The sequence below is a fragment of the Jiella marina genome, assembly GCF_024359545.1.
Taxonomy (GTDB): domain Bacteria; phylum Pseudomonadota; class Alphaproteobacteria; order Rhizobiales; family Rhizobiaceae; genus Jiella.
Window position 1 is genome coordinate 112,380 of sequence record NZ_JAKQZG010000012.1, and the last position, 57,671, is coordinate 170,050.

The window sequence follows — 57,671 nt, forward strand, 5'->3', positions numbered from 1 at the left end:
CGAAATCGTCGATATAGGTCATGATCCCGGCCTCCTTCAGCCTGTCGATCTGACACTGCATTTGCCTCACATCGATCGCATCGCTCTCCACAAGCTCGGCGACCAGTTCGAAACGGTCACGCGTGCCGTCGAACGCGCTGAAGGTCTCGACGAGCGAGGAGTTCATGAGATCGCGCGGGAACAGATTGAAGGTGACCCGCAATCGCCTGTCCGTGGGCAAGGCCCGAGAGAGGTCTTGGAAAGCGCGCTCCACCACCATCCTGGTGAAGGGCATGGTCAGTCCATATTTCTCGACCAAGGGTATGAACCGATCCGGGTAGACGATGCGGTCGTCGACATCCCTCCAGCGCGCCAGAACCTCGCAAGCGACGATCTCGCCGGTCCGCAGATCCATGATCGGCTGATAGAGACACTCGACCGACTCCGCTGTCAGATTCCGACGGAAGCGGGCCTCGAAGGACAGATAGTGCGCAAGGGCGGAGCGGCTCTGAAAGCCTGCTCCGGTGGCGAAACAGACCGCGAGCGTCAGGAAGGCCAGGGCATATCCCTTTTGCTCCCAGAGGATGGATGGCAGCGAAGCTTCCGTCGCGACACAGACATATCCGTTGCCGAGACATTCGAGATGCCGCTGACGCAATCCCAGCGCGGTCCCGAACGTTGTTTCTCCCTGGATTGTCGCTGCGTAGATTCCCTCTCTACCCATCTGGTGCCAACTCGTCCCAGGACCGGAGGCAAAGATGGTTTCAACGGCCAACCAGCTCGATTCTTTCCGCGCTTCCTCGCGCATCGGGATGAGGACGGCAAAGTTCTTCTGCCGAACTATGGAGGCCTTCAGCCCCGCATGCCCGAGACGGTCGAGAGCCCGATCGACCCAGAGTTCCCCTTCGAGTCCCGAGGAGACGATCGACAGATCCGGCGCTCCAAGGTCGACCGGCTCGGCGAGAACGCCGCCACTGGACGAGCAGAGGACCGTGTTGCCGCGGATGTGCAGAAAATCGTTCAGCCCATCGGGCAGCAAGGCCACAGGCTTCAACTGGCTGAAATACTCCTCGCTGCAGGGCGTCGAGGTGACCGTTGTCTCGAGACGGTCGAACGCCGTTACCAGATGGCCTTCCATTTCCCGATACGGCCCGAGTGCTTCGGCGGATCTTGATGCCATCGCCTCATGCACTGCATGGCTCGTCAAGGTCAGCGCGCCGACGCAAAGCAGCAGAAGAACGAGGCAGCCAACGAGAATGCCGATGAAGCGTTGCCGTCTGGTCGAAAGAAGGTGACTGACGAGTTTTGCCATTCGTAGCGCCCTGTTGCACGTCAGAAGTTCAACAGGGAATCCATCAAGGATCGCTTAACAAGCCCGATTGCGGTCGATGGAAATAGCCGGTTTTTCCGAACCAAACCCCGTAAAGATCAAAGGCTTCGCGCGAGATGGTGGAGAGAACGTCTTGGCGAACCGATCGTCCCGAAGTGGTGGAGGATCGAGCCGACATCTTGCTTGCAGGCCTCACCCTTTCTTGGAAAGCGTGCAGGGATCAGGGGTCGAGGCCGCGGCGGAACACTCGGCCGCCGCGGCCTCGAGGGGTTCAGAAGAGCCCTTCGATCTGACCTTCAGCATTGAGGCGGATCGCCTCTGCCGCTGGCTTGGACGGCAGACCGGGCAGCGTCATGATCTGGCCGCAGATCGCAACCACGAAACCGGCGCCAGCGGAAAGCCGCACCTCTCGTACATGAACGCTGTGCCCTTCCGGGGCCCCGCGCCGGGTAGGGTCGGTCGAGAAGGAATACTGCGTCTTCGCCATGCAGACCGGCAGGTTGCCGTAGCCGGCCTCTTCCCATGCGACCAGCTGATCCCGCACGGACTGATCGGCCGTGACCTCCGCCCCGCGATAGATCTTCTTCACCACCGTCTCGATCTTCTCGAAAAGGCCCATTTCGTCGGGATAGATCGGCGTGAAATCTGCCGCTCCTCCGTCGGCCAGCGCAACGACCTTGTTTGCCAGCTCCTCGGTCCCGGCCGAGCCCTCGGCCCAATGCCGGCAGAGCACCGCCTCGACACCCAGCCCGGCCACATAGGCTTTCACGGCCTCGATCTCGGCTTCGGTGTCGGCGGCGAAGTGATTGATCGCGACGACGACCGGCACGCCGAAGCTCTTCACATTCTGCACATGCCGCCCAAGATTGGCGCAGCCGGCCTTCACTGCTTCGACATTTTCCGCACCGAGATCGTCCTTGGCGACGCCGCCATTCATCTTCATGGCCCGCACCGTCGCCACGACGACCGCTGCTGATGGTTTCAGCCCCGCCTTGCGGCACTTGATGTTGAAGAACTTCTCGGCACCCAGATCGGCGCCGAAACCGGCTTCCGTCACCACATAATCGGCCAGCTTCAGAGCCGCCTTGGTCGCGACCACCGAATTGCAGCCATGGGCGATATTGGCGAAGGGGCCACCATGCACGAAGGCCGGATTGTTCTCCAGCGTCTGCACGAGATTGGGCTGGATCGCGTCCTTCAGGAGCACAGCCATAGCACCGTCGGCTTTCAGGTCGCGGGCGGTGACCGCAGTCTTGTCGCGGCGATAGCCGATGATGATGTCGCCGAGACGGCGCTCGAGATCGGCAAGGTCGGTCGCCAGGCACAGGATCGCCATCACTTCCGAAGCGACCGTGATGTCGAAACCGGTCTCCCTCGGAAAACCGTTGGCGACGCCGCCGAGCGAAGTGACGATGCCGCGCAAGGCCCGGTCGTTCATGTCGAGCACCCGGCGCCAGGTGACCCTGCGCGAGTCGATCTCCAGCTCGTTGCCCCAATAGATATGGTTGTCGATCATCGCCGACAGCAGATTGTGGGCCGTGGTGATGGCGTGGAAATCGCCGGTGAAATGGAGGTTCATCTCCTCCATCGGCACGACCTGGGCATAGCCGCCGCCGGCCGCGCCGCCCTTCACGCCGAAGCAGGGTCCGAGGGAGGCCTCACGGATGCAGATCAGCGCGTTCTTGCCGATCCGGTTCAGCCCGTCGCCAAGCCCCACGGTGGTCGTGGTCTTACCCTCGCCGGCCGGCGTCGGATTGACCGCTGTCACCAGGATCAGCTTGCCGTCCGGGCGGCCCTCCAGCGATTGCAGAAAGGGAGCGGAGATCTTCGCCTTGTCGTGCCCATAGGGGATGATGTCGTCTTCCGACATGCCAAGGCGAGCGGCGACCTCCTTGATCGGCTTCTTCTTCGCCGCCCGCGCGATCGCGATGTCGGATTGAAACTCGGCCACGGCCATCCCCTCCATGATTGTCTTGATCGGTTGGCGGGGAAAATAGCCAAGTCATCGGACATTGGCCACAGCAGGGTCGCGGTTGCCGTCCCTTCGCGAGGCGGTGGCGTCGCAGACGCGAGACGGCGGAGTGCGTGAAGCGGCGACCGGGTTGTTCAGCGCTCTTTTGGACAAAAGAAAAGCCCGGTGTGGGAGGTCACCGGGCTTTTCTTTACTCTGGTCCGTGGGTCGCTGCGCCAGGAGGATAGCGCGTGGGCCGACGTCCTTTACTGGGTTGAACATCCGCGACCGATCCGATTGGGAGGAAATGGACGATCACGTGCTCGCTGCCCCAACGCACAAAAGCTAGCATAGGTTTCATGGATTAGCTGTTACCCGGCTGCTACGATTCCATGGCAATGAGGCTGGCATTACCGCCTGCGGCCGCAGTATTGACCGAAATGACCTGTTCGCGCGCAAATCGAACCACGTAGTTCGGCCCGCCGGCCTTCGGCCCCGTTCCGGAAAGACCTGACCCTCCAAAGGGTTGAGAACCGACAATGGCGCCGATGATGTTTCGGTTCACATATACGTTACCCACGGTGAGCCTTTGGGCGACTTTCAAGGCCGTGTCGTTGATGCGGCTGTGGACACCGAGCGTCAGGCCGTAACCGGTCGCCTCGATGGCATCGAGGATCCTGGGAAAGTCCTTCGTCTTCCAGCGCACCACGTGAAGGATCGGGCCGAACACCTCACGATCGAGCGCTTCCGGCCGGTCGAGCTCGACGATGTGGGGCGCGAAATAATGACCGGCGGAGGAGAGTTCCGGCTTGAGCTTGCCCTTGAAGCGGACCGTCTGCTCGCGCTCCATCCGCGCGACGTGGTCGTTCAGCATGGCGAGTTGCTCGGCATCGATGACCGGGCCGATATCCGTCGCGATATCATGTGGATCGCCGACGGTAAGCTCGGCGGCTGCGCCGGCAATCATCTCGAGAATCCGGTCGGCGACGTCCTCCTGCAGGAACAGAAGCCGCAGGGCCGAACAGCGCTGGCCGGCGGAGCGGAAGGCGGACATCACCACGTCGTCCGTGACCTGCTCCGGCAGGGCGGTCGCGTCGGCGATCAGCGCGTTGATGCCGCCGGTTTCGGCGATCAGCGGGGCGATGGGGGTTTTGCGAGCGGCAAGGGCGCGGTTGATGGCGAAGGCCGTTTCTGTCGAACCGGTGAAGGCGACACAGGCGGTCGCATCATGGGAGGTAAGCGCGGCACCCGTGGCACCATCGCCCGGCGCGAGGATCAAGTGCTCCTTCGGAAAGCCCGCCTCGTGCAGGAGAGCGATGGCCTTCGCCGCAATCAGCGGCGTCTGCTCGGCGGGCTTGGCGATCACGACATTGCCGGCAGAAAGCCCCGCCGAGACCTGTCCGGTGAAAATCGCCAGCGGGAAGTTCCAGGGCGAGATCGCGACGACCACGCCCCGCGAGCGGTAGGTGAGCCGGTTTTCCTCACCGGTCGGACCCGGAAGCTCCACCGGTTTGGCAAAGAGCCGCACCGCCTCGTCGGCATAAAAGCGCAGAAAGTCGACCGCCTCGCGGATTTCGGCGACCGCGTCGTCCAGCGTCTTGCCGCCTTCGGCCGCGAGGATCGCCAGAAGCTCGCTCTCGCGCTCCTCCATCAGCGACGCGGCCTTGCGCAGGCGCTCGGCGCGCTTTTCGGCCGGAACCGCCTCGCAGGCTCGCGCATGTTTCGCCGCCTCGGCCATCACCGCCTTTGCCGCATCCGCGGTCAGATGGTGACTGGTGCCGAAGACCGCGCCGTTCACTGGCGAGCGAATCTCGACCGCCGTCGACGTCCCGGACTTTTCCGCCAGCGGCAATCCGCAGCGGGCGATGAGCCCCTTAACACTGGTTCGCGAACGGCGCTTCAGCAGCTTTTCGAGGAACAGCCGCTCGCCGACCTCGATGCCGGTCGAGTTCTTGCGCGGCGTGAAGAGGTCCTTCGGCAGGCCGATCTTCGGATGCCGCGCCGGTCCCGCCGCCAGCATCTCGCGCGGCCGCTCCAGAAGCTCGTCGATCGGGATGTCCTCGTCACCGACCTTGGCGACGAAGGAGGAATTCGCACCGTTCTCCAGCAGACGGCGCACGAGATAGGCGAGAAGATCGCGATAGCCGCCGACTGGCGCATAGATGCGGGTCGCGACGCCCTTGGGCGTGTTCCGCCGCATCGTCTCGTAGAGCCCTTCGCCCATGCCGTGGAGGCGCTGGAACTCGAAACCGGTCAGATCGTCGCCCGCCATCTCCAGAATGGTCGCGACGGTGAGCGCGTTATGGGTCGCGAACTGCGGATAGATCCGCTCGCGCCGATCGAGCAGCGCCTTAGAGCAGACGAGATAGGACAGGTCCGTCGCCGGCTTGCGGGAGAAGACCGGATAGCCGGAGAGGCCCTTTTCCTGGGCGTGCTTGATCTCCGTGTCCCAATAGGCGCCCTTGACGAGCCGCACCATCATGCGGATGCCCGCCGCGTCCGCCAGCTGATCGATATGCTCGATCACCGCCAGCGCGCGCTTCTGATAGGCCTGGATCGCGAGGCCGAAGCCCTGCCAGCCCTTGAAGTCGAAGCGCTTGACGAATTCGTCGATGACGTCGAGCGAGATTTCCAGGCGCTCGGCCTCCTCGGCGTCGATCGTGAGATTCAGGTCGTAGCTCTGAGCCCGCTTCGCCAGAGCTTCGACCTTCGGCAGAAGCTCGGCGATCACCCGGTCATGCTGCAGCGGGTGATAGCGCGGATGGAGCGCCGAGAGCTTGACCGAGATGCCCGGCCGGTCGGGCAACGGCTTGTTGCCGGCCTTGCGGCCGATCTTCTCGATCGCATCGGCATAGGATCGATAATAGCGCTCGGCGTCTGCCGACGTCCGGGCGCCCTCGCCCAGCATGTCGTAGGAATGGCGGTAGCCCTTGGATTCAAAGCCGCGCGCCCGCTCCAGCGCGTCCTCGATCGTCTCGCCGAGCACGAAATGCCGGCCGAGAAAGCGCATGGCCTGTCGCGTCGCCTGGCGCACGGCCGGCCCGCCGACGCGCTTGACGAGCCCTGACAACACGCCCTGGGGCGTCTCGCCCGGCCGGATGATGCGCGCAGAAATCCCCAGAGCCCAGGCGGAAGCCGCCGTCAGCATCCGGTCCTCGTGGCCTTCGTGATGGGCCCAGTCGCCGGCGCCGATCTTCTCCTCGATCAGCCGGTCCTGCGTCGCCGCATCCGGCACGCGCAGAAGCGCCTCGGCGAGGATCATCAGCGCCAGCCCCTCGCGGCTCGAAAGCCCGAACTCGCGCAGGAAATCCTCCACCCCGCCGATCCCGCCGGCAGCCTTGCGAATCCCCTCGATCAGCCCCCGCGCCCGCTTGTCGACCTTCTCCTCGCTGTGGGACCATCGCTCCGACGCCTGCAACAGCGCCGAGACCGAAGCCTGGTCGTCCGGCGCGAACGGCGCGGAGAACGGTGACGGGAAGCTCGCGGAGCGAGCGGCAGGTTCAATCGCGGACATGAGGCGAATCCGGCACCAGAGTGGAAACAACACGCGGATCGAGCGAGCTTAGGGATGTCTGGATACGGGCGCAATCGGGGGCAGTATGGCGAGTTGCGAAGACATGAACTTTCAAGCCGACAGATTATGTCTCGCCGGAGGGAGTCGTGTTCCCACCCTAAGGCCACAATACATAGAGATAGGCCAGATAGCCTGCCAGAAGAACGCCGCCTTCACGGCGACCGATCCGAAGTCCGGTGGTCGAGAAGAGCATGAACAAAAGCGTGACCGCGACCATCAGAAGATTGTCGAAGGTCGCGATCTCCGCGGGCACGCGCGTTGGCGAAATCAGCGCCGTAACGCCGGCAATACCCAGAAGATTGTAGATATTGGAACCGACGATGTTACCGAAGGCGACGTCGCTCTGCCGCTTGAAAGCAGCCACGATCGACGTGACGAGTTCGGGCATGGATGTGCCGATAGCCACGATGGTCAGCCCGATCACGGTCTCCGGTACACCGAAAGCTTCCGCGATCGAGACCGCCCCTCCAACGAGAAATCGTCCACCCAACACGACGAGCGCCAGTCCACCAATCGCGATCAGTAACGGCAGGATCAGCCCGCCGGTGGAGCTGGACTGAGGCACGACGGCGGGATCAACAGCTTCTAAGGCGCGCGCCTTTTCATAGGCGGCGCCGTGTTCGGCCGCGGTGCTTTCCTGGCGGAAGGCGAAATAGATGTAGAGCGCAAGCGCGACCACGAAGACCAGGCCCACAGGTCTTCCGAAGGGCACCAGAAAAGCCAACACAGCGAAGACCAGGGTCACACCAACCATGACCATCGCATCCCGCCGCAGCGCGGAGGAAGATACGGCAATCGGGAAGAGGATTGCCGAGATTCCGGCAATGAGCAGGATGTTCGCGATGTTCGAGCCGACGATATTGCCGAATGCAATCCCGGGCGCACCCGAGAGCGCTGCCTGAACGGAGGTGACCAGTTCGGGAGCGGAGGTGCCGAACCCAACCAGAGTCAGACCGATGACGAGGGGCGAGACACCAAGGTGCTCTGCAACCTTGACTGCCCCGCGAACCAGGAGATCGCCGCCCGCGATCAAAAGCACGAGCCCTCCGATCAGGGGCAGCCAGACGTCAACTATCATTCCGCTCCTCCACAACAGCGTTGAGGGGCGATCTATCCCGTAGCAGCCAAGCCGCAAGGCCGCGACCCTCTCCACTTTGACGTCATTTACTAGCCGGCGAGGCGCATTGAAGGGCCGACGCTCTGGAGCCCTGATGCCGGGGGCGCGTCCCTTGCATTACCGTTTGGCGAAGGCGCTCAGCGGATGCTTGATCAGATTGCCTTCGTCCGCAGCCCGACACAGTTTCCACCCATGTTCGACGATCTGACACTTCCGCCACTTCCGTTCGATCTCTCTCACCTCCCGCAATTCGATCTTCTTGCTTCTGCTCTTCTGCTGTTGCTGCTCTGGGTCGCGCGGAAAATCGTGGTGCACTCAATCCGAGCTCGCACGGAATTGGCGTCACACAACCAGCGCCGCCTCATTGCCTCCAGTCGCAACGTCTTTCTCCTGCTGCTTCTGATCGGGCTCGTGCTGATCTGGGCGCCTCAATTGCGAACCTTCGCGCTGTCCCTGACGGCCGTCGCCGTGGCGATCGTCGTGGCGACGAAGGAGCTGATCCTTTGTCTTTCGGGCGCCGTGCTTCGGGCCACGACCCGCGCCTTCGCTGTCGGCGACTGGATCGAGGTCGGCGAGAGCCGGGGTGAAGTCACGGATCACACGCTGCTGGCGACCACACTTCTGGAGTTCGGTACAGGACCCCATGCCTACATGCCCACGGGGCGCACGCTTGTCGTGCCGAACAGCGTGCTGTTGACGACAACCGTGCGAAACCAGACGGCACTGCGCGAACACACCTACCACCGCTTCGCGGTCACGTTCGAACCCATGCCGAACATCAAGGAAGCTCACGAGGCCGTCTCGAGAATCGTCAGAGGGCACTATGAGCCGTTCCGTACGGGAGCCGCTCAAGCCAATGCGTCGATAGAACTCCGGACCCGGACCGATCTTCCCGACCCCGCACCTCTCGTCCGATTTCGCACGTCAGACCTGGGAAAGCTGCGTATCGAGATCAGCGTCTTCTGCCCTTCACATGTCGCCGAGCGGCTTGAAAGCGAGATCACCATCGACCTGCTCGCCCAGCTTCAGGCGGCAACACGGCAAGCCCCAACCGAAGGTCAAGCGTCATTGGAAAAGATCGACTGATATGCCGACGCTCTTCATCATACTCGATATGGCAGCAATCTTCAGTTCGCTCGTCGCCGCGGCTCTTTGGTATCAGGCCGGCGCGCGGTTGGTCCGCCGCGTCTCGCGCTTCGAGACCTTGGACCAGGCCGACCTCAACAGGATGGTCGTGGCCATGAACCGGAGTGCAATTCTCAACCGCCGTGCTGCGCTCGCTTCAGCAGCTGCAGCGATTTGTATCGCCCTGCGCTTTGGGGCTTCGCTCGTCGGACCTGCAGCTTCAGTCTAGCGCAGGGCATCCGCAACGCGAGACGCCACCACGTCTTGACGGAATGAAGGAGCCATCCAGGGGCCGTCGTCAGCCGGGGTAAGAGAAGCCGAAAGTTGCCGCGATTACCGCGCAACTCGCAAACGAGAACTCGCGACCTTACAGATTCCTATCCACAGACCCGGTCGAAGCTTCATCCCTAGCCATCTGTTTTCTCGCTCCAAACGACACCGTTCTCGAGGGAAAGCCACATCGCCATCTTTTCGAGTTCGGCATTGAGTGCGTCGCGGCTTTCTGACGGCGCGTCTGGCTCGAAATGCACCGAGTGTACCAGGAGCCGCGCGTTATGACGGTCGGACTTGAGGTCCACCCGGGCAACCAATCGGTCGCCGAACAGAAACGGCAGGACATAGTAGCCGTATACCCGTTTGGCGGCCGGAACGTAGATTTCGATGCGATAGCGAAATCCGAACAATCGTTCGGTGCGATCCCGCTCCCAGATGAGCGGATCGAAGGGGACGAGCAGCGCCGTGGCATCGATCCGTCGCGGCCGTCGCGCATCGCGATGGAGCCAGGCGTGGCGCCAGCCGGGCACGTCGACCGGGACGAGCACGCCCTCCTCGGCTAGAGAGAGGATCGCTTCTCGCGCCTGTTCCGGCGATTGACGGAAATAGTCGCGAAGCTCCTTGTCCGTCGCGATCCCGTGGGCGCGGGCCGCCCGGGCGATCGGTTCGCGATGGGCATCCGCGTCCGATGGTGTGGGCTGCGCCAGTATTTCAGCTGGCAGCACCCGTTCGGGCAGGTCATAGACACGCTTGAAACTGCCCTCCCGCGTCGCCGTCGTGATATGCCCGGCCCAGAACAGCCATTCGAGCGCACGCTTGGTATCGCTCCATTCCCACCAGCCCGACTGCCCCTGATGATCGTCGAAATCCGAGACCGACATCGGTCCGTCGGCCCGGATGCGTTCGAGGACGGCCATGGCCTCCGCCCGCCTCTCGGTCGCAAAGACGCGCATCCAGTTCCAGGCCGCCTCCCCGCGATCGGCTTGCGCCATTCGCCAGCGAAGCAGGGGCTGCAACTCGAATGGCAGCAGGGACGCCTCATGGGCCCAGTATTCGAACAGCCGTCTCTGACGTCTCGGTCCCCAGGCGAGTTGATCGAGCTCGGCCCGGTCGTAGGCCCCAAGCCTCGAGAAGGCGGGGAGATAGTGGGCGCGAGACAGCACATTGACGCTGTCGATCTGATGGAGATGAAGACGGTCGAGAAGGCGGCGCAGGTGCATCGGCTTGACCGTGGCCGGGCGGCTGCCACAAAACCCTTGCGCGGCCAGCGCGATGCGACGCCCCTGGGGAAGGCTTACTCGTTCCATCCGCTTCCTGAAGACACTCGCGGTTCGGCGGCCAGACGGAAGGATCCGACTCGGCCGTGCGCAAGTCTGGCATCGTCGAGGCGGGTTTGGCTATCCGTCGAGTTCTTCGCAACTTCCTGATCAGAACGGGGCATCAACGCTCCACCGGCGTTGCCGTCCGATCCGGCGCACCACCCGCCGGCAATTCCCGCCCCTCCATCAACGCCTCCACCTCCGGATAGAACCATTTCTGCCCGGGATAGCCTTCCAGCCGCCCGATCTCTTGCCCGTCATCGCCAATGAGCACAAAGGTCGGCGTGAAGACAGCCGGCATCAGGCCTTCGATACCTCCACGGCGATCTTCGAAGATGTTGACGCGGCGGAGCGGGGCGATCTGGCCGATGCGGCTCTTCGGGTAGTCCGGGGCGATCTCTTCGTCGAATTTCCGGCAGAAGGGGCAGCCATCCTGTTCGAACATCAGGAGTTCGGCGGCCCGGGCGGGGGCGGAGGACAGCAGGACGCCGCACAGCATCGCCGACAGGAGAAGAGCGAATGCCAAGGGTCGCGGCAAGGCAGGCGCGGAGAGCGGGCTCATGGCGCCAAGGATAGCGAAGAAGCAGCGCGTCGCACAGCGATCGCGGCGTTTCCTCGTTCCCCTCGTGCTCGAGACGCTATCTCCCCAACCGCGGTGCGTTTGAAACACTCGCTGCCACATCTCAGCTTCGTCATTCTCGGCCTCCGGGCCGAGAATCCAGAAACGTCGCCGAGCGAAGAATGGTCAGAGTTCGAACCCGCAAGCGGGCCTGCCAGTTCGGAGGCCGCCCTGGATCCTCGGCCCGGAGGCCGAGGATGACGATTGTGGCGATGCCGCGGGCATCCAGAGAAGCCGGTGTATGACTCACCTCTTGGACGGACAGAAGGGAGTTCTGCCTCCCCGCTTTGAACCGCCGATCAGGCGTAGATGTCCATCACCTGGTTGAGGAGATCGATGGCCTCTTCCTTCGGCCGCTGGAAGGAGTTGCGACCGATGATCGAGCCGTTGCCGCCGCCTTCGCGGATGGCGCGGACTTCTTCCAGGAGCTCCGGCGTGTTCTTGGCGGCGCCACCGGAGAAGACGACGACGCGCTTGCCGTTGAAGGCCGCCTGCATGACATGCTTGACGCGGCCGGCCATGCTCTGGCTGTCGACCGGGTACTTCTCGTAGGTCGACTTCGCCGCGTCGAGATCGATGTGGGAGGTCGGCAGCTTCACCTTGATGATCGTCGCCCCCATCAGCGCTGCCATGTGGGCAGCGTAGGCGATGATGTCGGTGCCGGTCTCGCCGTCCTTGGTCACCTTGCCGCCGCGCGGATAGGACCAGACGACCGAGATGAGCCCGCGCGACTTGGCGTAATGGCTGATCTCGCGCAGCTCCTCGATCATGTCGTAGGAGCATTCCGAGCCCGGATAGATGGTGAAGCCCACGCCGATGCAGCCGAGGCGCATCGCGTCGTCGACCGTGCCGGTGAGCGCCTGGTCGTTGTTCGAGACCAGCGAATTGCCGCTGTTGACCTTCAGGATCAGCGGCACTTCTCCGGCGAAGGTGTCGGCGCCCTGCTCCAGAAGGCCGAGCGGCGCGGCATAGCCGGACACGCCGGATTCGATCGCGAGTTGGTAGAGATAATGCGGGTCGTAGGCGGCCGGGTTCGGCGCGAAGCTGCGGGCGGGGCCGTGCTCGAAGCCCTGATCGACCGGCAGGATGACCAGCCGGCCGGTGCCGCCGAGGCGCCCATGCATGAGCAGCCGTGACAGGTTGCTCTTCAGGCCCGGCGTTTCTCCCTCATACCAGGACAGGATGTTGCGGACGACCTCGGTTCTCAGCATGCTCTTGATATCCTTGTGGCAAATGACAGGAGCCTGGGGAAGCCCAGTGCGACTTTGGTGTCTTCTTTTGCCGACAGATCGCCGCCGCGTCCAGAGAGCGGGAAAAATCCCAATCGATTAAATTGAGCTGCCGCGATCAAAGACGACTAGAAAACTGCCCCAAGGTGAGCTTTTGCCCGCGCGGGCGGCAAGTCTTCGCGTGCGGTGCGTCACCGAAGGGCGAGTTCGGCCACCGCTTCGGCCAAGAGATTCGCCCCGGTCACGATCGCCGACCATTCGGTGAACTCCTCCGGCGCGTGGGACACACCGCCGCGGCTCGGCACGAAGATCAGCGCCGACGGGCATAGGCTCTGCATGGTCTGCGCATCGTGTCCGGCGCCCGAGGGCATGGGCCTGTGGGGCGTTCCGGTCCGCTCGGCGATCGCCGTCAAATCTTGAAACAGTGCCGGATCGAGGCCGACCGGATCGAGCCATGTCGTCACGTCGAGGTCGAAACCGAGATCATGGTCCGCGGCGCTCTTGCCCGCAGGTTTTTGCAAGCCAGCGACAAGACGGTGCATGACAGCGGCATCCGTATCGCGCACGATCACCGTAAACGCGGCCTCGCCGGGAATCGTATGCGGAAAGTTCGGTTGGAGCTCCACCTTGCCGATGGTGATCCGGCTTTCCGCGGTTCCCTGCCGCGCGATCAGGGTCGGGATCTCCTGGGCGAAGGCCGCGAGACCGGCAAAGGCGTCGGCGCGCAGGTCCATAGGCGTCGTGCCGGAATGGTTCGCGTGACCCCGAAACCGCCCGGACAGCGAGGCCATGCCCGAAACGGTGTGGGCGAGACCGATCGCGATTCCCTCGCGCTCGAGGATCGGCCCCTGCTCGATATGCAGTTCCAGAAAAGCCGCGATCTCTTCCGGCGCGCGTCGCGCATCGAGCGCGGCCAGCGGATCGAGCGATTGGGCGGCCATGGCCTCCCAGAGCCGGACGTCGTCGGCATCCCGCGCGCTCTCCAGCCATTCGCGTGTGACGAGGCCCGCGATCGCCTGGGACCCCAGCATGCCGCCAAAGCGCCCCTCCTCCTCGGCTGTCGCCACGATTTCCACGGCGCGCTTCGGGACGAGGCCAGCATCACGCATCGAAAGCACCGCCTCGAACGCCGCCGCCACGCCCAGCGCCCCATCGAAAGCGCCGCCATTGGGGACCGTGTCGAGATGCGAGCCTGCAACGATCGCCGGACCTTCGGATGGGCCGAAGCGGCCCCAGACATTGGCGGCGCCGTCCGTCCGGGTGGCGAGGCCCTCCTCAGCCATGCGCGCCGCGAACCAGCGGCGCACCGCCATGTCGGCGTCGGAGAAGCCGACCCGGTCGAAGCCGCGCGTCGCGGCATTGCGGCCGAAGCCGTTGATGCCGTCGAGGATCGAGCGCAGCCGATCGGCGTCGATCCTGATTGGAGCCGTCATCGCATTCTCCCGCCCCGAACGGGCCCTTCCTCGACATGGTGGTCACGCATCGGGCACGTTTTGGCGCTTTCGTCTTGCCCTCTCCGGGAGGCCTCTACTTACCGCTAGGCCGCCACGGAAAGGAGCCCTCATGAGAACCTTCCTCGCCGCCGCGCTTGCCGCCTTCGCGATGATCATCGCCGGTCCGGCCGCCGCACAGACCCCACCGAACGTTCTGATCGTCGGCCAGATCGCCGAACCGAAATCCCTCGATCCGCAGGCCGTCACGGCCACCAACGACTTTCGCATCGTCGTCAACATGTATGACGGGCTGGTGCGCTACAAGTCCGGCACGCTGGAGGTCGAACCCGACCTCGCCGAAAGCTGGACGATCTCCGACGACGGCACGGTCTATACCTTCAAGCTGCGCGAGGGCGTGACCTTTCACGATGGCACACCGGTCAACGCCGAGGCGGTGAAGTTCACCTTCGACCGGATGCTGAACGAGGACCATCCCTATCACGACACCGGTCCCTTCCCGCTCGCGTTCTTCTTCTCCCAGGTCGATAGCGTCACCGCCAAGGACGAGCTGACCGTCGAATTCAGGCTGAAGGAGCCCTTCGCGCCCTTTCTGTCGAACCTCGCCTATCCGACCGGCCTGATCGTATCGCCGGCGGCCGTCGAGCAATATGGCGAGGATTTCGGCCGCAATCCGGTCGGCTCCGGTGCCTTCCAGTTCGCCGAATGGGACCCGAACGCCAAGGTCGTCGTCACCCGCAACGCGGATTACTGGGAAGGCGCGCCCTCCCTCGAAGCCGTCGTCTTCCGGCCCGTCACCGACGCCAACACCCGCGTGGCGGAGATGCTGTCGGGAGGCATCGACCTGATGGTTGAAGTGCCGCCGGACTCGCTGGCGCAGTTCCGCGATGCCCCCGACTTCACGGTCTATGAAGAGGCCGGCCCGCATGTCTGGTTCCTGATCCTGAACACCAAAGAAGGCCCCTTCTCCGACAAGCGCGTGCGCCAGGCGGTGAACTACGCGATCAACAAGGAATCCCTGGTCGACGATGTCCTCCAGGGAACGGCCGAAGTCGCCGCGGGTCCGATCGCTCCGGCCTTTTCCTGGGCCAATGACGGCTCGGTGGAACCCTACCCTTATGATCCCGAAAAGGCGAAGGAGCTGATCAAGGAAGCCGGCGCCGAGGGCGCGAATCTCACCTTCTACGTCACCGAAGGCGGTTCCGGCATGCTCGACCCGGTGCCGATGGCGACCGCGATCCAGGCCGATCTCAAGGCCGTCGGCCTCAATGCCCGCATCGAGACCTACGAGTGGAACACCTTCCTGTCGAACGTCAATCCGGGTCTCGCAGGCAAGGCGGACATGGCCGAGATGGCCTGGATGACCAATGATCCGGACACGCTTCCCTTCCTGACGCTGCGTTCCGATGCCATGCCGAGCGAAGGCGGCTTCAATTCGGGCTACTATTCGAACCCTGAACTCGACGAACTCCTGAACCAGGCCCGTCGCACGACGGACCAGTCGGAACGCGCCGAGCTTTACAAACAGGTGCAGCAGCTCGTTCACGACGAAGCGCCCTGGGCTTTCATCGCCAACTGGAAGCAGAACGCCGTCGCCACCGACGCCGTCGAGAACTTCTCGCTGGAGCCGTCCTTCCTGCTGGTGTTGAAGGACGTGACCAAGGGGTGACGGCGGCCAACGAAGCGGCGGCGCTTACCTGCAAGGCGCAGCGCCCCTCCTCCCTCATGGTGAGCCTGTCGAACCATGAGGGGCACGGCGACCGAGGCGCCAAGCGCCCCGCACCCTTCGACAGGCTCAGGATGAGGGGCTACTCGGGACGTGGCGCTGACGTCACCGGCAAGAGGCGGACGTCACGGCAGGGAACTGTTCCGTCATGACCGCCATCATCGCAAAGCGCCTCCTCGCGGCGATCCCCGTCCTCGTCGGCCTGTCGGTGATCGTCTTCCTGATGATCGCGCTGATCCCCGGAGACCCGGCCACCGCCATCCTGGGCTCCTATGCGACACCGGAAAACGTCGCCCGGCTCAACGCCGATCTCGGCCTCGACAAGACCCTGCCGCAACAGTATCTCGCCTGGATCTCCGGCGTTCTGCAGGGTGATTTCGGCCGCTCCTACGCGCTCAATCGTCCTGTCATCGACATCGTTCTCGAACGCTTTTCGGCGACGTTGCTACTCGCCGGTGCCGCGCTGATCCTCGCGACGATCTTCGGACTTCTCGCCGGCATCGTTTCAGCCGTGCGCCAGTTCGGCCTGGCCGACAAGACGATCACCCTCGTCGTGCTGATCGGCATCTCGGTCCCGTCCTTCTGGCTGGGGCTGATCCTGATCCTGTTCTTCGCGGTCCGGATCCAGCTGTTTCCCGCGAGCGGCATGGTCGCGATCTATGGGGGAGGCGGACCGCGGGACATTCTGCACCATCTCGTTCTGCCGGCTGTGACCCTCGCGGTCGTCGCGACCGGCGTCATCGCGCGGCTGACGCGCACGGCGATGCTCGAAGTGCTGCGTCAGGACTATATCCGCACCGCCCGCGCCAAGGGCCTGTCCGAACGCCGGGTGATCTATCGCCACGCCTTCATGGCAGCCCTTGTCTCGGTCATTCCGGTGATCGGCATTCAGGCCGGCTTCGTCCTCGGCGGCGCGGTCTATATCGAAACGGTGTTCCAATGGCCGGGTGTCGGCGCGATGCTCGTCAACGCCATTTCCCAGCGCGACATCCTGCTCGTCCAGGGCGGCGTGCTCGTCGTCGCGGCGTCCTACGTGCTGTTCAATCTGGCCGCCGACGTCTGTCAGACCCTGCTCGATCCGAGGCTGAAATGACGACGGCGGCAACCAATACCGAGGCTCAGCCGCACGCCGGACGGAAACAGCGCAGCGAACGCCCCTCGACCCTGGCGCTCCTTGTCAACAACCGCCTCGCGGCAGCCGGCCTCGTCATTCTCGGCGTGATCGTCGCCACGGCCCTTGCCGCGCCGATCCTGCCGCTCGCCGATCCCAACGCGACCAACCCGGCCGGCCGTCTGGCGCCGCTCTTTTCCGAAGGCCACATTCTCGGCACCGACGCGCTCGGCCGCGACACGCTTTCGAGGCTGATCTGGGGCGCGCGGGTATCGCTCGCCGTCGGCTTCTCGGCCTCGGTGATCGCCGCAGTCGTCGGCTCCGCGATCGGCCTCGTCGCCGGCTATGCCGGCGGGCGGACCGATCAGGTCATGATGCGCCTGATCGACATGCTGATGGCGTTTCCCTACATCCTCCTCGCGCTCGCCATCGTCGCGATCCTGGGGCCTGGCCTGATCAACGCGCTCTACGCGATCGCCATCGTCAACGTCCCCTTCTTCGCCCGCAACATCCGCGGCATCACCATCGGTCTTGCGCGGCGCGAATTCGTCGACGCGGCCCGGCTTTCCGGCAAGGGGCCGTTGCGCATTCTCGGCTCCGACATCCTGCCGAACGTGCTCCCCACCATCGTCATCACGCTCTCGACCACCGTCGGCTGGATGATCCTGGAGACCGCCGGCCTGTCCTTCCTCGGTCTTGGCGCGCAGCCGCCCCAGGCGGATCTCGGCTCGATGCTGGGCGAAGGCCGCAAGGTGCTGTTCACCGCACCGACCATCTCGCTCGTGCCCGGTCTGATGATCTTCCTGATCGTGATGTCGATCAATCTGATCGGCGACGGCATTCGCGACGTGCTCGACCCGCGCTTGCGCTCCGGGGCGCTGGCGCGCCCTTCCTTCCGCACCGCGATCCTGCCGGATCGGGCCAGACCGGCCAGCATGATCGACCAGGCTGCGACCCTCGACGTGAAGAACCTGGAAACCCAGTTCCGCATGGGCTCCGAGGTCTACCGCGCCGCCGGCGGCGTCGACCTCAGGATCGCGCGCGGCGAATGTCTGGGCCTCGTCGGCGAATCCGGCTCCGGCAAGTCGGTGACGGCGATGAGCCTGATGGGCCTCGTTCCCTCGCCACCCGGCGTCATCGCCGGCGGCCTGATCGGCTTCAAGGGCGAGGATCTGGCCGAAGCCCCGGACAAACGGATCCGCGAGTTGCGCGGCGGCGCGGTGTCCCATGTCTTTCAGGACCCGCTCGCCACCCTGCATCCCCTGTTTCCCGTCGGCGACCAGCTCGTCGAGGCGATCCGGGCGCACCAAAGAATCGGCAGGAGCGAGGCCGAAACGAAGGCGGAGGACCTGCTCGCCCTCGTCCGGATCCCCAACCCGGCAGCGCGGATGAAGGCCCTGCCCCACGAACTCTCCGGCGGCCTGCGCCAACGCGTCTCGATCGCCATGGCGCTCGCCAACGATCCCGAACTGATCATCGCCGACGAACCGACCACCGCCCTCGACGTCACGGTGCAGGCCCAGGTTCTGCGGCTGATGGACGATCTGAGGCGCGAACGCGATGCGGCCGTCCTCTTCATCACCCATGATTTCGGCGTCGTCTCGGAAATATGCGAGCGCGTGGCGGTGATGTATGCCGGTCGGATCGTCGAGACCGGCCGCACCGACGAAATCCTGAAGGAGCCGACCCATCCCTATACCCGCATGCTGATCGACTGCGTGCCTGTCATGGGCGAGCCGGAGCGCCGGCTCGATGCGGTGCCCGGCCGCCCGCCGCCGGTCAACCGCCTGCCCCCGGGCTGCGCCTTCGCCGATCGCTGCCCCCGCGCGCAAGCCGATTGCCGGTCCGGCGACATTCCGCTGGAAGCCAAGCGCGGCAGCCTGGAAGCCCGCTGCCTGCATCCGCTCCAACCCGGCGAGTCCCTGACATGAGCGCTCTCATGGAAATTCGTGATCTCACCCGCACCTTCGGCGGCGGGCGCACGATCTTCGGCACGACGAAACCCAGCCTTCAGGCAGTGCGCGGCCTCTCCCTCGACCTGAAGAAGGGCGAGACGCTCGGTGTCGTCGGCGAATCCGGTTGCGGAAAGTCGACGCTGGCGCGCATGCTGGTCGGCCTCGACAAGCCCTCCACCGGCACGATCCGCCTTGACGGTGAGGATCTGACCACCGCCGGCACAAGGGCGCTAGCGCGGCGGGTCCAATATGTCTTCCAGGACCCGGTCTCCTCGCTCAACCCGCGCCAGACGATCCGCACGATCCTCGAAGCGCCGATGCGTCATCTCCTCGGCCTTCGATCCGAGGAACGCGAGAAGCGGCTCCAGGCTCTGGTCGAGGACGTCAATCTCAGACCGGAATTCCTGGAAAGATATCCGCACGAATTCTCCGGCGGCCAGGCCCAGCGCATCGGCATCGCCCGAGCGCTCGCCGCGGAGCCCGACATCATCGTCCTCGACGAACCGGTCTCGGCCCTCGACGTGTCGGTGCAGGCCCAGGTTCTGAACCTGCTCGACCGGCTGAAGACCGAGCGCCAGCTGACCTATGTCTTCATCAGCCACGACCTGTCCGTGGTCGAAAGCGTCTCGACCCGCGTCGCGGTCATGTATTTCGGTTCGGTCGTCGAGGAAGCGCCGGGTCGCGCCATGTTCCGGGCGCCGCTTCACCCCTATACGCAGCTCCTGATCGGCTCGGCGCCCATCCCGGGCCGCAAGCGCGGCAAGACCGCCGACGACATTGCCGAGTTGCCGGATCCCTACAATCCGCCGCCGGGCTGCCCCTTCGCGCCGCGTTGCCCGAAGGTCGAAGCGGACTGCCGTGAAAGCACGCCGCCGCTGGAGGCCAAGGATCGCGGGCCGGAACACAAGGCGGCCTGCTTCCACCCGCTCGCGACCGCGGAAAGGGCCGGTTCGACGCCGCCAAGCTGAACGGGCCCGACACACGCCTCTCACGCAACGCCCCACAAGCTTGTGACGCAACTGCATGACGCGGAGCCGGTTTAACATCTCGGCCTGTTCGAGGCTCAGATGAGACGATCCTTGCGGAGACAGAGCATTGCGCAATTCTTCAAGACATGTGGTGCGTGGCGGCATCGCAGTTGCCCTTGTCGGACTGGGTCTGGCGCCAGCAGCTTCGAGCGCCGACTATTTCGCCCGCTATCACGGCGACTGGACCGGCGGCGGCCCGGTGAAGGTCGCGCAGCTTCCGGAGCCGACGAACGTCTTCTGCGATATCAAGGGGACACGCGATGGAGGCCGGTCCTTTTCCCTCTCCGGCCAGTGTCGGGCGATGCTGGTCCTCAGCCGAAAGATCGGCGCGACGCTCCGCTACGACCCGGAAACCGACATGTATCGCGGCGCCTATGAAGGCTCGTCCAGCGGACCCGCCAAGCTGCAAGGCAAGCTCGAAGGGGCCACGCTCAATCTGAAGGTGACCTGGAACAAGACCATCTATGACGACCAGTTCGCCCGAATGCTGATCGAAAACCGCGGCGGCGGCGCCTTCACCATGAAGGTCCTCGAACAGATCGACGGAAAGGAAGTGGTCGTCTCGGATCTGTCCTTCGAGAACGGCTGACTATCGACGAACAAGGAGCGAGCCTCGCCGTCAGACCGCGAGGCCGAAGCCCTGCATCAACCGCCGGATCAGCGGATCGGGATGGCCTGACGTGAAGATCGCCGTGTCGGCCTTGGGTTCCACCGCTTCGTCCTCCACCGGAACCGGCAGGATCGACAGCGCCCGCCGGGCAATGGCCTCCGCCGGATCGAGCCAGTCGACGGGCCAGGGCGCGGTCTTTCGCATGCGGTTGACCAGAAACGGATAGTGCGTGCAGGCGAGCACGACGATGTCCGTCCGGCGCTCGCCCTCGTTCAGAAAGCAGGGCGCGATCTCGGCGCGCACACTGGCCTCATCCACGAAACCGCCCCGCACATAGGTCTCGGCAAGAGCCGCCAGCCTGACGCTGCCAACCAGATGGACGTCACATCGCCCCGCCCATTTCTCGATCAGGTCCCGCGTGTATTGCCGCCTGACGGTCCCGGGCGTCGCCAGCACGGAGATCAGCCGCGAATGGGTCCGCTCCGCGGCCGGCTTGATCGCCGGCACCGTGCCGACGAACAGCATGTCCGGATAGGCCGCCCGCAGAGCCTCGAGCGACAGGGTCGAAGCCGTGTTGCAGGCAATGACGCAGATCAGCGGATCGTGTTCGGCGATCAACCGGCCGAAGAGCTCGACCAGGCGCGCGCGGAGAGCGTCCTCCTCCCAGTCGCCATAGGGAAACCCTGCATCATCGGCGACATAGACGAACCGCCGATCCGGCATCAGCACGCGCGCTTCGCGCAAAACCGTCAGGCCCCCCACCCCGCTATCCAGGATCAGGACCGGCCGGCCAGGATGCCGGTTGGCGACGGCGCTCATCAGCCCTCGTCCTTCGTTTCGCCTTGGCGTCTCGCCTCGTGATCGAAAGCCTTGATCACCCCGCGCAGCGTCCGCACCTCGGGCTCGGAGAAGTTCGCCTTGGTCAGCATGGTGCGAAGGTTCTGGGTCAGAACCTCGCGCTTGGCCTCCGGGAAGAAGTAGCCGGCCCGGTCGAGCGAGGACTCCAGATGCTGGAACAGCCGAAACAGGTCCTCCTTGGAAGCCGGCGGCGGTTCAGTCGCCGAAAAGCGCGGCGCGAGATCGCCGTTCTTGCCCGCAGCCTGCCAGGCGTAGCTCATCAGAAGGACGGCCTGGGCAATGTTGAGCGAAGCGAAATTCGGATCGACGGGAAAGGTCACGATCTCGTCGGCGAGGCCGACCTCGTGATTGTTGAGCCCCCAGCGCTCGCGGCCGAACAGGATGCCCGTTCCCTGTCCCTCCGCGGCGCGTCGGCGCAACTCGGCCGCCGCCGTCTCGGGTCCGCGAACCGGCTTGAAACTGTCCCGCGGCCTCGCCGTCGTGGCATAGACGAATTGGAGTTCGGAGATCGCCTCCTCGACCGTGTCGAACAGCCGGACCGCGTCGATCACGTGGTCGGCGCGCGAAGCGGCCGCACGCGCCTTCTCGCTCGGCCAGCCGTCGCGCGGATTGACGAGGCGCAGATCGGCGAGCCCGAAATTCGCCATGGCCCGGGCGACCATGCCGATGTTCTCGCCGAGCTGCGGCTCGACCAGGATGATCGCGGGCCCCCTCGTCACCGTTTCATCACCGCCATTCTCGCTCAACGAGCATCTCCCGTGCATTCTGCCGCAGAAACCGCGCCTCCCCGCCTGCCGAGGAGCGGGATGCAGCGCATTTCAGGCGATCCGCACGTTCGATAGCCTGTCACGCGTGACGCGCCAAGGCCCGCTCATTCACCACAGAAAGCCGTCGACGCCCTGCCAGGCCCGACGGTGCTCGGCTTCGGGATCGCCGAGAATGCGGTCTCGCTCGTCGAAGATCATCGTTCGACGATCGTCACCCTCATAGGCAGGCCAACTGACGCCCGGGCGGCCCTTGCGCACGAATTCGAGCCAGTGCCGGCGCATCCGCTTTTCGAGATTGTGGCGAAGAGGGTCGGGAAAGATGCCGAGATAGATCGACCGGAACGGCTTGACGAAACCTTCAAAGAGAAGCGGCAGGTCGACCGAGTGGGTCGCGCCCTGCCCGCGCAGCATGCCCTTCGCTTCCCAGTCGAGCCGATAGAAATAGACCCCCTGTCCGAACTCGACATGTCGGTCGGCAAACTGGATGGCCGGCATGCGGAACAAAAGGTCCGTGCCCGCTTCGACGCGCCCCTCCCGGTCGTCCTGATAGAGCGACGTGACACGCTCGGCGGCTTCCTGGCCGGCAAACCGCGCGACCTGATCGGTCAGCGCGGCCATCGAAGTCGCGGTCGGCAGGATCGGCAGGTCCATGAAGAAGGTGAACTCGTCGCGATTGGTGCCGATCAGAAGCGGCACGGGCTTGGCGTCCCGGGCCAGATCCAGGGGTGTGTCGCCCGCAATCTCCACGCCGTCCACATAAGGTCGCGACACGATCCCCGGAAAGCGCGAAGCCGCATTGCGAACGAGGCGCCCGAAGGCTTCCGTCGGCAGCCGGAACAGCCCTTCCGGACTCGCACGCGCCCCGAGCATGCGCAGCAGTTCCTCCCCGACCTCCGCCGCCCGCGCCTTGCCATAGAACATGTTGAGCCCGCCCGACTGCATGATCGCCTTGTCGAACAGAGGGTGCGATCGCTGCGCCACCAGGTGGAAGCCGACCGAGGCGGCTCCCGCCGATTCGCCACCGATCGTGACCTGGTCCGGATCGCCGCCGAAGGCCGCGATGTTGTCGCGAACCCATTGCAGTGCCAGACGCTGGTCCAACAGCCCGGCATTGGGAACGAAGCGTTCGTCCTCCTCGTAGATCTCGGCAAAGGCGTTGAAGCCGAAAAGGCCGAGACGATAGTTCATCGTTACGACGACGACGTCTCCCCGCCGCGCCAGGTCATCGCCGGGATACTGGCTGCCGGACCCGATGATGAAGCCGCCGCCATGGATGAAGACCAGAACCGGCCGCTTTCCCGAAACGTCCGGCGTCCAGACGTTCAGCGACAGGCAGTCTTCGTCGAAATCTTCCATCGCGCCCAACGCCTTGGCGAGCGGCCCGGGCAGTGTTCGTTTCTGCGGCGCGGAAGGGCCGTAGCGAAAGGCCTCGAACGGCTTTTCGAACCGCGCCCGGGACACCGGGGCTGCGAATCGCCTCGACCCCGTCGGCGCTTCGGCATAGGGTATGCCGAGAAAAGCGGTGATGCCGCCTTGTCTTCGCCCGGTCAGCGGACCACAGGGGGCATCGACTTTCACATTGCTCGACATTCTCGTACTCCGGTCCTGCGGCCCGTCGCTTGCCGCATGCGCACATCTTGCAACGTTGTCCGCCGTTGCAACCCGCCCTCCCCGAGCCCGCCTGCTTTGCGTCCGGCAGGACGGGTGTTATAGGGCGCACACGGTGGGTCAGGCATCGATCACCGGCGCAGCACGAGCGCGCCGAAATCCAGTTTCCAAGGAAGGCACCAATGGCAAAGATCAAGGTCGACAATCCGGTCGTGGAGCTCGACGGCGACGAGATGACCCGGATCATCTGGCAATTCATCAAGGAAAAGCTGATCCATCCCTATCTCGACATCGACCTTGAATATTACGATTTGGGTGTCGAGCATCGGGACGAGACCGACGATCAGGTGACGGTCGACGCGGCGAATGCGATCAAGAAGCACGGCGTCGGCGTCAAATGCGCGACCATCACCCCGGACGAGGCGCGCGTCGAGGAATTCGGCCTGAAGAAGATGTGGCGTTCGCCGAATGGCACGATCCGCAACATTCTGGGCGGCGTGATCTTCCGCGAGCCGATCATCTGCAAGAACGTGCCCCGCCTCGTTCCCGGCTGGACCAAGCCGATCATCGTCGGCCGCCACGCTTTCGGCGATCAGTACCGCGCCACCGACTTCCGGTTCCCGGGCAAGGGCAAGCTGACGATGAAGTTCGTCGGCGAGGACGGCACCGAGACCGAGCACGAGGTGTTCGACGCGCCCGCTTCCGGCGTTGCCATGGGCATGTACAATCTCGACGGCTCGATCCGCGATTTTGCACGAGCTTCGATGAATTACGGCCTGCAGCGAAAGGTGCCGGTCTATCTCTCGACCAAGAACACCATCCTCAAGGCCTATGACGGCCGCTTCAAGGACCTGTTCCAGGAAGTCTATGAGGCCGAGTTCGCCGACAAGTTCAAGCAGGCCGGCATCACCTACGAGCACCGCCTGATCGACGACATGGTCGCGGCTAGCCTGAAATGGTCCGGCGGCTATGTCTGGGCCTGCAAGAACTATGATGGCGACGTCCAGTCCGACACGGTGGCCCAGGGCTTCGGCTCGCTCGGCCTGATGACCTCGGTTCTGATGACGCCGGACGGTCAGACGGTCGAAGCCGAGGCCGCCCACGGCACCGTCACGCGCCATTTCCGCCAGCACCAGAAGGGCGAGCAGACATCGACCAATTCGATCGCCTCGATCTTCGCCTGGTCGCGCGGCCTCGCTCATCGGGCCAAGCTCGACGACAATTCCGATCTCGCCGAGTTCGCTCAGAAGCTCGAAAAGGTCTGCATTTCGACGGTCGAGAGCGGCTTCATGACCAAGGATCTGGCGCTTCTGATCGGCCCGGATCAGCCTTGGCTTTCGACGACGGGCTTCCTCGACAAGGTCGACGAGAACCTCTCCAAGGCGATGGGCATGTCCTGAGGCGCGGTAGCGATTTCAGGTTCGAAACCGGCCGGCGCGGTATCCCGCGCCGGCTTTTTCTTTCAGAAGGAACGTGAGATGTCTCACCGAAGCCGGCTCGGCTGCATCGTCGTCGATTGCCAGACGCGCGAACTGGGTGAAGCGCTTGAATTTTGGTCAGGCCTCTTCGGCTGCTCCGGCAAGGTCGACGAGGACGGGAAATATGCAGTGCTGAAGATGCCCGACGGGGAGCCGAAGGTGCTGATCCAGGCGGTCGACCACGCGCCGCGCGTTCATCTCGATATCGAAACGGATGATAGGCAGGCCGAGGCCCGCCGCCTCGAAGCTCTCGGCGCCAAGCGCGTCGAAGCGGTCAAGTCCTGGATCGTCATGGAAGCGCCAACCGGCCAGCGCTTCTGTCTGGTCCCGCCGCAGCGGCAGGACTTCGAAGAGAACGCGAGACGCTTCGAAGACTAAGGTCGCTTGGCTGTTGCTGCACCCGTCCAATCGTCGCGGATGGATGCGGCTTCTCAGGCGGCCTGTAGCGCCTCTTCCACGGCGGCGAGCGCATCCTTCGCTCGATCGCCCTCCGGACCGCCGGCCTGGGCCATGTCCGGGCGGCCGCCGCCGCCCTTTCCACCGATCGCGGCACTGGCGGCCCGCACCAGTGCGACCGCATCGAAGCGAGTCGTCAGATCTTCGGTCACGCCGACCACCACGCTGGCCTTGCCGTCTGCGACGCTGACGAAGGTGATAACGCCCGAGCCGAGCTTTGCCTTGGCCTCGTCGACGAGGCCCTTGAGCTCCTTGCCGGCGACGCCCTCAAGCACACGACCGAGATACGACACGCCCGCAACCGACTTCGCGGCCATGCCTTCGCCGGCCCCACCGTCGCCTGCAAGCGCCAGTTTCTTCTTGGCCTCGGCGAGTTCCCGCTCCAGGCGCCGCCGCTCCTCCAAAAGGGTTTCAAGCCGATCGGTCGCCTCAGCCGGCGCCACCTTCATCAGGGACGCCATCCGCCGCACGCGTTCGTCCTGCTCAAGGAGATAGCGACGTGCCGCGTCGCCCGTCAGCGCCTCGACGCGGCGCACACCAGCCGCAACGCCGGCCTCCGAGACCACATGGACGAGACCGATCTCGCCGGTGGAGCGTACATGGGTGCCGCCGCACAGCTCGATCGAAAACGTCTTGCCGGCCTTCTCGCCCTCTTCCGCGACCCCCATCGACACGACGCGCACCTCGTCGCCGTATTTTTCGCCGAACAGCGCCATGGCTCCGGATTCGATCGCGTCGTCGACCGCCATCAGACGCGTCTCGACCGGCGCGTTTTGAAGGATGATGCCGTTCGCGAGCCGCTCGATCGTCACGAGTTCGTCGTCCTCAATCGGCTTCGGATGCGAGAAATCGAAACGAAGCCGCTCCGGCGCCACCATCGAGCCCTTCTGCGCAACGTGTGTTCCGAGCACCTCCCGCAACGCCTCGTGAATGAGATGTGTAGCGGAGTGGTTGGCGCGGATATGGCTGCGACGGCGGTGATCGACCTCGAGATCGAGCGGCATGCCAAGCTTGACCGTGCCCCGCGTCACCTTGCAGCGATGGACGAAAAGCCCTTCGGCGAATTTCCGCGTGTCGGTAACGGCGAGTTCGACACCCTCGCCCCGCATGGTCCCGGTATCGCCCAGCTGGCCACCCGATTCGCCGTAGAACGGAGTCTGATTGACGACGAGCGAGACTTCGTCGCCCTCCACGGCCGTTTCGGTCTCCGTCCCGTCCTTGACCAGCGCGACCACCACGCCGCCGGCCCGCTCGGTCTCGTAGCCGAGGAATTCCGTCGCGCCGACGCGCTCGCGGATCGGGAACCAGATATTCTCCGCCGCGGCCTCGCCGGACCCGGCCCAGCTGGCGCGCGCTTCGGCCTTCTGCCGCTCCATCGCGGTGTTGAAGGCGTTGAGATCGACGGCGATGCCGCGCTGGCGCAGGGCATCCTGGGTCAGATCGAGGGGGAAGCCGTAGGTGTCATAGAGCTTGAACGCGGTTTCGCCGGAAAGCTTCTCCCCGGCCGACATGCCTTCCGTCGCATCCGAAAGGAGCGCCAGCCCCCGGTCCAGCGTCTGAAGGAACCGCTTCTCCTCGAGCTTGAGGGTCTCGGAGGTCAACGCTTCGGCGCGCACCAGTTCCGGATAGGCGCGTCCCATCTCGGCGACCAGCGTCGGCAGCACCTTGTAGAGCACAGGCTCGCGGGCGCCGAGCAGGCGCGCGTGCCGCATCGCCCGGCGCATGATCCGGCGCAGCACATAGCCGCGGCCGTCATTGGACGGCAGGACGCCGTCAGCAATCAGGAAGGCCGTCGAGCGCAGATGGTCGGCAATCACCCGGTGGCTGGCGAGGCTCTCACCGCTCGCGTGCGAACCGATAGCCGACTCCACCGACGCGATGAGCGTCTTGAAAAGGTCGGTCTCGTAATTCGAATGCACGCCCTGCAGGATCGCGGCCATGCGTTCGAGACCCATGCCGGTATCGATCGAAGGGCGCGGCAGATCGATCCGCGTCTCGGCATCGACCTGATCGAACTGCATGAAGACGAGATTCCAGAACTCCAGGAACCGGTCGCCATCCTCCTCGGGGCTGCCTGGAGGGCCGCCCGCCACGCCCTCGCCCTGATCGAAGAAGATCTCGGAGCAGGGGCCGCAGGGGCCGGTCTCGCCCATCGTCCAGAAATTGTCCGAGGTGGGGATGCGGATGATGCGGTCGTCGGACAGTCCGGCGATCTTCTTCCACAGGAGGGCCGCGTCTTCGTCTTCGGAAAACACGGTCACGAGCAGGCGATCCGCCGGCAAGTCGAACTCGCGGGTGGTCAGATTCCAGGCGAGTTCGATCGCCTGTTCCTTGAAATAATCGCCGAAGGAGAAATTCCCCAGCATCTCGAAGAAGGTGTGATGGCGAGCGGTGTAACCGACATTGTCGAGATCGTTGTGCTTGCCGCCGGCGCGCACGACCTTCTGCGCCGTCGTCGCGCGGTTGTAGGGGCGCTTTTCGAGGCCGGTGAAGACATTCTTGAACTGCACCATGCCGGCATTGGTGAACATCAATGTCGGATCGTTGCGGGGAACCAGAGGCGACGAGGCGACCCGCTCATGCCCGTTCTTCTCGAAATACTCGAGAAAAGCCGACCGGATTTCGTTGACGCCACTCATGAGCGAGACCTTCGCGAAACGATGCAATTGAAACGGCCCGACCGCCGGCCTGAAACCGGCGATGCGGACCGTCGGCCTTTTACTAGGGCCTCGAAGTCGTGTCTATCGGGTCGCGATCCCCGGAAAGGCAGCCGGTGCCGACAGTTGCCGGCAGCCCGCCCTCAATCCTCGGCAGCGTCGTCCTCGCGCCCGTCGTCCAGAAGCTGCTCGGCGATCAGGCCGGCATTCTGGCGGATCGCCGTCTCGATCTCATTCGCGACCGCCGGATTGTCGCGGAGGAAGTTCTTGGCGTTCTCACGCCCCTGCCCCAGCCGCTGGCTGTTGTAGGAGAACCACGCTCCCGACTTCTCCACGATCCCCGACTTCACGCCGAGATCGACCAGTTCGCCCATCTTCGACACGCCTTCGCCATACATGATGTCGAACTCGACCTGCTTGAAGGGCGGCGCCAGCTTGTTCTTGACCACCTTCACCTTGGTCTGGTTGCCGGTGACCTCGTCGCGGTCCTTGATCGAGCCGATGCGGCGGATGTCGAGACGGACGGAAGAATAGAATTTGAGTGCGTTGCCGCCCGTCGTCGTTTCGGGCGAGCCGAACATCACGCCGATCTTCATGCGGATCTGGTTGATGAAGATCACCATGCATTTCGACCGGGAGATCGAGCCGGTGAGCTTGCGCAGCGCCTGACTCATCAGCCGCGCCTGCATGCCGGGCAGCGAATCGCCCATCTCCCCCTCGATCTCCGCGCGCGGCGTCAGCGCCGCCACCGAGTCGACGACGAGGACGTCGATCGCGCCGGAGCGCACCAGCGTGTCAGCGATTTCCAGCGCCTGCTCGCCGGTGTCGGGCTGAGAAATCAGAAGGTTCTCGAGATCGACGCCAAGCTTGCGGGCATAGACCGGGTCCAGCGCGTGCTCGGCATCGACGAAGGCGCAGATCCCGCCCTTCTTCTGGGCTTCCGACACGGTGTGGAGCGCAAGGGTCGTCTTGCCCGAGCTTTCCGGTCCGTAGATCTCGACGATCCGGCCCTTCGGCAGACCGCCGACGCCCAGCGCAATGTCGAGACCGAGCGAGCCGGTCGAGACGGTCTCGATCTCGACGATCTTCTCGTTCTGCCCGAGGCGCATGATCGAGCCCTTGCCGAAGGCGCGTTCGATCTGCGACAGCGCGGCATCAAGAGCCTTGTTCTTGTCCAACGAATTATCCTCGACGAGACGGAGAGCATTTTGTGCCATGAAGTCCTGACCTTATTCCACGCGTGAGCCGGAGGTGCAATGATCCTTATCCAAGGGGGTATGTACTCTATTTGTTCTCGATCCACAAGTGGTTGAACACGTTTTGTTCTCAATCCGTGTGGGCTCGATTCGCCCGCTTCGGCATGATGAATGGTTGATAAAACATGAACGCGCGAATCTCGGCCAAGCAGGATCCCGCGATCTTCGTCGTCGGTGCGGCGCATTTCGATCGGCGCGCCAAGGCGAACGGGCCATATCATCCCGGCGCCTCGAATCCCGGGCGTCTGTTCAATACGGCCGGCGGCTCCGCCTTCAACGCGACGGTCGCCTTGCGCGCCCTGGGAGCGCGCGTGTCGTTTGTGAGCGCACGCGGGGGTGACGGCGACGGCAAGGGGATCGCCAGCGCGCTTCGCGATCTCAGCGTCGAGGACTACAGCGTGACATGGCTCGACCGAGCCATGCCGACCTATACGGCGATCCTGGACGACCGTGGTGAACTCGTCGCCGGGATTGCCGACACCTCTCTCTATGACCTCCTCGGACCGAAGCTTCTGACGCGCAAGCATGTGCGGACGGGCCTTGCCGGAGCCGAGGCCATCCTCTTGGATGCCAATTTGCCCGGCCCCACCATCGCGGCGCTCGTCGAGGCGGCAGGTGACAGACCGGTCGCGGCAATAGGAGTGTCACCAGCGAAGGTCCGGCGGATCCTGCCGGTCTTGCCGCGGCTTTCCGCCGTGTTCCTGTCGCGAGCCGAGGCTGCGGCGCTGGTCGAGGCGACCGTCGCAACGAGCCTGCGCCTGATAGGCGAACTCCTGTCGGAACTCGGCGTGCGGCGGGCGATCATCAGCGACGGACCCCTCGAGGCCGCCCTGCTGGAGAGCGGCACTCTGCGGTTCCAGCGCCCGCCCATCGTCCGGCCACGCGACGTCACCGGTGCCGGCGACACGCTGGCCGCGGTCACCCTGATGGGGGATCTTGCCGGCCTGTCATGGACGGAGGCGGCACGCCGCGGCCTGATCGCCGCCTCCCTACGCATCTCGAGCGAGGGCTTTCCACCACCCGATCTGTCCCGAGCGATCGACGACATTCTCCCGAATCTTCAAGATCCGACGAGCGAAAGCTGAGTGCCGATGCCAAACCCCCATGACCTTTTTCAGCTTTCAGACGCGATTCGCGAGGCTCAGGCGACAGGCCGCGCCGTCGTCGCGCTGGAATCCACCATCGTGACCCATGGCATGCCCTACCCCCAGAACCTGGAGACCGCGCGCCGCGTCGAGGCCGCCGTCAGAGCGGCGGGAGCCGAACCGGCGACGATCGCCGTCCTCGACGGGCAGCTGCGCATCGGTCTGGCGGATGAGGAACTCGCCGCTCTGGCAAAGGCCGAAGGCGTAATGAAGCTCTCCCGGGCCGACCTGGCGTTTGCGATGGCGACGGGCCGCACCGGCTCGACGACCGTCGCGGCGACCATGATCGCGGCGGAAAAGGCGGGCATTCCGGTCTTTGCCACCGGCGGGATCGGCGGGGTTCACCGCGGGGGCGAGACGAGCCTCGACATCTCCGCCGATCTGGAGGAGCTGTCGCGAACGGACGTCATCGTCGTCTCGGCCGGGGCCAAGGCCATTCTGGATATTGGCCGAACACTCGAATTTCTGGAAACCAAAGGGGTCCCCGTCGTCGCCTATCAAAGCGACGAGATGCCGGCCTTCTGGTCTCGCCGGTCCGGCCATCCCGCGCCCTTGCGTCTCGATCGCCCCGTTGAGATCGCGAGGTTTCAGGCGATCCGCGCCGCGCTTGGTATCGAAGGCGGAATGCTCGTCGCCAATCCGCTTGGGGAAGACGAAGCCATTCCGGCGGAGACCGTTAGCCGCTGGATCGATGCAGCGCTCGCAGAGGCGGCGGAGAACGGCGTCGCGGGCAAGGCGGTGACCCCCTATCTCCTGGGCCGGATCGTCGAACTCAGCGAGGGCCAGTCGCTCACCGCCAACATCGCCCTCATCCTTGCCAATGCGCGGCTGGCCGGAGAGATTGCCGTCGCGCTGAAGGCCGCTCGGTAGGCGCGCGCCGCAGGCGATCGGCAATTAGGCCATCAGCGCGCCCTGTGCCGTCGCCCTTGGGGAGCGTATTGCGCCCTATGCAGGGGCAAGCAAGGCGTCGACGTGGCGCCCTACTTCTCGTTCAGGGCCGTCTTCACCGCGACGGCAAGATCGCGAAGCGAGAACGGCTTGGCCAGAAAGCCGAATTTCTCTCCCTCGGGCATGTTCTTCGCGAAGGCGTCCTCGGCATAGCCGGACACGAAGATGAACTTCAATTCGGGCCGCTTCTTGCGCATTTCCCTGAGAAGTGTCGGCCCGTCCATTTCCGGCATGACGACGTCGGACACGACAAGGTCGATCTTGCCGTCGAGTTCGTCCATCACCTCCAGCGCCTCAATACCCGACGCGGCCTCGTGAACGTCGTAGCCACGCATCTTCAAGGCGCGCACATTGCCGGCGCGCACGTGATCCTCGTCCTCCACCAAGAGGATGGAATCCGTGCCGGAAAGGTCCATCTTGGCGTTGCCGGCGGCGGCGGCCGTCTCCGATCCGCTTGAGGCGATCTCGGCCGGAACGTGACGCGGCAGGAAGATGCGGAACGTCGTGCCCTCGCCCGGCCTGCTGTCGACATAGATGAAGCCGTTCGACTGCTTGATGATGCCATAGACCATCGAAAGCCCGAGGCCGGTGCCCTTGCCGATTTCCTTCGTCGTGTAGAACGGCTCGAAGATCCGCTCGGCCACTTCGGGCGGCATTCCGGTGCCGGTATCGGCCACCTCGACCAGCACATAGTCGCCCTCGACGAGTTCGCCATAACCGAAGGCCATGGCCTCCTTGGCTTGAACGTTTCGCGTCGTGATGGTGATCTTGCCGCCATCGGGCATCGCGTCGCGGGCGTTTTGCACGAGATTGGTGATCACCTGCTCGAACTGGCCGATATCGGCCATCACCGGCCACAGATCGCGGGCGTGCTGGCGCTCGAGCGTCGCATGGTCGCCACTGACCCGCTTCAACAGAAGATGCATGTCGGCGATCACGTCCGTCAGATTCAGCATCTTCGGCCGCATCGTCTGCCGCCGCGAATAGGCGAGAAGCTGGCGAACGAGGGACGCCGCACGATTGGCGCTCTGCTTGATCAGAAGCAGATCCTGGAAGGAGGGATCGCCGGTGCGGTGGTTGAGGAGCAGGAAGTCGACCGAGGCGGTGATGATGGTGAGCACGTTGTTGAAGTCGTGGGCGATGCCGCCGGCAAGATTGCCGATCGCCTGCATCTTCTGGCTCTTGGCGAACTGCTCCTCCAGCGCGCGCTGCTGGGTGATATCGACGCCATAGACAATGATCGACTCGTCGGCGTCCGGACCGGCTTTCGGGACCGCACTGACATAAAGCCGGACCGCCTTGGTCTTTTCGCCTGCGATCTCCGCGTCGACGGGGGCGACACCGGCCCGGCCGGCCGTCGCTTCCGCGAGGGCGCGGCGCAGGGTCTCATGTCCGCCTTCGCGCACGGATTCCAGGAACCGGATCCGCCCGTCTGCGGCCTGCCCGCCGAAGAGCTGGCGGAACACCGCGTTGGAGCGCACGACATTGCCCTCGTCGTCCAGTGTCGCGATCGCCATGGGCGAGGAGTTGAAGAAGCGAGTGAAGCGCGCCTCGGCCACTTCCACCGGCGTTGCCACCTCGCTTTCGCCGGCCCGATTGAGAACAAGCGTCCGCACGCTGCCGGGTGCGGCCGTATCCTCGACGCCCGGCTTGCGCAGGAGCCGGACAGGCAGGCTGCGGCCATCGGCCGTGGTCAGATCGAGATCGACGACCGAGACGCCGTCGTGGTCCCTGTTCTCTTCGTCCGCCTCGGTGAAAAGGGCCTTCGACGTCGCCGGCAGGAATTCCAGAAAGGACCGCTGGTAGGGCTTCAGATCGGCCAGGTCGAGGCCGAGCCACTCCGCTAGAGTGGCATTGATATAGGCGATGCGATGCTCGGAATCGGAAGCGAAGAAGCCGGCCGGTGCCTTGTCCAGATAGTCGATCGCATGCTGCAGATCCTGGAACGAACTCTCCTCGTGCTTGCGATCGGCGGTGATGTCGAGAATCTGCCACGCCTGCATGTGGCCGCCGCCGGTCGGAAGCGGCCGGACCGAGGCCCGGTACCATCGCGGCGCGCCATCGGATTTCGCCTGCCCGGCCAGACTATGGGCGAGGCGGAACTCACGCTGGCCGGAACGGCCTTCCCGCGCCAGATTGGCGAGATGATAGATCGCCTCGGCCGCTTCGACCTCGCGCGACAAGAGCCGTTCGAGGGTGCGGATATCGCCGGGCTTGGCGGCTCCGGTGATCTCGCCATAGGCGCGGTTGGCGTAGACGATCTGGCCCTTGCGGTCGACGATCAGCAGCCCGGTGCGGGCGCTGTCGACGAAGTCGCGGGCAATTCCGGCATCGGCGGTCTTGCCGGAAAAGCGGATGAAACCGAGCACGGCAGCGAAGATCGCCAGGATTCCGACCGCCGACAGCGTGCCGAAGATCGCAATCAACGAGGCCTGGCCATAGGACGAATGACCGAACACGGCCAGGCTTGCGCCCATCAGAATAAAGGCACCGCCCAGCAGAAGCAGCCGCCGCACACCCGATGCCGCCGTCGTTCGGTCGATCATGGGCTTGTCGATCGCCCCGGAAGCCGCTCCGTCCATCCCAGCGCGCCCCTTCTCGTCAAAAAACCTGCCGCGTGATTCGCAAGAAATAGCTGTTTTCGTCCGGACCGACGAGCCGGCAATTTCGTTTTCTGTCCTTCATCGGAGCGTCGGCATATCAGGTCAGCCTTGCCCGAAAGACGGTCTGCACGAGGCAAAATTCTTCCAGACCGCAGGCCGCTCGAACGTATCGCAAGCCTTGCCGGACCTCGAAATATGCGGCAGGACCACGGGAGGGCTTTCGCGTTCGACGAGGTCCGCTCTGGGGTCCGCGCAAGGAGTTGCCCGAGACATGCCGCAATGGATCATCGATCTCTTTGGATCGAGCCTCGCCCCGATCGTCTGGGTGGCCTTCGTGGCCGCGATCGTCTGCATACTGGCGATCGGATTCCTGTTCGTCGCAAAACGCTTCTGGGGTGGCGCGATCGGGTCCCATGCAAAGCACAAAGGCCCACGCCTCGCCGTGGTCGACATGGCCCGCATCGACGAGAAGCGGAAACTCGTGCTGGTCAAGCGCGACGATGTCGAGCATCTCGTGCTGGTGGGCGGACAGACCGAACTGCTCGTCGAAGCCGGGATCCGGCGCGGCGCCATGGAGGCACCTTCGTCAGCGGAGCCGACACTCGATGAAGCCCCCCGCCCTCCGGCCGCCGTTCCGCCGGCAGTCGCTCCGAGGCCGGAACCGACGCCTGAACCGGAGCCGGCGAAGGCTCCGGCGGCCTCGCCCAAAGTCCCCGTTGCGCAATCTGATGCCGCCTCTCGATCGCCGTCCGGGACCGCGGAGACGCCGCCCGTGCAACCGACCACGGCGACTGTCGCAAGTCAGCCGGCTGCGCCGGTCGCGAAGGCCGCGGACCCGAACGCCACACGCCCTCGCGAAGAACGACCGACATCCGTCGCGAGCCGAGACGAACGGCCAAAGCGCGGCGTCGAAGCCGCTGGAGCCCTCGCCGCGCGTGTACTGGGGGAACGGACCCTCGCCCGCCAGCCGGCGGAAACCGTCTCGCCCGTTGCCGAAAAGCAGGAGCAACAGGCTGCGCCTTCCCCTTCGACGCCGTCCCCGAGTGTGCCGCCGCGTTCGCGCGCCACGCCGACACTGCCTCCGCAATTGCAGCCGGAGCGCTCGTCCGACACCGCCGCCTCGCCAAGCCGACCCGAATCGCCAAGCCGGCGGCCGCGGGCTTTCGAGCGCATCGAGCCTCATATCGACGCGCCTCTGACGGCCGAACTCGACACGTCCCCCGATCGCCCGTCCCATCCAGAGCAAGCCGTGGCCACCACGGCCCCGTCGATCGAACCGGAGAGCGCAACCGCCCCCTTCCCTGCGCGCAAAGAGAACAACGGCGGAAGCACCTTGGCGACGACACTCGGCGCCGCGACCTCTCTCGGGCCGCAGAGAACATCGCAACCGGGCACGGATCGCCCGCTTGCCGGGCGGGCCTCACGCGGACCCCTGTCGGTGAAGAGCTTTGCCATGGCCATCCAGAACCGGGGTGGACGGGGCGAGACCGAAGTCCGCCGCACGTCCGCTCAAGCCGAAGGTGGCACTGCGACGAAACCTGCCGAGGCGCCGCAAAAGTCCGTGCCCGCCGCAGAAGATGCGCGGCCGGTCGACACGCTGAAAAAGGACAAGGAAGGCGGCTCTCTCGAAGACAGCCTGGAGAGCTTCCTCTCCGCGGAACTGACGTCGAACTTCCTGTCCGACGAACCCGCGCGCAAGGAGGCAGCGCCGTCCGTTTCACGGGCATCTGCCGCGCGGCCGGATGCGCCTCGTGCGACATCGACTCTCCCCGCTCAGGCGAACGGGACCGCCCCCGCCAATCCGTCTTCTGCCGCTCAAGGCAGCAGTTCGAGCAACGGCGGTGCTGAAACCCGGGCTCGCGACGTGGAGCCGTCAAGAGAAGCAAGGAACGCTGCCGCAGACGCCGGACGTCCCAGCCAGACGGAAACGAACGCGGCGCAGACGCCCCCCGCCTCGTCGCCACAGGCGTCCGTGACGGCCGGCGCTGCACAGCAGACGGCGAAGAAGCCTGGCGAAGCTACAGGCAGCACCGGGGCGGACCCTGCGGCAGCCTCCGCCCCTTCCGAGCCCAGACACGTCAACGGCCCAGCGGCCATGGAAGATGCGTCGGAAAAACCCGGCGCCACCCCGGCCTTGCCCGCCAGTCCGACTGCCCCCCAACCGAAGGAGACAGAGGCCAAGAAGGCCGAAGCGTCCTCGGACGCGGCAACGCCTGGACCGCAATTCAACCGACCGCAGGCTTCGCAACCACAGCCGGCCAGGACACCCCCGGCCGGTGGTGGCCGTCCCGTGCAATGGCCCGACGCCGCGCATGCCCGAAACATGGCGGCTGCCGATCACGACCGGCATCAGCAGGATGCGAAGCTGGAAGAGGAGATGGAGCGGCTTCTCGGCAATGTGGAGAAGGCAGAAGAAACCGATCAGGCCGAGAAGAAGAGCTGAGGCTCAACAAGAGAACCGAGCGCTGCGCCGTTCGGGGCATAGGCTGGAAAGGCAGAGGTCGAAGCCCGCCCGAGCCGCATCGCCCGGGCTTGCTCGTTCAAGGCGCTCGCAATGGGTCCGCCCGATAGACGGCGCCCGGAAATTCCAAGCCGCGAACCACTCTTGCTGACTTGTGCCGTTATCGGCAAACCCGCGGCGCGGGCGAATGCCTCCGCACCGGGACAGTTCATTGGTCTTTGCGACCGGCATCAGCGCGCCGGTCGTCCACGCGATGACTTTGCTCCGCCGAGGCCGGCGGAACCCGGCTATTCGTCCCGATAGACCTTCTCGCGCCGCTCGTGCCGCTCCTGGGCTTCGAGGGAAAGGGTCGCGATCGGCCGGGCATCCAAGCGGCGCAGGCTGATCGGTTCGCCCGTCTCTTCGCAGTAGCCGTAGGACCCGTCTTCGATCCGATCCAGAGCCGCGTCGATCTTGGAGATCAGCTTTCTCTGGCGGTCGCGGGCGCGAAGCTCGATGGCCCGATCGGTCTCAGAGGAGGCACGGTCGGCGATATCGGCGAGATTGCTGTTGTCGTTTGCCAGGGCTTCCAGCGTCTCGCGCGACTCCCGCAGGATTTCCGCTTTCCAGGTGAGAAGCTTGCGTCGGAAATATTCCTTCTGACGATCATTCATGAAAGGTCCGTCTTCCGATAGCGTCAGATCGGCATTGAGTGTCTGGCTCATACGCACCTCCGTTCCGGCAGCCGGCTTATAGCGTCGCTTTGCGAAGCGAACAAGTTACGTTTGCGTCCTAGCCAAGTCTCACGCAATGAATCTAAGATACGGTATTCGCTAGTGTTTCCGATTCGCCACTGGAAAGCCCAGAAGCTGACCCGACGCCGGCACCAGTTTCACGCGAGCTTGACGCGCAGAAATCGGTTCGGAACTTGCCTGATCGCGGTTTCGTCGTTCCGCAACAAACAGACGATTGCCCGGCTCGCCGTTTCAGCCTAATCAACATCCATGTCGGGATCGTTCAGCCACACGCTCTTCATTCTTCGCCATGCCCATTCCTCCTGGGCGCGGCCCGGCGAGCGCGATCACCAGCGCCCGCTGGACGAGCGTGGCGAGGCCGACGCGGCACGACTGGCGGAGATCTTCGCTGCGGAAGACCTCACGGTCGATGTCGTCGTCACCTCGACAGCGGTCCGCGCGGCAAAGACCCTGGAATCGTTGCAGCCCAGCCTCGGCAAGGACCTGACCGTCGAAACCTCCGACGATCTCTACGCGCTGGGCGTCGAAGCCTATTTTGCTGCCGCGCGGCGCCAGAGAGAAGCAAAGCGCGTCCTCATCGTCGGCCACAACCCGATGATCGAGGACTTCACCCGGTCCGTCACCGGCAGCGCCGACGAGGACGCCGCCGCGCAGATCGCCACGGGTTTTCCCACCTGCGCCCTGGCGATCGTCGGCCTCAAGAGCGGGTTCGAGGAACTCGAGCCCGGCAGCGGCCATCTTGAGCGCGTGATCATTCCCTGATCGGCATTGCCCCTTCGAAGCGCGCCCGAAGCTTCCTATATCGCGGTCGCAGCATCTGACACGCCAGGAGAACAGCGCCCCCCGATGACGTCTCTCGCCGACGAGGCCCGGCTCGTCCTCGACAATTTCGCCGACCGAACGGCGGGGATCTTCCATCCGAACCTGCGACTTGGCGTGACCGGTCTCTCCCGGGCCGGCAAGACCGTGTTCATCACGGCGCTAATCCACAATCTCCTCAGTGGCGGCCGCTTGCCGCTCTTCAAGGCGCAGGCTGACGGCCGGATCCTCGGCGCCGATCTGGAAGAGCAACCGGACGACGCCGTGCCACGCTTCCAGTACGAGGATCATATCCGCCAGATCGTCGAGGAGCGGGTCTGGCCAGAATCGACCCGGGCGATCTCCGAACTGCGGCTGACGATCGCCTTTGAATCGGCATCGGGCTGGCGGCGCGTGCTGCCGGGCGGGCGACTGTCCATCGACATCGTCGACTACCCGGGCGAATGGCTGCTTGATCTGCCGCTGATCGACAAGGATTTCGCCACCTTCTCGGCCGAAGCGCTTGAGCGCGCGCGTCTGCCCTCCCGACGTGCGGAAGCCGGCCCGTTCCTCAAAAAGCTCGCCAATATCGACCTGTCCGCGCCAGCCGACGAAGTGACGGCACGCGATCTCAGCGTCGCCTTCGCGAACTATCTGAAGGCCTGTCGCGCCGACAGCACGGCGCTGTCGACCCTGCCGCCCGGCCGCTTTTTGATGCCCGGCGATCTCGAAGGTTCGCCGGCGCTGACCTTCGCGCCCCTGCCCGTCGAACCCGGCCAGACCTATCCCAAGGGTTCGATGGCGGCGCATTTGTCACGGCGCTACGAGGCCTACAAGACCGTCGTCGTCAAACCCTTCTTTCGCAATCACTTCGCCCGGCTCGACCGGCAGATCCTGCTGGTCGACGCTCTGCAGGCGATCAATGCCGGACCGGAGGCCGTCGCGGATCTCGAAACCGCGCTGACGGACATCCTCTCCTGCTTCCGGCCGGGCCGTTCCACGTGGCTCGGCTCCTTCCTGACGCGGCGGATCGACCGCATCCTCGTCGCCGCGACGAAGGCCGATCACCTACACCGCGAGAGCCATCGCCGGCTGGAGGCGATCGTGCGGAAACTCGTTGACGACGCGGTCAGACGCGCGAATTTCTCGGGAGCCCAGACCTCGGTCCTCGCCATGGCGGCGGTGCGGGCCACCCATGAGGCTACCGTGACCGATCAGGGCGAGGAGTTGCCCGTGATTGTCGGCACACCTGCCGCGGGCGAAACGATCGGCAAGCGGACTTTCGACGGCAAGACCGAAACGGCCGTCTTCCCGGGCGACCTGCCGCAGGACCCACACCGGCTCTTCGCGCCTGATGGCGGAATCGAACCAAACTCGATCCGCTTCGTGCGGTTTCGCCCGCCCAGGCTCGAACGCACTGCCGAGGGTTTCACTCTGTCCCTGCCGCACATCCGTCTCGACCGCGCCCTGGAATTCCTGCTGGGAGATCGCCTGCAATGAGCGAAGATCGAGACCGGCGCCGGCGTGCGCCGGGCGCCTTCGACGTCGGCTCCCCGGAGCCGCGCACCGAAGAACGAACCTCCGACACGGCGTCCCAGGCACCGCGCATGCCGCGCTCCATCGCCACGCTCGAAGACGTGCGGATCGAACCCGACGAGGCGATCGACGAGGATCTGATCGCCGAGGCAGAAACGCCGGCCACCGTGTCGAAGAAACGCTTCTCCTTCGCCAAACTGTTCGCCGCGGCCTTCGGGATCCTCGTCTCGCTCGCCTTCGGTCTGGCGATCGATTCCGTCGTTCGCGAACTCTTCGCCCGGGCCGACTGGCTGGGCTGGGCAACGCTTGGCGTGGTCGCGCTTCTCGTCATCGCGGCGCTCGGCATCGCGTTTCGCGAGATCGTCGGCCTGATGCGGCTTTCCGCCGTCGACCGCGAGCGACAGCGGGCGCTGGCGGCCTATCGCGCCGATTCTCTGAGCGAGGCCAAGCTCGCGGTCTCGACGCTCGAAACCCTGCTTTCCCACCGCTCGGAAACGGCGCGCGGTCGTGCGCACATCGCCAGCCTCAAGAACGAGGTGATCGACGGGGCCGACTATCTGGCGCTCGCCGAGGAACACATGCTCGGCCCCCTCGATCGCAAGGCACGGGCGCTGGTGCTCGGCTCGGCAAAGCGCGTCTCGGTCGTGACCGCGGTCAGCCCCAAGGCGCTCGTCGACGTCGCCTATGTGGTGTTCGAGAACGTCAAGCTCATCCGCACCATGTCGGAACTCTACGGCGCGAGGCCCGGAACGCTGGGGCTGATCAAGCTGACGCGAGACGTGCTCACCCATCTGGCCGTCACAGGCTCGATCGCCGTCGGCGACAGCCTGGTGCATCAGGTGGTGGGACACGGGGTCGCCGCACGCCTGTCCTCGCGGCTCGGCGAAGGCGTGGTGAACGGTCTTCTCACCGCCCGCGTGGGGCTCGCGGCGATGGATCTCTGCCGGCCGCTGCCGTTTCTCAGGGCAACACGACCGCGCATCGGTGCCGTCTTGTCCGAACTCGCGGCCCATTCCGGCATGGAGCGGGAAAAGCGCTGAGGAAGCAATCCCCCTCAACGCCAGGGCCGGGGCCAGGTCAGGTATCGCGACCGAAGGCGAGCCTTACGTCTTCGCGTCCCAGGCCTCCAGGGCTTCCTTGAAGACCCGGTCGCCCGGAATGCCCTTTTCGATGGAGATCAGCGCCCGGCGCCCCGTCGCATAGGCGAGGGGGATATCGATCCACTGTTCGCTCTCGAGAAGGGCCAGATTGTTCTGGACCGCCTGGTCGAGATTGTTCAGCGCGATGATGAAGAAGCCGTCGGAGATCTTGCCGGCCACGCCGATCAATGGCTCGCCTCGCGCCTGCTCGGTGTCCTTCAGCGCCAGCCTCTGGACATTGGTGACGCTGCCGCCACCGAAATCGGGTGGTGTGTCGAATTCCAGTTCGATGACATGGCTGGCCGGCAATGTCGGATCGGCGTTGCGCCTGATCGTCATGGTCATCTTGAGGTTTTCGTCGGGAACGTCGGCGACCGCACGAATGGCGGGCTCCGGCGGCTGGCCCTCGACCGGTGGCTCCTCGATCACCGACCAGACGACATTGCCGCTCTCCTGGGTGCCGGGCAGTTCGCCCGTGCGCTCCTGATAGAAGACCGCCTTCTGCGCGACGTCCAGCGCCGCCACTTCGGTGCCCTCACCGGTGGCGTTGTCTGGAGAGCCGCCATCGGCCTCCGCCACTCCGTCCGGCGTCGAGGAATCGGTTGCTTCTGCGCCGTCAGCGCCGCCGGCATCGTCCGTGCCGCCCTCGGTCGCAACGCCGGGAACGGCGCTCGCATCCCCGTTCTCGTCTCCGACCACGGCAGGATTCTCACCGATCTCGCTCTGCACGGTTGGCGTCGCCGCCGGATCCGCAGAGGGGGAGGCAACAGGCTCGGCGGCCGCGATGTTGGTTCCCTCGTCAAAGGCGTTCGGCATCGGCTCCGCCGGTCCGGCATCGACTTCCGAACCGTCCGGCAGCAGACGCTGGGTGAAGCGGCGTGTCGATTCCGGCTCCTCCGCCGGGGTGGCGGCGTCCTGCGCGGTGCCGGCATCCGGGTTAGAGGTCGCGGCCTCGGTCTGCTCGCCCTCCGGAGTCGCAACCCCTTCCGGCGTGGCACCGTCCGGTTCGGCGGCCTGATCCGCGATCGTGCCGATTCCCGCAGGCTCGACCAGCAAGGCCTCGATCTCGTCGCGAAAGATCCAGCCCGCCGTACCAAGCCCGCCAAGGACCAGAACGACGATAGCGGCCGTTGCGATGGAACGCCCGCGTCCCTGGCTGGACCGACGCGCCGGATAGCGCGGAGCCGTGATGTCCGCCTCGGGAATCCCGTCCTCGTCATCGACACGGACGTCGCGCGGCACACCCTCTTCCCGGCCCTGCCGCCGTTCGGCGAAATGATAGGGCTCTTCGTCTTCCGCAACCGCGGGCTCGCGCTCGGGTGTTTCCCCAGGCACGATGAAGGGGGCCCCGATCGCTGGCGGTTGACCGCCAGACTCGGGCTCTTCCGTCGCCGCCGGAATGAACGGTTGCCGGTCTTCTCCCTCATCGACACGGGACGGCTCTCCCGTCTCGTCCTGACCGGGTGCAGTTTCGGCGCCTTCCATTCGCGGCGATGCACCGGGCATCGGCGGCGCAAGGTCGGGACCGGCCGAACTCGGCTCGGCTGGCGCCGGTAGTCCATCGTCCGGCTCGGAAGGTCGCGGCTCGTCGGATGGAACTTCGGCCTGCGGTGGTTGCTGCGTGGAACCCTGATCGGCCGGGACTGAAGCGGCCGGTTCCGTCGCCCTTTCCTGATCAACGGGGTCGGGCTCAGGCGCCGGAGGTCCCGCCGGGGCTTCGGCGGCGGGAGATGGCGGCTGTTGCGGCGGCGCTGGCTGCTGGGCCGGCGGGGGCGTCGCAGATTCCGCGGCCGGGCCGACCGTATCGGGCTCCGCTGGTTCGGCCGGGGACGGCCCGGCGTCGGCCGGGGGCGGCGCAGGCTCTCGAGCGGCTTGCGGCGCTTCGGCTCCGGCTGCCGGCTCCGCTGACGCCTCGGCCGCTGCAGCGCCCTGTTCCTGCTCGATATAGTGCGCTTCCGTCCGGGAGATCGCGTCTTCGAGCGCGGCGAGACGCGCAGAAACCACCGACTCCGCCAGAGGCGGATTCGCGGCGTCGATCTGCCGTTGAATCGCGGCACGCGCCTTTTCGTACACCTTTTGGCGCATTTGCGGCGTCGCACGCGGCAGGCCGTCAATGGTCTTACGAAGTACGCCGCTCAAATCCGCCATGGATCGCAGTCACTCGCTATTCTCGATCGAAGATGTCCCGGCGCCCGCGACTCTAGTCCTGAAACGGATCGCGAACAAGTATTGTATCGTCACGCTCGGGCGAAGTGGACAAAAGCGTTACCGGCGCTTCGACCAGCTCCTCTATGTGCCTGACATACTTGACGGCCTGCGCCGGAAGGTCGCTCCAGCGTCGTGCGCCGGCCGTCGTCTCCTGCCAGCCTTCGAAGCTTTCGTAGATGGGCTCAACCTGTCTTTGCTCGGAAAGACTGGCCGGAAAATAGTCGATCGTCTTACCGTTCAGCTTATACCCGACGACGACTTTGATTTCCTCAAGACCATCCAGAACATCCAGCTTGGTCAAGGCCAGTCCGTCGATGCCGTTGACGGCGACGGCCTGACGAACGAGGACCGCGTCGAACCAGCCGCAACGGCGCTTGCGCCCGGTCACCGTGCCGAACTCGCGGCCGCGCTCGCCGAGGAAGGTACCGACCTCGTTGTCCTGTTCGCTGGGGAACGGCCCTTCGCCGACCCGCGTCGTGTAGGCCTTGGTGATGCCGAGGACGAAGCCGACGCTGCCGGGCCCGAGACCGGAGCCGGCCGCTGCCTGGCCCGAAACCGTGTTGGAGGACGTCACGAACGGATAGGTGCCGTGGTCGATGTCGAGGAGCGTGCCCTGCGCGCCCTCAAACAGGATGCGGGCGCCGGCCTTCCGACGCTCGTCGAGCAGCCGCCAGACCCGGTCCATGAAGGGCACGATCTCGTCGGCCACGGAGGTGAGTTCCTCGAGAAGGGCGCTTGTCTCGATTTCCTCCTGGCCAAGCCCGCGGCGCAGGGCGTTGTGATGGGCAAGCAGCCTCTCGATCCGCTCCGGCAACGATTCGGGATGGGCAAGATCCATCACGCGGATGGCCCGGCGGCCCACCTTGTCCTCGTAGGCCGGGCCGATCCCCCGGCCGGTGGTGCCGATCTTCGTGCCGGCGTTGGCGCTTTCTCGGGTGGCGTCCAGTTCCCGGTGAATGGAAAGGATCAGCGCCGCGTTGTCGGCGATGCGCAGCGTCGTCGGATCGATCGTGACGCCCTGCCCTTCGAGCCGCTTGCGCTCGGCGACGAAGGCATGGGGATCGAAGACGACGCCATTGCCGATGACCGAAAGCTTGCCGGAACGGACGAGGCCGGAAGGCAGGAGCGAAAGCTTGTAGGAGACACCGTCGACGACCAGCGTATGGCCGGCATTGTGGCCGCCCTGAAAGCGCACCACGACGTCGGCCCGTTCCGAGAGCCAGTCGACGATCTTGCCCTTTCCTTCGTCACCCCACTGCGATCCGATGACGACGACGTTGCCCATATGCTTCCTCACGGACTATGGCCGGCACCGGGCGGTGCTGGCCAAATCTGTTTGTCATGGCCTGAATTGAGAATTCCAACAAAGGCTGTGATGCGAAACCGTCGTCAGGCTTGACGACAAGACGCCTTGCCAAGGCTGTAGCGCGAGGCGCCCCGGCCTGTCCACAAATTGCGAGCACGGAACGTGTTTTCGCCCCTCGGATGGAACGTTTCGGAGCCGCGCGGCCTTCGATTGGGCGGCCGGCGCTGGCCATCCACCGCGATCCCGAATACACGGACGCCCTGACCGCTTGCTTGCCGTCTTTTCAATCTGGCGCCAGGCAACGGCCTTCGAGGGGACAATGCCACGCTTTCTCGTCCATCCCTATGTCGTCCTGTCCACGGTGGCGCTGCTGTGGGCCGGCAACGCCATCGCCGGCAAACTGGCGGCCGGGCACATCTCGCCGATGCTTCTGACGCTGTTCCGGTGGACCTTCGCGAGTCTGTTCATCCTGCCCTTCGCGCTCGGCGACGTGAAGCGGGACTGGCCCGTCATCCGTCCGCGTCTCGCCTACATGCTGGCGCTCGGCGCGATCGGCTTCTCCTCCTTCAACGCCTTGTTCTATCTCGCGGTCAACTACACCACGGCGATCAACGTGACGATCGAACAGTCGGCCATGCCGCTGGTCGTCTTCCTCGCGAATTTCCTGCTGTTCCGCATGGGCGTCGCGCCGTTGCAGATCGCCGGCTTCAGCCTCACCCTGGTTGGTGTCGCGCTGACGACTTCCCATGGCGACCTGTCGGCGCTCCTGGAACTCGACCTCAATCGCGGCGACGCGCTGATGATGCTCGCCGTCCTGCTCTATGGCGGCTATACGGTGGCCCTGCGATTCAAGCCACAGATCCACTGGCGCTCGACGATCATGGTGCTATCGCTTGCGGCCCTTCTGACCGCGATGGTGTTCGCCGCGATCGAGTTCGCGCTGGGCAAGACGCAACTCCCCGATCTGCAGGGCGCCGGCGCGGCGCTCTACACGGCGATCTTTCCCTCGCTGCTCGCCCAGTCGCTCTACATTAAGGGTGTTGAGATGATCGGCCCGAACCGGGCGAACCTGTTCATCAACTTCGTGCCGGTTTTCGGCGCCATTCTGGCGGTTCTGATCGTCGGAGAGGAACTCTTCCTCTACCATATCATCGCGCTCGCCTGCGTCCTCGGTGGCATCACGATCGCCGAACGGGGTGCCCGGCGACTGCGAGCCGGATGACGCGCGCGGGCAGCGGAATCGCTCAAACGAAAAAAGTCGCGTGCGGCTTGATACCGCACGCGACCATGAAACAGTCGGAACTGCTCGCGCCGGCTGACGGGCGAACCCGGCCGGCGCGGAGAAATCAGATGCCGAGGCCTTCGTAGCGCTTCTTGAAGCGCGAAACGCGACCGCCGCGGTCGAGAAGGTGCTGATTGCCGCCCGTCCAGGCCGGATGGCTGGTCGGGTCGATCTCGAGATTGAGCTTGTCGCCTTCCGATCCCCAGGTCGAACGGGTCTGGTACTCGGTCCCGTTGGTCATGACGATGGTGATCGTGTGGTAGTCGGGATGGATGTCGGCCTTCATCACTTACGGTCCTTGGCACAAATTGCGACAAAAATCCCCGGTCCATCGCTCCGCCCGGCGCCGAGCCGAGATGGATATGCGATGTGACGGGGACGGATAAGCTGGATCGCTTCCAAAATCTGGTGCGAGCCTATACATCAGGCGCCGGGCCGGCACAAGGTCCGGGCTGCACTGCGAACCGGCTCGAAAAGACCGATAAGGGAGGTTTTCTTGCGCGAACCCAAACCGGCTGCGCCGAGCCAAGGATCCAAACCGGCGAAGCCGGCCCAAGGCAAGGAGCGCCGGAACCTGCGACCGCTCGCCCGGCTGGCTCCCTATGTTCTGCATCACAAGACGCTCGCGGTCGGGGCGGTGTTCTTCCTGGCGCTTGCCGCGCTGACGACGCTGTCGCTGCCGCTTGCCGTCCGCCGCGTCATCGATCACGGCTTCATCGAGGCCGATACCGGGCTGATCGACAATTACTTCATGATGCTGATCGCACTCGCGGGCATCCTCGCGATCGCCAGCGCCGGACGGTATTTCTTCGTCATCACGCTCGGTGAGCGGGTCGTGTCCGATCTGCGCAAGGACGTGTTCGCGCATCTGACCAAGCTGTCGCCCTCCTTCTACGACACGGCCGAATCCGGCGAGATCGTCTCGCGTCTCGCCGCCGACACGACGCAGGTGAAATCCGCCGTCGGCTCGACCGCCTCGCTCTTTCTGCGCAATGCGATCCTCTTCCTCGGCGCGCTGGCGATGATGGTCGCGACCAGCCCGGCGCTGTCCCTGATCGTGATCGCGGCGATTCCCTTCATCGTCCTGCCGCTCGTCGCCTTCGGCCGCGGCGTGCGCCGGCGGTCCCGCCATGCCCAGGACACGCTCGCCGCCGCCACCGCCTATGCCAGCGAGGCGATCGGCGCGATGCGCACGGTGCAGGCCTTCACCAGCGAGCGCTTCGTCACCGGCCGCTTTGCCGGCGCGGTGGACGAAGCCTTCGGCGCGGCCCGCGCCTCGATCAAGGCGCGCGCGCTTCTTACCGCCATCGCCATCTTCCTGATCTTCGCCTCGGTGATCGCCGTCCTGTGGATCGGTGCAAGCCGGGTGACGGCCGGAACACTCTCACCCGGCACGCTCAGCCAGTTCCTGCTCTACGCAGTTTTCGCCGCCGGCGCGCTGGGACAGCTTTCCGAAGTGTGGGGCGAGCTGGCACTCGCCGCCGGAGCGGCGGAGCGGCTGTCCGAACTCCTCGCAGAACGCCCGGCCATCCTCGCCCCGGAGCATCCTGCCGCCCTGCCCGCACCTTCCGTCGGCCGCCTAGCGTTCGAGAATGTCTTCTTCGCATATCCGAGCCGGCCGGACCTGCCGACGCTGAACGGTCTCTCCTTCGCGGTCGAACCCGGCGAGACGGTTGCGATCGTGGGACCGTCGGGCGCCGGCAAGTCGACCATCTTCGCCCTGCTCGAACGCTTCTACGATCCCGATTCGGGCTCCATCCGCGTCGACGGCGTCGACTTGAGGGAGACGGATCCGACGGAGATGCGCGGCCGGATCGCGCTTGTTCCCCAGGACACGACGATCTTCGCCGCGAGCGCAACGGACAATATCGCCTTCGGCAATCCCGGCGCACGCCAGACCGCCATCGCCGAAGCAGCCAGTCAGGCGCTTGCCGACGGCTTCGTCCGCGAGCTCCCCGAAGGCTACGACACGCTCCTCGGCGAGCGTGGCGTGACCTTGTCGGGTGGGCAGCGCCAGCGGATCGCCATCGCCCGCGCACTCTTGCGCGACGCGCCGATCCTGCTTCTCGACGAGGCGACGTCGGCGCTCGATGCCGAGAGCGAAGTGCTGGTGCAAAAGGCGCTCGACGAATTGATGGTCGGCCGCACGACCCTCGTCATCGCCCACAGGCTGGCGACGGTTCTCAAAGCTGATCGGATTCTGGTTCTCGATCGTGGCACGGTGGTCGAGGAAGGGGATCATCAGAGCCTGATCGCGAAGAACGGGCTCTATGCCCGGCTTGCGCGACTGCAATTCGAGGCCGGGCGGCTGGACCAGGCTGCGGAGTAGAAGGCGGCCGCCGGCCGTTCGACCCTACCGTGTGAACTGCGAGCCGCACGTCGGGAAAACGTCATCCATTCTGACATCGCCGTGATCACTGAGGGTACACAGATCACGTCGAGAGGAGCGGCGAAGCTGCGCCCCCCGGGGCCTTCGTACCTTCTGCGCACGCTGGTTCTGGTCCGACTGTTCCAGCGATGCGACCGACAGAGGGTCGAGATTTTCGTCAGAGCGTTGCGACGCTGGCGTCGGTTCGGCTCCCAACGCGAACTCCACAGGATGATTCCATGAAGACGAGAACGACGATCGCACTTCTCCTGACCGCCGGCCTCGCCGCGCCAGCCTTTGCCCAGAGCGACATGACCCCCTCCGTCACCGCTTCCGATCAGAGCGTTTCGAACGGCGTCATCAGCGCCGATACCGTGACCGCGCCGGAGAATGGCTGGCTCGTCGTCCACCGCACCGATTCGGAGATGAAGCCCGGCCCGGTCGTCGGACACGCACCGCTTCGCGCCGGCATGAATGAAGACGTTGCAGCGATCCTCACCGAGGACGTGGCCAGCGGTGACATGCTGATGCTGATGGTCCACTCCGAAGCCGGCGGCAGCGAGACGGGTGTGTTCGAATATACGCTTGGCGCGAGCGAGGACGGGCCCATCCGCGTCGACGACAATCTGGTCATGACGACGGTCACCGCCGAATAGGCCTTGTTCGGCGTCCGGCGAAATTCAGACCAGCGATCAGCAGGAGAGGCGCCTTTCGGGGCGCCTCTCCTGCAATGGCTCCCCTGCCCTCTCAGGCGCAATCGACGGCGAACGGCGCCGGCTACTCTCTCAGCATTCGGTGAGCTTGAACTCGATGCGGCGGTTGCGGGCCTGGGTGGTTTCGCCTTCGATCAGGGGCCGGCATTCGCCGAAGCCGGTCGCCATGAGGCTATCCGGCGGCCCCATGACTTACCAGATACCTCCCAAGGGGACTCGCGCGCTCGGTCGAAAGCCCCGGTCGTCGACGCGAACCGCCCGCCGGAAATCGGAACGCCCTGTCCCTGCGGAAGTGGCAACACAATCCGATAGCCGCCGACACACCCCGTTATTGCACGTCCGGCAAGGTGACCGACACTTCGATCGCCGAATACCAGGCGGCGAGATCGGCGATGTCTTCATCCGAAAGCCCGGAGGCGATGATCGACATCTGCTGGTGCTGGCGCTGCCCGCCGCGAAAAGCCTTCAGCTGCTCGGTGAGGTAGAACATGCTGTCGCCGGCAAGATTGGGTGCGTCGGGCGCCTTCGCAACGCCGTCGAGACCGTGGCAGGGAACGCACTGCCCCGCCTTCTCCTTGCCGGCGGCGAGATCGGCCGCCTGAGCCCCCGCCCCTGTGAGACTGGCGACGAGGATGGCATTCGCGAAAAGGCGGATGATCATGCGGTTTCCCGTGTTGTGGCGGAGGCGAGGCCGCGGCAGCGAAATGCCGGCCGCACACGCGGTGCGACCGGCGAGATGATCGGCGATCAGTTCTCGTAGGAGATCCGATAGAGCGCGCCCGCGAGATCGTCAGAGACGAGAAGCGAACCGTCCTTCAGCACTTCGACGTCGACCGGCCGGCCGATATACTCGCCGCTGTCCGTGAGCCAGCCTGAGGCGAACACCTCCGTCTCACCCGCCGTGCCATCCTCGTTCACAGGGGTGAACATCACCCGAGCGCCCACGGGCTCGGTCCGATTCCACGATCCATGCTGCGCCGAAAAGATGCCGCCGCGATATTTCTGCGGGAAGCTCCGGGCGTCGTAGAAGTCCATGCCGAGATCGGCCGCATGGGCCACCATCTCGACCTGTGGCGCCACAGCATCGGCCGGTGGCTCGGAATCCTTGTACTCGTTCGTCCTCACGGTGCCGCCGCCATACCAGGGGAAACCGAAATTCTGGCCGGCCTGGGTCGCGCGGTTGAGTTCGCCCGGCGGAATGTCGTCACCCATGCCGTCGACCTGGTTGTCGGTGAACCAGAGATCGCCATTGGCCGGGTTGAACTGCATGCCGACGGAATTGCGGATGCCGGTCGCGTAGACTTCACGTTTGCTGCCGTCGCGATCCATCCGGATGATGCCGCCGATCCCCTCCCTGTTGTAAAGGTCCATCTTCTCCTGCGGCGGAACGTTGAAGGGCTGGCCGAGCGCGATGTAGAGCTTGTCGTCCGGCCCCACGCGACAGACGCGCGCCGTGTGATTGAACGACTCTTCCGACGTCGGCACCAGCTCCCCCTGGTCCACCACGACGCCGACCGCTACATCCGGGCTTTCATAGAAGAACTCGGCCGCAGGCAGAACCAGGACGCGGTTCTGCTCGGCGATGTAAAGAAAGCCGTCCTTCGAAAAGCAAACGCCGTTCGGGATGGTGAAATCGATCGACGGCGCGAATTCCTTCACTTCGTCCGCCACACGGTTCTTGTCGCGATCCGTGACCACCCAGACGTTCTGCTTGCGCGTGCCGACAAAGGTCGCAACGCCCTGCGGACCGACGGCGATGTGCCGCGCGTCGGGAACGACCGCATAGAGTTCGATCTTGAAGCCGTCCGGCAGTTCGATCTGTTCAAGGTTCTTGCGAAGCTGATCGGCATAGTCGCCCGTCTGCTCGATGGTCCTGAAATCCATCGACGTACCGGTCGACTGAAAAGCCTGCAGCTTCTTCATGTTGTCGCCGCTCTGCCCGTAGGCGTGCGTCGCCGCCACGAGGCCAAGCATGGCCACCGTGCCCAACAAAATGCGCTTCATATTTCCTCCCAGGCGCCTGTTTTCAGCGCTCGTTCTCCGCGGATCTCCCTTCCGCGTGACGAATGCTGTCCCCAAATCCAGCAGTCGTCAACAGCCCTTTACGAAAGACAATCGCAGTCGCGAGCGACAAGTCGAGCGGTTGAGATCACGGAAAACCCAAAAGGTGATTGTGCCTCAATGTCTTCCGGAAAATACGAAACGTGCGAATGCGTCCGGGATGCGACGAGAATTCCCACGCCCAGCGTTCGGCTGACGACCTCAGCGCTCCGTCAGCTTGAACTCGATGCGGCGATTGCGAGCCCGGGCTTCGGGCGTGTCGCCTTCGACCAAGGGCTGATATTCGCCAAAGCCTGTGGCAGCCAGACGATCCGGCGGCACGCCCTGGCTGACCAGATACTTGACCACGGAGCTGGCACGCTCGGTCGAAAGCTCCCAGTTATCCTCGAAGCGGCCGCCGGAAATCGGCACATTGTCGGTGTGGCCGTCGACACGAATGATCCAGTTGATGTCGGAGGGGATTTCCCGCGCCAGCTCCTGGATGGCCTCGGCAAGCTTCTGCATCTCGTCCTGCCCTGCGGGCTGCAACTCGTCGGAGCCCGACGGGAACAGCACCTCGGACTGGAAGACGAAGCGGTCGCCGACGATGCGGATGTTCTCACGGTCGGAGAGAATTTCCCGCAAGCGCCCGAAGAAGTCGGACCGGTAGCGCGACAGTTCCTGGACCCGCTGCGCAAGCGCCACGTTGAGTCGCCGGCCGAGATCGGCGATCCGGGTCTGGCTCTCGCGATCGCGCTCCTCGGAAACTTCCAGCGCCCCTTCCAGCGCCGCGATCTGCTGGCGAAGCGCAGAAAGCTGCTGGTTCAAGAGCTCGATCTGCGAACGGGCACGTTGCGAGATGCCCTGCTCGTCCTCCAGTGCCTCTTCGAGTGCGCTGACCTTCTCGCTTGCTGCTGCCGCCGAACCGCTGCCCGACTCCAGAGCCTGCTGGAGCCGCGTACGCTCGTCCTCCACGGAAGCGAGCGAAGCGCGCAGCGTGGCAATCTGGTCCTGATAGTCCTGGCTGGAGGAGCGTTCGAGGGCGAGCAACTGCGTCAGCTCGTTGATTTGGCTGTTCAGCCTGTCGAGCACCTCGTCCTTGCCGGAAATCTCGCGGCTGAGCAGGAACTGCGCCAACACGAACACCGAGAGAAGGAACATGATCGCCAGAAGCAGCGTCGACAACGCGTCGACGAAGCCCGGCCAGTAATCGACCGTGCGCTCGCTGCGGCGATTGCGGGCCAGCGCCATGTTCTATTCGCTTTCGGAGCCGCCACCGGCCCCCACGATCCGCGGCGCCGGTGGCGGTGTCGGCCGCTCCGACTGGCCCTGCGGGCCGCTGCGTCCGGGGGGACTCCCATGGCCGACCTGGCCGGCAAGCCGATCGAGCACGTGGCGCAATTCGCGCTGCTCGCTGGCCTGCGCTTCGACGAAGTCGCGCAGAAGCTGCTGCTCGCCGCGCATATGCTGGACGAGCCCCTGAATACTCTCGGCGAGATTGGCCATGGCCGTGCTGGTCCGCGGGCTGGCGTTCTGGTCCTGCAGCATGCGGTTCAAACGATCGGACAGAAGCCGCAATTCTTCGGCCCCGTCTTGCTGCCCACCGGCAGCCGGGGCGGGAAGCGCCATGTCGGAACCGACATCCGTGACCGAGGAGAGCCAGTTCTCGAGTTCCGTGTAGAAACGGTTCTGCGCCCGGCCAATCTGCAGATCGAGAAAACCGAGGATGAGCGAGCCCGAGAGACCGAAAAGCGAGGACGAAAACGCCGTTCCCATACCGGCCAACGGAGCCGCAAGGCCCGCCTTCAAGGCATCGAGGATGGAACTCGTGTCGCCCGCCGCCGGATCGAGGCCCTGGATCGTCGCGCCGATCGAGCCGATCGTCCGCAACAAGCCCCAAAACGTGCCGAGCAGACCGAGAAAGACGAGCAACCCGATCAGATAGCGCGCGATATCGCGGGTCTCGTCGAGCCGCGTGGCGATCGAATCGAGGATCGAGCGCATGGAGGTGGTCGACAGGGAGATCGACCGGCGGCGGCCGATCAGCGCCCGCATCGGCGCCAGCAACACCGGCGGGCGCATCCGCTCGAAATTGTCGGCGCCCTCGCGATAGGCGTTGACCCATCGGACTTCGCGCGACAGGCGCCAGACCTGCAGAAGCGCCAGAAAGATACCGACCGCCAACACGCCGACGATGAGCCCGTTGAGCCCCGGATTGGTCAGGAAGGCGGAAGAGACCTGCCGGCCGAGAATGGCCGCGACGAAACCGGCGAGCGCCAGAAACACCAGCATCGACCACAGGAAGACCAGCGGGCTCGACAAACGGTTCGGGTCGAACTCGTCCGCTCTTGCCTTGTTCTCCGTCGGTGCGTTGAAGACCTGCATGTGGCGTTTCACTCAACTCTCAAGGGCCGACCTTCGCGAACGCCTTACTGACGTCTCTCCCGTCGACCACGCCGCGTTCTCGCGCAACCGCCGCCTCGAATAACGACTGATATCCCGACCTCGTCCCGCAAAACATATACAAAGATCGTCGAGATTTGAAATGACGTCGCCCGCCTAACCCCCGGATTTCGGCCCGAAACGCAAGGCGCGGCCGGTCACTGCGCCGCGGCACTGTCCGCCGCACCGCGCGCGGCGCGCGCCCGCTTGTCGGTCGCGGTCTTCAACTGGCCCACGAGTGCCTTGTGGATCGCCTCGTTTCCGCAGGCGATATCGCCCTTGAGATGATCGAACTTTTCGCCGGCAAGCCCGGTCACGAAGCCTCCCGCCTCGCGGACGAGGATCGATCCCGCCGCAACGTCCCAGGGCTTCAGGCTGCGCTCCCAGAACCCGTCGAACCGCCCGGCCGCGACATAGGCGAGATCGAGCGACGCCGCTCCGATTCGACGGATCCCGGCCGATTCCGCCATTATCTGACGGATTTCGTAGAGATACGCCGTATGGTCGCCATGCCCGAGGAAGGGCGCACCGGTTCCGAACAAAGCTTCAGGCAGGCGCTGGCGGGCCGCGACCCGGATCCGGCGATCGTTGACGAAAGCGCCGCCGCCCCTTTCAGCCACGTAGAGCTCGTCCTGGATCGGATTGAAGATCACGCCGGCGACGATCTGGCCGTCGCGCTCGAGCGCGATGGACACCGCGAAGTTCGGAATGCCGTGGAGGAAGTTCGTCGTCCCGTCCAAGGGGTCGACGATCCAGCGATGCTGCGGGTCGCGCCCTTCGACTGCGCCACGCTCCTCCATCAGGAAGCCCCAGTCGGGGCGCACGCGCGAAAGCTCCTTGAAGACCACCTCCTCGGCCCGGCGATCGGCATTGGAAACGAAATCCGCCGGCCCTTTGAGCGAGACCTGCAGGTTCTGAACTTCGCCGAAATCGCGGACGAGCGAGCGCCCCGCCTTCATGGCGGCCTGGATCATGACGTTGAGGAGCGCGGAGCGGGCCATCGCATTCTTTCGGTAGGTTGGGTCTGCCAGACCGAGCCAGCGCTTGCCGGCTCACGGCACGGCGTCGACCATGTCAGTCGGCGCGACGCAGATAGGTGATCTCGTTGGTATCCACCAGGATCTTCTCGCCCGACTCGATGAAGGGTGGCACCATCACCCGCATACCGTTTTCCATGACCGCCGGCTTGTAGGACGAGGTAGCGGTCTGTCCCTTCACAACGGGATCGGCCTCGACGATGGTGAGCACCACCTGGTCGGGCAGCTGGATGCCGATCGGCCGATCGTCGTGGCTTTCGACCGTCACCATCATGCCGTCCTGCAGGAAGGCCGAGCGCTCGCCGACGAAGTCCTTCTGCAGTTCGAGCTGCTCGAACGTCTCCGTATCCATGAAGACCAGCATTTCGCCTTCGGCGTAGAGATACTGGTAGTCCTTCTGCTCGAGGCGGACCCGCTCGACTGTCTCGGAGGCGCGGAACCGCTCGTTGAGCTTGGTGCCGTCGATCAGGTTCTTCAGCTCCACCTGCGCGAAGGCACCGCCCTTGCCGGGCTTCACATGGGCGGTCTTGACCGCCACCCACAGCCCGCCATTGTGCTCGATCACATTGCCGGGCCGGATTTCATTGCCGTTGATCTTCATCGAAACTCTCGAATTCTCATAAGCCGAAGGAAGCCGTCGGCATCCGACGGCCGGAAAGCCGTTCTGCCGGTCTCCCCGCGCGGTCCCGACGCTCATGGCGGGGCCGCTCGCGAATGGAGCGACGGGCGATATCCGTCGATCGGCGATCAGCGGGCTCAAGATCATAAAAACCCGACGGGTTCAAGCCAGGGGCCCGCTTCGCCGGTCATCCCGATCGCAGGCGATTGGCCGCCTCGAGTGCCGTTTTCTGCGTGGTCGGATCGAGCCCCCGGAAGAAATCGTCGAGGACGGGATCCGAGTTACGCATCCGCTTGGCGAGCACCGCCCATTTGGCGGCTTCCGCACGATCCGGCTCGGTCCCGATCCCGTCCTTGTAGAGATGGGCCAGACGATTGATCGCAATGGGGTTGCCGAGTTCGGCCGCATGTTTGAGGAAGCGGAACCCGTCCTTCATCCGCGCCGGACCGCCCTTGCCGTTGATCAGCCAGATCCCGTATTCGATCTGGGCGGTGTCCAGACCGTTGACGGCCGCTGCCCGCAGCCATCCCCGCGCCTTCTCTTCGTCCGCCGTTACACCGAGACCGGAGGCGTAGAGCTGTGCCATGGCATATTGCGCATCGGCGACGCCCGCATTGGCGGCCTCCTCGAAATAGCCGAACGCATCCTTGAAGCCGCCGGCCGGCGAGGCTTCGATCAGCATCTGGCCGTAATTGTACTGGGCGAGTGGCAGACCGTGGTCGGCTGCGGCCTTCATCAGATCGCGGGCCTTCGCCACGTCCTGAGAGACCGCGGTGCCGTCGAGAAGGATCATGGCATAGCGGAACTGCGCCTCCGCACTCCCGGCACTCGCCGCCGCCTCGTACCAGCGAGCGGCCTGGGTCAGATCCTGAGGCACGCCGAGCCCGCGCGAATAGATCTCGCCGAGAAGCGTCTGTGCGGCCGGATCCCCGAGATTGGCCAGCGGCTCGGCGAGCTTCGCCGCGGTCAGGTAGAAGCCTCGCTGAAAGGCGCCATAGGCGAGATCGGCGGGGTTGGAGGCCGCGTCCGCCTCTGGAGCCGCCTCCTCTTTCTGGGACGGCACCGGCAGCGCATCCTGACGCGAACCGCGCAGCATGTCGGGGTCGCTCTCCCCTGCCAGCGGCGCTGGTGTCGTCGCCCCGGGGTCGGGTTCTTCGGCTGCCTGTGCCGTGTTGGCCAGGGTCGCCACCATGCACGCCATGGCAAGGAGCCCGCCCGTGAGCCGACCGGAGACACGACAGGCGCGGCGCCGCAGGATCGCCGTCCCGATCATGCCGCCACCCTCTCGAAATAAGCATCGAAGATGGCATTGGCCCGGGCGACGGCCGCCGCCGGATCGACGTCGTCTCCAAAGACGGCCGCGGACAGCGCGACGAATTCCGCCCCGGTCTCCGCCGCCTCGTCGAGCCGCTCGACGTCCTGCCCGGCCATCAGGATGCAGGGAAGCTCGACGATCTCCGCCCACCAGGCGGCGAGAGCCAGGCTCTTGCGATGGATTTCGGGCTCCCGGTCGCCGCCGAACCGCCCGAAGAAGAGATAGTCCGGCAGCGCCTCGCCGGCTTCCAGCGCATCATGCCGGGTCTCGAAGCCCGAACCACCGACGATCGACTTCGGTGCAAAGCGCTCGACGGCTTCGGCCAGTGCCTCGACACGGCCTTCCGTGAGATGCAGCCCGTCCGCCTTGCTGCGCCCGAGCACGCGGGTGTCGTCCACGACGAGCGCAGCAGCGCCTGCCTCCTGGATGATCGGCACCAGCGCTTCGGCATAGGCCTGATAGGCCGGGCCTTCGCGCCCGGCCGGATCGATCAGCACCGAGGCGACATCACCGGCGCCCAGCGCCGCGCGCAGTCGCGCTTCAGCGTTTTCGTCGGAAAGAGGCGTGGTGACGAGCACAAGCCGCGGACGGATGGGTTCTAGGATCATGGTTCGGATCGATTATCGCAGTCGGACGAATCTGTGAAGCACAAGAGCCGATGGACGCGACCGCTCGAGCGGCCGGCGCGGCGACCAGCGTCGGTGATAAGACAGCCAAGCTCTGACAGTACATGAATCTGCCGCACCAATGCGGCAAAGCCCGGGCAAGCGCGCCACGAGCGCTCGACTTCGCAGGAGCATTCTCTTGTGCGCGGACGAGCGGTTGCGCCAAGCAGCGGATTTCGTCAAATCGCGTTGCATCGCTCCTCACGAGGGGCTATGAGGGCGCTCCGTTATCGCTGCACGGCATTGGGGCGTCGCCAAGCGGTAAGGCAGCGGCTTTTGGTGCCGCCATTCGCAGGTTCGAATCCTGCCGCCCCAGCCAAATCCAGCTAAGTCATTGAAATAATGATCGCTCCGTTCCAGCTGGGGAGACATTCCTCCAAGTGGGACACACGACTGTGACACAACCGTGTGACACGGAGTGTGAAATGGGGATCGCGACAGGTCTCGAACGACGCGGCGCCGTCTACTATTGGCGCAAGCGCCTTCCGGACACGCTCGCCGGGCGAATCGGCTTGACGCATGTTAAGATCAGTCTTCGAACCCGTGAGGTTCAGGAGGCGCGATATCTCGGTGCTTGCCTGAACGGTATGGCTGCAGAGTTGCTGATGAGCGAACTTCCAGAGATCACACGAGAGCAACTGCAGTCGCTGTTCCGCAGCACCTTCGAACAGCATCGCCGTAAGCTCGGCATTCTCGCAGACTTCGCGCGAAGCGAACGGGGCTTCACGGCATTGCAGGAGGTCCAAGAAGAGACGGCGATGGGGTGGGCGTATCGTCATTTTTCCCAGAACGGCCTGCACGCTTCGATCGACGAGGATGCTCGAGGTCGCCTAGC

Annotated in this window: 45 protein-coding genes and 1 tRNA gene (2 of these 46 cut by a window edge); 20 read left to right on the forward strand and 26 right to left on the reverse strand. The window is 64.9% G+C overall.

All coding sequences use genetic code 11. The annotated features are described in order from the left end of the window. The 4 genes from MF134_RS18815 to MF134_RS18830 form a co-directional block, all read right to left on the reverse strand. Positions 1-1,291: the 5' portion of an EAL domain-containing protein gene (locus tag MF134_RS18815; protein WP_255341021.1), read on the reverse strand. 332 nt of this gene lie to the left of the window's left edge; the window shows 1,291 of its 1,623 coding nt (coding positions 1-1,291); the start codon lies at positions 1,289-1,291; its stop codon lies off the left edge, out of view. Between the two features lie 289 nt (positions 1,292-1,580). Then, positions 1,581-3,260: a formate--tetrahydrofolate ligase gene (locus MF134_RS18820; RefSeq protein ID WP_255341022.1), complete on the reverse strand. Its 1,680-nt coding sequence runs from the start codon at positions 3,258-3,260 to the stop codon at positions 1,581-1,583. Between the two features lie 382 nt (positions 3,261-3,642). Then, a complete protein-coding gene (putA, locus tag MF134_RS18825) occupies positions 3,643-6,774 on the reverse strand; it encodes a bifunctional proline dehydrogenase/L-glutamate gamma-semialdehyde dehydrogenase PutA (RefSeq protein WP_255341023.1) in 3,132 nt (1,043 codons plus the stop codon). 157 nt (positions 6,775-6,931) lie between these two features. Beyond that, a complete protein-coding gene (locus MF134_RS18830) occupies positions 6,932-7,912 on the reverse strand; it encodes a calcium/sodium antiporter (protein ID WP_255341087.1) in 981 nt (326 codons plus the stop codon). A 183-nt stretch (positions 7,913-8,095) separates the two neighbouring features. On the opposite strand from MF134_RS18830, the gene MF134_RS18835 reads away from it, so the two are divergent. Then, complete coding sequence (locus MF134_RS18835; RefSeq protein WP_255341024.1) at positions 8,096-9,037, forward strand: mechanosensitive ion channel domain-containing protein; 942 nt, start codon at positions 8,096-8,098, stop codon at positions 9,035-9,037. 1 nt (position 9,038) lies between these two features. Continuing rightward, positions 9,039-9,305, forward strand: coding sequence for a hypothetical protein (locus tag MF134_RS18840; protein WP_255341025.1), 267 nt, complete (start codon positions 9,039-9,041; stop codon positions 9,303-9,305). A gap of 178 nt (positions 9,306-9,483) precedes the next feature. On the opposite strand, the gene MF134_RS18845 is transcribed toward MF134_RS18840, so the two are convergent. From MF134_RS18845 to MF134_RS18860, 4 genes are all read right to left on the reverse strand, one after another. After that, positions 9,484-10,656 (reverse strand): winged helix-turn-helix domain-containing protein, encoded by a 1,173-nt coding sequence (locus MF134_RS18845; RefSeq protein WP_255341026.1) that lies wholly within the window; start codon positions 10,654-10,656, stop codon positions 9,484-9,486. Positions 10,657-10,789: 133 nt separating this feature from the next. Continuing rightward, the gene (locus tag MF134_RS18850; protein ID WP_255341027.1) at positions 10,790-11,194 is read right to left on the reverse strand and encodes a thioredoxin family protein; all 405 of its coding nucleotides are present in this window, start codon (positions 11,192-11,194) and stop codon (positions 10,790-10,792) included. Positions 11,195-11,586: 392 nt separating this feature from the next. Further along, a complete protein-coding gene (locus MF134_RS18855) occupies positions 11,587-12,498 on the reverse strand; it encodes a class I fructose-bisphosphate aldolase (protein WP_255341028.1) in 912 nt (303 codons plus the stop codon). A 209-nt stretch (positions 12,499-12,707) separates the two neighbouring features. After that, positions 12,708-13,949, reverse strand: coding sequence for a Zn-dependent hydrolase (locus tag MF134_RS18860; protein WP_255341029.1), 1,242 nt, complete (start codon positions 13,947-13,949; stop codon positions 12,708-12,710). Between the two features lie 130 nt (positions 13,950-14,079). Here MF134_RS18860 and MF134_RS18865 point away from each other — a divergent pair, with 130 nt between their 5' ends. The 5 genes from MF134_RS18865 to MF134_RS18885 all read left to right on the forward strand — a co-directional run bounded on the left by MF134_RS18865 (position 14,080) and on the right by MF134_RS18885 (position 20,376). Next, positions 14,080-15,636 (forward strand): ABC transporter substrate-binding protein, encoded by a 1,557-nt coding sequence (locus MF134_RS18865; protein ID WP_255341030.1) that lies wholly within the window; start codon positions 14,080-14,082, stop codon positions 15,634-15,636. A 205-nt stretch (positions 15,637-15,841) separates the two neighbouring features. Beyond that, complete coding sequence (locus tag MF134_RS18870; protein WP_255341031.1) at positions 15,842-16,786, forward strand: ABC transporter permease; 945 nt, start codon at positions 15,842-15,844, stop codon at positions 16,784-16,786. Continuing rightward, positions 16,783-18,735, forward strand: a complete 1,953-nt coding sequence (locus tag MF134_RS18875) for a dipeptide/oligopeptide/nickel ABC transporter permease/ATP-binding protein (protein WP_255341032.1) — start codon at positions 16,783-16,785, stop codon at positions 18,733-18,735. The genes MF134_RS18870 and MF134_RS18875 overlap by 4 nt, the downstream gene beginning before the upstream one ends. After that, positions 18,732-19,727, forward strand: coding sequence for an ABC transporter ATP-binding protein (locus MF134_RS18880; protein ID WP_255341033.1), 996 nt, complete (start codon positions 18,732-18,734; stop codon positions 19,725-19,727). Before MF134_RS18875 ends, MF134_RS18880 begins: the two co-directional genes overlap by 4 nt. A 127-nt stretch (positions 19,728-19,854) precedes the next feature. Further along, the gene (locus tag MF134_RS18885; protein WP_255341034.1) at positions 19,855-20,376 is read left to right on the forward strand and encodes a hypothetical protein; all 522 of its coding nucleotides are present in this window, start codon (positions 19,855-19,857) and stop codon (positions 20,374-20,376) included. Positions 20,377-20,406: 30 nt separating this feature from the next. On the opposite strand, the gene murI is transcribed toward MF134_RS18885, so the two are convergent. From murI to MF134_RS18900, 3 genes are all read right to left on the reverse strand, one after another. Next, positions 20,407-21,216 carry a glutamate racemase gene (gene murI / locus MF134_RS18890; RefSeq protein ID WP_255341035.1) on the reverse strand — a complete coding sequence of 270 codons (810 nt, stop codon included), beginning with the start codon at positions 21,214-21,216 and terminating at the stop codon, positions 20,407-20,409. Further along, a complete protein-coding gene (locus MF134_RS18895; protein WP_457590031.1) occupies positions 21,216-22,019 on the reverse strand; it encodes an RNA methyltransferase in 804 nt (267 codons plus the stop codon). Before MF134_RS18895 ends, murI begins: the two co-directional genes overlap by 1 nt. A 111-nt stretch (positions 22,020-22,130) precedes the next feature. Continuing rightward, positions 22,131-23,612, reverse strand: coding sequence for a carboxylesterase/lipase family protein (locus MF134_RS18900; RefSeq protein WP_255341037.1), 1,482 nt, complete (start codon positions 23,610-23,612; stop codon positions 22,131-22,133). A gap of 200 nt (positions 23,613-23,812) precedes the next feature. Between MF134_RS18900 and MF134_RS18905 the strand changes: the two genes are divergently transcribed. Then, positions 23,813-25,030 carry an NADP-dependent isocitrate dehydrogenase gene (locus MF134_RS18905; RefSeq protein WP_255341038.1) on the forward strand — a complete coding sequence of 406 codons (1,218 nt, stop codon included), beginning with the start codon at positions 23,813-23,815 and terminating at the stop codon, positions 25,028-25,030. Between the two features lie 78 nt (positions 25,031-25,108). Then, complete coding sequence (locus MF134_RS18910) at positions 25,109-25,486, forward strand: VOC family protein (protein ID WP_255341039.1); 378 nt, start codon at positions 25,109-25,111, stop codon at positions 25,484-25,486. Between the two features lie 53 nt (positions 25,487-25,539). Here the strand turns inward: MF134_RS18910 and alaS are convergent, their stop codons facing one another. After that, complete coding sequence (gene alaS / locus MF134_RS18915; RefSeq protein WP_255341040.1) at positions 25,540-28,203, reverse strand: alanine--tRNA ligase; 2,664 nt, start codon at positions 28,201-28,203, stop codon at positions 25,540-25,542. 161 nt (positions 28,204-28,364) lie between these two features. Then, the gene (gene recA, locus MF134_RS18920; RefSeq protein WP_255341041.1) at positions 28,365-29,438 is read right to left on the reverse strand and encodes a recombinase RecA; all 1,074 of its coding nucleotides are present in this window, start codon (positions 29,436-29,438) and stop codon (positions 28,365-28,367) included. A gap of 164 nt (positions 29,439-29,602) precedes the next feature. Between recA and MF134_RS18925 the strand changes: the two genes are divergently transcribed. Together MF134_RS18925 and MF134_RS18930 are read left to right on the forward strand one after the other, a co-directional pair. Then, positions 29,603-30,562, forward strand: a complete 960-nt coding sequence (locus tag MF134_RS18925; RefSeq protein WP_255341042.1) for a carbohydrate kinase family protein — start codon at positions 29,603-29,605, stop codon at positions 30,560-30,562. A gap of 6 nt (positions 30,563-30,568) precedes the next feature. Next, positions 30,569-31,492, forward strand: a complete 924-nt coding sequence (locus MF134_RS18930) for a pseudouridine-5'-phosphate glycosidase (protein ID WP_255341043.1) — start codon at positions 30,569-30,571, stop codon at positions 31,490-31,492. Between the two features lie 110 nt (positions 31,493-31,602). Here MF134_RS18930 and cckA read toward each other — a convergent pair whose 3' ends face one another. Beyond that, the gene (gene cckA, locus MF134_RS18935; RefSeq protein WP_255341044.1) at positions 31,603-34,152 is read right to left on the reverse strand and encodes a cell cycle histidine kinase CckA; all 2,550 of its coding nucleotides are present in this window, start codon (positions 34,150-34,152) and stop codon (positions 31,603-31,605) included. A gap of 292 nt (positions 34,153-34,444) precedes the next feature. Between cckA and MF134_RS18940 the strand changes: the two genes are divergently transcribed. Then, a complete protein-coding gene (locus tag MF134_RS18940) occupies positions 34,445-36,616 on the forward strand; it encodes a flagellar biosynthetic protein FliO (protein WP_255341045.1) in 2,172 nt (723 codons plus the stop codon). 305 nt (positions 36,617-36,921) lie between these two features. On the opposite strand, the gene dksA is transcribed toward MF134_RS18940, so the two are convergent. After that, positions 36,922-37,338, reverse strand: coding sequence for an RNA polymerase-binding protein DksA (gene dksA / locus MF134_RS18945; protein WP_255341046.1), 417 nt, complete (start codon positions 37,336-37,338; stop codon positions 36,922-36,924). 279 nt (positions 37,339-37,617) lie between these two features. Here dksA and MF134_RS18950 point away from each other — a divergent pair, with 279 nt between their 5' ends. The 3 genes from MF134_RS18950 (at position 37,618) to MF134_RS18960 (ending at position 40,742) form a co-directional block, all read left to right on the forward strand. Beyond that, the gene (locus tag MF134_RS18950; protein WP_255341047.1) at positions 37,618-38,130 is read left to right on the forward strand and encodes a SixA phosphatase family protein; all 513 of its coding nucleotides are present in this window, start codon (positions 37,618-37,620) and stop codon (positions 38,128-38,130) included. 84 nt (positions 38,131-38,214) lie between these two features. After that, positions 38,215-39,666, forward strand: coding sequence for a YcjX family GTP-binding protein (locus MF134_RS18955; protein WP_255341048.1), 1,452 nt, complete (start codon positions 38,215-38,217; stop codon positions 39,664-39,666). Further along, on the forward strand, positions 39,663-40,742 hold the full coding sequence (locus tag MF134_RS18960; RefSeq protein WP_255341049.1) for a YcjF family protein: 1,080 nt from the start codon (positions 39,663-39,665) through the stop codon (positions 40,740-40,742). Before MF134_RS18955 ends, MF134_RS18960 begins: the two co-directional genes overlap by 4 nt. A gap of 63 nt (positions 40,743-40,805) precedes the next feature. Here the strand turns inward: MF134_RS18960 and MF134_RS18965 are convergent, their stop codons facing one another. Both MF134_RS18965 and MF134_RS18970 read right to left on the reverse strand, forming a co-directional pair. Further along, positions 40,806-42,926, reverse strand: a complete 2,121-nt coding sequence (locus MF134_RS18965; RefSeq protein ID WP_255341050.1) for a hypothetical protein — start codon at positions 42,924-42,926, stop codon at positions 40,806-40,808. A 115-nt stretch (positions 42,927-43,041) separates the two neighbouring features. Next, positions 43,042-44,334 carry an adenylosuccinate synthase gene (locus MF134_RS18970; RefSeq protein WP_255341051.1) on the reverse strand — a complete coding sequence of 431 codons (1,293 nt, stop codon included), beginning with the start codon at positions 44,332-44,334 and terminating at the stop codon, positions 43,042-43,044. A 340-nt stretch (positions 44,335-44,674) separates the two neighbouring features. On the opposite strand from MF134_RS18970, the gene MF134_RS18975 reads away from it, so the two are divergent. Next, the gene (locus tag MF134_RS18975; protein WP_255341052.1) at positions 44,675-45,577 is read left to right on the forward strand and encodes a DMT family transporter; all 903 of its coding nucleotides are present in this window, start codon (positions 44,675-44,677) and stop codon (positions 45,575-45,577) included. A gap of 124 nt (positions 45,578-45,701) precedes the next feature. Here MF134_RS18975 and rpmE read toward each other — a convergent pair whose 3' ends face one another. Continuing rightward, positions 45,702-45,923 (reverse strand): 50S ribosomal protein L31, encoded by a 222-nt coding sequence (gene rpmE, locus MF134_RS18980; protein WP_255341053.1) that lies wholly within the window; start codon positions 45,921-45,923, stop codon positions 45,702-45,704. A gap of 288 nt (positions 45,924-46,211) precedes the next feature. On the opposite strand from rpmE, the gene MF134_RS18985 reads away from it, so the two are divergent. After that, positions 46,212-47,966 carry an ABC transporter transmembrane domain-containing protein gene (locus tag MF134_RS18985; protein WP_255341088.1) on the forward strand — a complete coding sequence of 585 codons (1,755 nt, stop codon included), beginning with the start codon at positions 46,212-46,214 and terminating at the stop codon, positions 47,964-47,966. A 278-nt stretch (positions 47,967-48,244) separates the two neighbouring features. After that, positions 48,245-48,661, forward strand: coding sequence for a DUF7282 domain-containing protein (locus tag MF134_RS18990; protein WP_255341054.1), 417 nt, complete (start codon positions 48,245-48,247; stop codon positions 48,659-48,661). A gap of 385 nt (positions 48,662-49,046) precedes the next feature. On the opposite strand, the gene MF134_RS18995 is transcribed toward MF134_RS18990, so the two are convergent. From MF134_RS18995 to MF134_RS19030, 8 genes are all read right to left on the reverse strand, one after another. Then, the gene (locus tag MF134_RS18995) at positions 49,047-49,379 is read right to left on the reverse strand and encodes a c-type cytochrome (protein ID WP_255341055.1); all 333 of its coding nucleotides are present in this window, start codon (positions 49,377-49,379) and stop codon (positions 49,047-49,049) included. Positions 49,380-49,465: 86 nt separating this feature from the next. After that, complete coding sequence (locus tag MF134_RS19000; RefSeq protein ID WP_255341089.1) at positions 49,466-50,692, reverse strand: PQQ-dependent sugar dehydrogenase; 1,227 nt, start codon at positions 50,690-50,692, stop codon at positions 49,466-49,468. 288 nt (positions 50,693-50,980) lie between these two features. Then, positions 50,981-52,009: a peptidoglycan -binding protein gene (locus tag MF134_RS19005; protein WP_255341056.1), complete on the reverse strand. Its 1,029-nt coding sequence runs from the start codon at positions 52,007-52,009 to the stop codon at positions 50,981-50,983. A gap of 3 nt (positions 52,010-52,012) precedes the next feature. Next, the gene (locus MF134_RS19010; protein WP_255341090.1) at positions 52,013-53,143 is read right to left on the reverse strand and encodes a MotA/TolQ/ExbB proton channel family protein; all 1,131 of its coding nucleotides are present in this window, start codon (positions 53,141-53,143) and stop codon (positions 52,013-52,015) included. 215 nt (positions 53,144-53,358) lie between these two features. Then, positions 53,359-54,201 (reverse strand): inositol monophosphatase family protein, encoded by an 843-nt coding sequence (locus MF134_RS19015; protein ID WP_255341057.1) that lies wholly within the window; start codon positions 54,199-54,201, stop codon positions 53,359-53,361. Positions 54,202-54,274: 73 nt separating this feature from the next. Then, positions 54,275-54,838 carry an elongation factor P gene (efp, locus tag MF134_RS19020; protein WP_255341058.1) on the reverse strand — a complete coding sequence of 188 codons (564 nt, stop codon included), beginning with the start codon at positions 54,836-54,838 and terminating at the stop codon, positions 54,275-54,277. A 205-nt stretch (positions 54,839-55,043) separates the two neighbouring features. After that, positions 55,044-56,129: a tetratricopeptide repeat protein gene (locus tag MF134_RS19025; RefSeq protein WP_255341059.1), complete on the reverse strand. Its 1,086-nt coding sequence runs from the start codon at positions 56,127-56,129 to the stop codon at positions 55,044-55,046. After that, positions 56,126-56,779, reverse strand: a complete 654-nt coding sequence (locus tag MF134_RS19030; protein ID WP_255341060.1) for a thiamine phosphate synthase — start codon at positions 56,777-56,779, stop codon at positions 56,126-56,128. Before MF134_RS19030 ends, MF134_RS19025 begins: the two co-directional genes overlap by 4 nt. A 301-nt stretch (positions 56,780-57,080) precedes the next feature. On the opposite strand from MF134_RS19030, the gene MF134_RS19035 reads away from it, so the two are divergent. Both MF134_RS19035 and MF134_RS19040 read left to right on the forward strand, forming a co-directional pair. Continuing rightward, positions 57,081-57,155, forward strand: a tRNA-Gln gene (locus MF134_RS19035). Positions 57,156-57,261: 106 nt separating this feature from the next. Further along, positions 57,262-57,671, forward strand: the 5' portion of a protein-coding gene (locus MF134_RS19040; protein ID WP_255341061.1) for a DUF6538 domain-containing protein. 1,570 nt of this gene lie beyond the right edge of the window; the window shows 410 of its 1,980 coding nt (coding positions 1-410); the start codon lies at positions 57,262-57,264; the stop codon falls past the right edge of the window.

Excerpts from the sequence above, each read along its gene's own strand:
- putA (WP_255341023.1), bottom strand. The coding sequence starts at position 6,774 with ATGTCCGCGATTGAACCTGCCGCTCGCTCCGCGAGCTTCCCGTCACCG.
- MF134_RS18830 (WP_255341087.1), bottom strand. The coding sequence starts at position 7,912 with ATGATAGTTGACGTCTGGCTGCCCCTGATCGGAGGGCTCGTGCTTTTG.
- MF134_RS18835 (WP_255341024.1), top strand. The coding sequence starts at position 8,096 with ATGCTTGATCAGATTGCCTTCGTCCGCAGCCCGACACAGTTTCCACCC.
- MF134_RS18840 (WP_255341025.1), top strand. The coding sequence starts at position 9,039 with ATGCCGACGCTCTTCATCATACTCGATATGGCAGCAATCTTCAGTTCG.
- MF134_RS18845 (WP_255341026.1), bottom strand. The coding sequence starts at position 10,656 with ATGGAACGAGTAAGCCTTCCCCAGGGGCGTCGCATCGCGCTGGCCGCG.
- MF134_RS18855 (WP_255341028.1), bottom strand. The coding sequence starts at position 12,498 with ATGCTGAGAACCGAGGTCGTCCGCAACATCCTGTCCTGGTATGAGGGA.
- MF134_RS18860 (WP_255341029.1), bottom strand. The coding sequence starts at position 13,949 with ATGACGGCTCCAATCAGGATCGACGCCGATCGGCTGCGCTCGATCCTC.
- MF134_RS18865 (WP_255341030.1), top strand. The coding sequence starts at position 14,080 with ATGAGAACCTTCCTCGCCGCCGCGCTTGCCGCCTTCGCGATGATCATC.
- MF134_RS18870 (WP_255341031.1), top strand. The coding sequence starts at position 15,842 with ATGACCGCCATCATCGCAAAGCGCCTCCTCGCGGCGATCCCCGTCCTC.
- MF134_RS18875 (WP_255341032.1), top strand. The coding sequence starts at position 16,783 with ATGACGACGGCGGCAACCAATACCGAGGCTCAGCCGCACGCCGGACGG.
- MF134_RS18880 (WP_255341033.1), top strand. The coding sequence starts at position 18,732 with ATGAGCGCTCTCATGGAAATTCGTGATCTCACCCGCACCTTCGGCGGC.
- murI (WP_255341035.1), bottom strand. The coding sequence starts at position 21,216 with ATGAGCGCCGTCGCCAACCGGCATCCTGGCCGGCCGGTCCTGATCCTG.
- MF134_RS18895 (WP_457590031.1), bottom strand. The coding sequence starts at position 22,019 with ATGCACGGGAGATGCTCGTTGAGCGAGAATGGCGGTGATGAAACGGTG.
- MF134_RS18900 (WP_255341037.1), bottom strand. The coding sequence starts at position 23,612 with ATGTCGAGCAATGTGAAAGTCGATGCCCCCTGTGGTCCGCTGACCGGG.
- MF134_RS18905 (WP_255341038.1), top strand. The coding sequence starts at position 23,813 with ATGGCAAAGATCAAGGTCGACAATCCGGTCGTGGAGCTCGACGGCGAC.
- MF134_RS18910 (WP_255341039.1), top strand. The coding sequence starts at position 25,109 with ATGTCTCACCGAAGCCGGCTCGGCTGCATCGTCGTCGATTGCCAGACG.
- alaS (WP_255341040.1), bottom strand. The coding sequence starts at position 28,203 with ATGAGTGGCGTCAACGAAATCCGGTCGGCTTTTCTCGAGTATTTCGAG.
- recA (WP_255341041.1), bottom strand. The coding sequence starts at position 29,438 with ATGGCACAAAATGCTCTCCGTCTCGTCGAGGATAATTCGTTGGACAAG.
- MF134_RS18925 (WP_255341042.1), top strand. The coding sequence starts at position 29,603 with ATGAACGCGCGAATCTCGGCCAAGCAGGATCCCGCGATCTTCGTCGTC.
- MF134_RS18930 (WP_255341043.1), top strand. The coding sequence starts at position 30,569 with ATGCCAAACCCCCATGACCTTTTTCAGCTTTCAGACGCGATTCGCGAG.
- cckA (WP_255341044.1), bottom strand. The coding sequence starts at position 34,152 with ATGGACGGAGCGGCTTCCGGGGCGATCGACAAGCCCATGATCGACCGA.
- MF134_RS18940 (WP_255341045.1), top strand. The coding sequence starts at position 34,445 with ATGCCGCAATGGATCATCGATCTCTTTGGATCGAGCCTCGCCCCGATC.
- dksA (WP_255341046.1), bottom strand. The coding sequence starts at position 37,338 with ATGAGCCAGACACTCAATGCCGATCTGACGCTATCGGAAGACGGACCT.
- MF134_RS18950 (WP_255341047.1), top strand. The coding sequence starts at position 37,618 with ATGTCGGGATCGTTCAGCCACACGCTCTTCATTCTTCGCCATGCCCAT.
- MF134_RS18955 (WP_255341048.1), top strand. The coding sequence starts at position 38,215 with ATGACGTCTCTCGCCGACGAGGCCCGGCTCGTCCTCGACAATTTCGCC.
- MF134_RS18960 (WP_255341049.1), top strand. The coding sequence starts at position 39,663 with ATGAGCGAAGATCGAGACCGGCGCCGGCGTGCGCCGGGCGCCTTCGAC.
- MF134_RS18965 (WP_255341050.1), bottom strand. The coding sequence starts at position 42,926 with ATGCGCCAAAAGGTGTACGAAAAGGCGCGTGCCGCGATTCAACGGCAG.
- MF134_RS18970 (WP_255341051.1), bottom strand. The coding sequence starts at position 44,334 with ATGGGCAACGTCGTCGTCATCGGATCGCAGTGGGGTGACGAAGGAAAG.
- MF134_RS18975 (WP_255341052.1), top strand. The coding sequence starts at position 44,675 with ATGCCACGCTTTCTCGTCCATCCCTATGTCGTCCTGTCCACGGTGGCG.
- rpmE (WP_255341053.1), bottom strand. The coding sequence starts at position 45,923 with ATGAAGGCCGACATCCATCCCGACTACCACACGATCACCATCGTCATG.
- MF134_RS18990 (WP_255341054.1), top strand. The coding sequence starts at position 48,245 with ATGAAGACGAGAACGACGATCGCACTTCTCCTGACCGCCGGCCTCGCC.
- MF134_RS18995 (WP_255341055.1), bottom strand. The coding sequence starts at position 49,379 with ATGATCATCCGCCTTTTCGCGAATGCCATCCTCGTCGCCAGTCTCACA.
- MF134_RS19000 (WP_255341089.1), bottom strand. The coding sequence starts at position 50,692 with ATGCTTGGCCTCGTGGCGGCGACGCACGCCTACGGGCAGAGCGGCGAC.
- MF134_RS19005 (WP_255341056.1), bottom strand. The coding sequence starts at position 52,009 with ATGGCGCTGGCCCGCAATCGCCGCAGCGAGCGCACGGTCGATTACTGG.
- MF134_RS19010 (WP_255341090.1), bottom strand. The coding sequence starts at position 53,143 with ATGCAGGTCTTCAACGCACCGACGGAGAACAAGGCAAGAGCGGACGAG.
- MF134_RS19015 (WP_255341057.1), bottom strand. The coding sequence starts at position 54,201 with ATGGCCCGCTCCGCGCTCCTCAACGTCATGATCCAGGCCGCCATGAAG.
- efp (WP_255341058.1), bottom strand. The coding sequence starts at position 54,838 with ATGAAGATCAACGGCAATGAAATCCGGCCCGGCAATGTGATCGAGCAC.
- MF134_RS19025 (WP_255341059.1), bottom strand. The coding sequence starts at position 56,129 with ATGATCGGGACGGCGATCCTGCGGCGCCGCGCCTGTCGTGTCTCCGGT.
- MF134_RS19030 (WP_255341060.1), bottom strand. The coding sequence starts at position 56,779 with ATGATCCTAGAACCCATCCGTCCGCGGCTTGTGCTCGTCACCACGCCT.